The following is a 54,759-nucleotide window of genomic DNA, read 5'->3' as shown; positions in this document are numbered from 1 at the left end:
GCGGCGCTCGGTCAACTGCCCCGCGGCGTCGTAGGTGTAGTGGACCTCGCGTCCCTCGAAGTCCCGCTCGCGGACCGTCCGCCCCACCGGGTCGTAGCTGTACTCCCAGGTGAGGCCCTGGGGCTGGGTGACCCGGGTGAGGCGCAGCTCGCTGTCGTACTCGAGGGTGTAGCGGCTGCCGTCGGGCTCGATCCGGGCGGTGGGGAGGTGGAAGTGGGAGTACTCGAAGGCGGTGACCGCCCCGGACGGGGCCGTGTGGCGGAGGAGGTTGCCCTCGGGGTCGTACTCCCACTGCTCGCTCACGCCCTCGGCGTCGGTGGCGCAGAGGAGTTTGCCCTCGACGCTCCAGGCGTACCGGGTGGTGCGGCCGAGCTCGTCGGTCTCCGCGACGGTGCGTCCGAAGGCGTCGTACTCGTAGCGCACCCGGCCGCCCACCGGGTCGACGGACTCCAGGAGGAGTCCGCGGCCGTCGTAGCGGGCCGTCGTGGTGTTGCCGAGCGGGTCGGTCAGCGCGGTCAGGGATCCGGTGCGGTCGTGCTCGAAGCGGTAGACGGCGCCCGAGCGGTCGGTCAGCCGCGTCCGGTTACCGCGCTCGTCGAAGGACTGACGCCAGGTCAGCCCCTCCGGGGTGCGGACGGCCACCGGCCGGTGGCGGTCGTCGTACTCGATCTCCAGGTCTGTGCCGTCCGGCCGGTCGACCCGGACCGGCTCCCCGTGCTCGTCCAGGGTCAGCCGGGTCGCGTGCCCCAGCGGGTCGGTGTAGGAGAGCAGCCTGCCGTAGCGGTCGTGCTCGGTCTCCACGGCGTGGCCGAGCTGGTCCACGACCCGGCACAGATGCTGGTGCTCGTCGTAGTGGTACTCGATCCGGTGGCCGCGCCCGTCGGTGACCACGGTGGTCCGCCGGTCCGGGTCGTAGGCGAACCGGGCGTCAAGCGCGCCTTCCGGGCCGCGCCCCTCGGAGACCCTGCCCTGGGCGTCGTAGGAGTACGCGTACCAGTGGCCGTTGCGGTCGGTCCAGCCAGTGATCCGGTCCTGCTCGTCGTGCTCGTAGACCAGCGGCAGGCCGGAGGAGTTGACGACCTGCTTCAGCCGCCCGCGGGCGTCGTAGCCGAAGCGGACCACCTCGACGCCGGGGGCCTGGGCGTCATCGGTGCTCGCGGCGCCCGCCGCCGGTGCTGCCGGCTCTCCCGGCTCTCCGGCCTCTTCAGGTTCTCCGGCCTCTCCGGCCTCAAGCAGCCGAAGCCCCGCGACCCGCCAGCCGCCGGATGTGGACACCCGGTCGACCGCGACCACGGGACCGCCCGAATGCCGGACCTCGACCGGGAAGCCCTCCTCGTCCCGCACGAAGTCGATCCGCGAGTCGTTGCGGTCGCTCACCGCGCTCAGCGGCCGCACCCCACGCGTCCCGCTCTGCGGCTGGGGGAAGTGCCGGGTCAGACCGGTGTCGGGGTCCTCGATCCGGATGACGTCCGCGGAGTCCGAGCGCTCCCACACCAGCGGCCACCGCGCGCCGTCCTGGGGGTACACCCGCAGCCCGTGCGCCTGCGGGTACGGGTAGTGGAGCACCTGGCCGTCGTCCCCGGCGAAGTGGATCCCGGACTGGTCGACCTCCACGCGCTGCCCGAGGGTCGAGGACCAGCCGGGGCCGAAGAGGGTGCCGGTGCGGTACCCCGACGCGTACGCCCGCCGCAGGATCAGCGGAAGCGCCCCCGCCAGGTCCAGGTCGACGGCGGAAGTGATCATCTGGCCCGAGACCACATCGACCGGGTCGCCACCGGTCTGGCAGCGGCCGTTGCCCTCGGTGTGCTGGCCCCCGCCGGGCTTGGCACTGCCGAGCTTCGGCCCCTCCGGGTCCTTGAACTTCTCCGAGTGGGAGTTCCCCGGCCCGGAGCTCCCGGGCCCGGACCCCTTGGGCTTGCCGCCCCCACCGCCCCCGCTGCCGCCGGCGCCGGTGTGCGGGGCGGCGGGCTCATCGTGCCCGTGCCGCCCGAGGTCCCGAAGTCGGCCGGCGTGCTCGGCGTCGTTCTCGACGTGGTTCTTGACGACGCGGTCCAGGTTGTCGCCGGTCTGGTGGTAGAGCTTCCTGACGGCCTGCCCGGCGTCCTCGCCCAGACTCTTCCCGATCCGCCTGGCGCCATCAGCGATGATCTTGGATATCTCGCTCACGCGAAGCTCACACCCTCGGCGCGGACCTGGAATCCTGTGACATGCGGGAACTCCACGACTCGAAGGCCCAGTTCACACCCTCCGCCGGGCCGCCGCCCCGGCCGATACGTCAGTTCCCTCGCCATGCCAGACCCCCAACCTCGGATGTCCACGAACAACGTGAGGCTAGCCGATCATATGTAACTGCCTTGCAACAGCCATCGATTGGGCCCCCGACGCCCGTCTGGACCGAGACGGCCGTGGACACCGATCGGGCCGACATGGAGGAAGCCCTGCCAGCCCGGCCTCGGCTCCGGCTTCGGAGAGAGCGACCACGGCAGAACTGCCCGGCGACCGGCGCAGACGCTGCCGCGAGCGGCGAGAGCCGTCGGCGAGATGGCCGGAAGTCGCCGGAAGGCAACGCCGCTGCAACACCGGGGTGCCTAAGCTTGCCCTGTCCGTACGCGGCGGTCGATGAGGGGGGCCGGGCGATGGGCACAACGTTCCTGACCGCCGTGCGAGGGCGGAGCGGGCGTCTGCTGCACGCGGCCGCCGCCGCGCTGACCACGCCGCTGCTGCCCGCCGACTACCTCGCGCTGTTCGATCCCCTGCTGGGCGGGCGATGGCCGGCCGGCCGGGTGGAGTCGGTCCGGCCGGAGACCGCGGAGGCGACCACACTCGTCATCCGCCCAGGGCGCGGGTGGGGAGGATTCCGGGCCGGGCAGTACGTTCCGGTGGGGGTGGACATCGACGGAGTCCTGCACTGGCGCACCTACTCCCTCTCCTCCGCGCCCGGACGGCCCGGTGAGCCGTTCGCCCTCACCGTCAAGGCACTGCCGGACGGCCTGGTCTCCGGCCGACTCGCGCAGGACACCGGACCGGGCACGGTGCTGCGCCTCGGACCCGCCCAGGGCGATTTCACCCTCCCCGAACCACTGCCGGAGCGCACGCTCTTCCTGACCGCCGGGATCGGCCTCACCCCGGTGATGAGCATGCTGCGCGCCCTGGCGCGGCGCCAGGGCGGGCGGAACGCCTCGGCCGGCGATGTCGTGCTCGTCCACTCGGCTCCCGACCGGGCGGCCACCGTCTTCGGCCGCGAGCTGCGCGTCCTGTCCCGGAGGATGCCCTGGCTCCGAGTCCACCTCCACCACACCCGCACCTCCGGGCGGCGGCTCACCCCGCAGCGGTTGTCCGCGGTCTGCCCCGACTGGCGCGAACGGCAGACCTGGACCTGCGGCCCGGGACCGATGCTCGACGCACTGCGGCAGCACTGGCACGAACAGGGCCCGGCCGTCGAGCGACGTCTCCACCTGGAGCGGTTCCGTCCCGCCCTCCCCGCTGCCGCATCCGGCGCCGGCGCCGAGGACGGCCTGATCCGTTTTCAGCGCACCGGGGTCGACGTACCGGCCGGGGCCGGCGTCCCCCTCCTCCGGGCGGGTGAGGCGGCGGGGGTGGCCATGCCCAGCGGGTGCCGGATGGGGATCTGCTTCGGCTGTGTGGCCTCGCTCGTCCAGGGCCGGGTGCGTGATCTGCGGACCGGTGAGATCACCGGCGAGCCCGGCACCCTCGTGCAGACCTGCGTCTGCACAGCCGTCGGCACCGTGGCCGTCGATCTGTGAGTGAGCAGCACACCTACCTTCGAGGAGCCTCCGATGTCCGTGCAGACCATCCCCCGACCAGCGCCCGAAGCCGCCTCGCCCGGTCCCGCCTCGTACGGGCCCGCCTCGGAAGAGGCCCGCGCGCGGGCCTTCGGCGAAGCGCTGGACCTCCTGCGGCAGGAGGTCATCGCCGAGCGAGGTCGTGAGGACGCCCGCTACATCCACACACTGATCGCCCTCCAACGCGGTCTGGAGTGCGGGGGACGCGCGGCACTGGCGATCTCCCTCCTCCCGCCCGCCTGGCCGGCCGGCACTGCGATGCTCACCACGGCGAAGATCCTGGAGAACATGGAACTGGGCCACAACATCCTCCACGGGCAGTGGGACTGGATGCGCGACCCCGCGATCAACTCCGCGACCTGGGAGTGGGACTTTCCCACGCCGGCCGAGGCCTGGAAGCACACCCACAACGTCATCCACCACACCTTCACCAACGTGGTCGGCAAGGACCGCGACCTCGGCTACACCATCCTGCGGATGAGCCCCGACCAGCCCTGGCGCCCGGCGTATCTCGCCCAGCCCCTCTACGCGGCGCTGATCGCCCCGGTCTTCGAATGGGCCATCGCCCTGTACGACCTGGAGGTCGACGCGGTTGCGACGGGCCGCAAGAGCCCGCGCGCCCTTCTGCGCGACCTGGGGGCTCTGGGGCGCAAGGCCGTGCGCCAGGCCGCCAAGGACTACCTCCTCTTCCCGCTGCTGTCCGGCCCCTCGGCCCTGCCCTGCCTCCTCGGCAACCTCACGGCCAACACCGTGCGCAACCTGTGGGCCCACACCGTCATCTTCTGCGGGCATTTCCCCGAGGGCGCCCAGTCCTTCACCGAGGAGCGGATCGAGGGCGAGAGCCGCGGGCAGTGGTACGTCCGCCAGGCCCAGGGCTCCGCGAACATCGAGGGCGGCACGGTCCTCCACATCCTCACCGGCAACCTCAGCCACCAGATCGAGCACCACCTCTTCCCCGACCTCCCCAGCAACCGCTACGCGCAGATCGCCCCGCGGGTGCGCGCCCTGTGCGAGGAACACGGCATCCCCTACACCACCGGCCCCCTCCTGCGGCAGTACACCTCCGTCTGGTCCCGCATCCTGCGCCTGGCCCTGCCCTGACCGACCGGACCGCAGGATGCCGCCACCGTCGCCGGACCTCGACCGATCCGTGGGCCGGGGGCCTGCTACGCGGGTTCCTGCCTGTGCGCGGCCAGGGTCTTGGTGAGCAGCGCGTGGAGCTGGCGGCGCTCGTCCGCGTCCAGCCCTGAGAGCAGTTCGGCCTGGGCCTCGTCGGCGTTGAGCTGGATCTCTTCGAGATAGCTCATGCCCGACCGGTTGATGGTGACGAGGTTGCGACGGCGGTCGCCCGGGTCGGCCTGACGATCGATGTGGCCGCCGGCCTGAAGACGGGTGACGATGCCGCTGACGTCGTTCCGGTCCAGGCCGAGCCGCCTGCCGAGATCGGCCTGGCTGAGCGCGCCGTACTCCTCCAGTGCGGCGAGGACCGCGAAGTCGGAGCGTGCCGTGAGCGGCATCCGCCGGGCGGTCATCCGGGCGCCGATCGTGGAGAGCTTGTGCGCCTGCCAGCTCGTGAGCGCCCGCAGCCGCGCCGGGGGCTCGAGGTCGTCGTCCGCATCAGCCATGGCTTCACTATAGCCGTTGGCCGGCCCAACTAATTCGTGCTATGTTGGGCCTATCAACGTTGGTCTGCCCAACGTAATAGGCCCGGCGGGCTCACCGCCGGCCGACTACTCCCCGAGGAGCATCACCATCATGGTCGAAACCGTTCCGATTCCCGATCTCTCTGGTCGGCGCGTGCTGATCCCCGGAGGCACCGGAGGGGTCGGCGAAGGCGCCGTCCGCGCCTATCTCGCCGCCGGCGCCCAGGTCGTGGTGCCCACGCGCAGCCAGGAGCGGGCGCATCAGTTCCGCGATCTCCTCGGCACTGCGGCGAACGAGCGCCTCCACCTGTTCGAGCACGACTACACCAGCTTCGAGGGCGCCGAGAAGCTCGTGGCGACCATGGTCGAGCGGCTGGGCGGTGTGGACGACGTCCTCGCCCCGATCGGCGGCTGGTGGTACGGCAAGCGGCTGTGGGAGATCGACGAGACCGACTGGCAGGGCGCCTTCGTGGCACTGGCGACCACCCACATGGCCATGCTGCGCGCGGCTCTGCCTCGGCTGACACAGCAGGGCGCGTACTCCATAGTCGTGGGCGAGTCAGCCCACTCCCCGGTTCCCGGCAGCGGACTGGTCAGCATGGAGCAGGCCGCGCTGGCGATGATGCACCGGGTGGTCGCCGCCGAGCTCGGAAACGCCAAGCGCGTGTTCCTGCTCGAACTCGGCCCCGTGGCGACCCGCTTCACCGAGACCACCGACCCGGCCCAGGTCACGTCCGCACAGATCGGCGCGGTCGCCGTCGCGGCGTCCGCGTCGACGCAACCGGGCCGACACGTGCGGCTGCTCAACCGAACCCAGGCCGAAGACGCCCTCGTCTCGATCGGAGCGGCGCAGTGACCACCATCGGCCTGGACTACGAGGTCCTCGTGTCCCCCGCCATCGCGCTCGCCCTGCCCGATCGCCTGCCGGACGGCGGCGCCCGCACCTGGGCGCCGGTGTCCACCACACTCATCTATGGCCGGCGCGAGGCGATACTGGTCGATCCGCCCCTGACCGCCGCACAGGCGCAGAGCGTCGCAGACCGCGTCCACGCGACCGGCAGAACGCTCACCCACATCTTCGCCACCCACGCCCACGGAGACCACTGGTTCACCGCCGCGAGCCTGGCCGACCGGTTCCCCGAGGCCCAGGTGGTGGCCACGGCCGGGACCATCGAGCAGATGCACCGCGCGGCCCGGGCACGCGCCGGATTCTGGGACAAGATCCTGCCCGGACAGATCCCGGCATCGCCCGTCACGGCCATCGCCGCCGAGCGCCTCGACAACACGCTCGTCCTCGAAGGACATGAACTCTCCGTCATCGACGTCGGCCACAGCGACACCGACGCCACCAGCGTGCTCCACGCCCCCGACCTCGACCTCGTCGTCGCCGGAGACGTCGTCTACAACGGCGTCCACCAGTACCTCGTCGAATCCCTCGACGGAGGCCGGGACGCCTGGCGCCAGGCCATCGCCGTACTCGAAGACCTCGGCGCACGCAGAATCATCGCCGGCCACAAGAACCGCGAGCACGACGACGACGCGGCCCGACAGATCCGGCAGACCCGCCGCTACCTCACCGACGTCGACGAACTCCTCGCGACAGAGCCGACACCGGAACGCTTCTACCAGGCCATGGTTCGACGGCATCCGAACCACCTCAACCGCAGCAGCCTCTGGGGCAGCACCCAGGCTCTTTACGCGGGTCGCAGCTAAGGGCAAGGCATGGCGATTGCCCACGGGCAGGGATGCCGCGAGGGCAGCCGTCCTCTGTCTGTGCCGACAGACCTGGAGACCCTCAGGCGGCGGATCGTTTTAGCGCCGGGCAGGCCCCAGCGGACGCCGACGGTCTCCAGGCGCTCACCGATCAGGCGCCCGACCTGCGCTCTTTAGGCCGCCGCAAGGGAAAAGTGGCGGAATCTCCCCATCCGAACTCCTCTATTCCGAGCGCGGAGCTGGGAGCGCCTCAGGCAACCTGAGTGAGTACATGACAGCACGACCAGGGGGAATCATGCGCACAACAAAGCGCGGCATCGTCACCGCGTTCGCCATCGCCGCCACCCTCAGCCTGGCCACCGGGCCGCAGGCCATGGCCGCCGCACCGCCCGTCGCCCACCATCAAGGACCCCAGGGGCGGTGCGTCGAGGGACACCGCACCTTCTTCCTCGAGAAGAACGGCCCTGACGTATGGCCGGTCCTCGGCGGCCGCTACACCGCCGGGAATGTGGGCGTGGACTTCGCGGGATGCGTCGACCAGCCGCCCACCGCGTGGACAGCCACCATCACCAACCAAGACACCAGTGGCTGGGCAGGCTTCGACCAGTACGAGATCGAAGGGATCCTCAACACCCCGATTCCGGCGGGACCGAACGCGAAGTTCTTCCGACTGCGGCTGATCGTCAAGCAGTGCGTGCCGCTCGTGCACTGGATCTTCAACAAGACGTGCGCACAGGCCGACGAGATCGACGTCGACATCACCTTCTCGGAGAACGCGGTCTACCACTGGATGACCGACTACATCGACGTTTCCGCCGAACAACCCGCGAGCTGGTACAAGACCGAGCAGTTCGGCAGCAGTAGGCCGTACTTCAGCGAGTACGACACACCCTGATCCACGCCCGCGGTGGCCGGGTCACACCGCCCAACGCCCTTGCCGGCGGAGGGCGGCGTGGCCGGCGCCGGTCGGGAGGGCTCGCAGCCGCAGCCGCAGACCTCCCTCTCGGGTTGCGGTCCGCACCGGTCCGCGCCGTGCCGCGCCGTGCCGCGCCGTGCCGCGTCGGCGAGGAGCCGTTCAGAAGGTGGGCCGGATGGCTCCCACCGGTCGGCCGTGGCCGAGGACGGGGGCGGTGGAGAGGGAGTCGAGGACGGCGTCGGAGGCGGTGTCGACGCCGAGGCGGCGGAGGGCCGCGGCCATGACGACCGGGCGGGCGCGGGACGAGCCGTCAGTGATCTTGAGGGCGGCGGCGGAACCGTCCGGGAGGCCGATCGCGTAGACGCCCTCGGCACCGTCCTTGGCGACCGCACCCGGCAGGGCGCCCATCAGCCGCGTGACGTCCCGGCCGGTGCCGCCGACGTACTGCGGGTGGCCGCTCATCGCCTGGGCGACCCGGTGCTCGAGAGTGCCCCGCTCGGCGCGGGCCAGGGTGCCGAAGGCACGCGCGAGCCCGCGCAGGCTGAAGGCGAAGAGCGGTGCCCCGCAGCCGTCCACGCCGGTGGCGGCGACCTTCTCGCCGGCCAGGTCCTCCACCGTCGCGCACAGCGCCTGCTGCAGGGGGTGGGCGGGGTCGAGGTAGCTCTCGGTGTCCCAGCCGTTCGCCACACAGGTGGCCAGCATCGCCGCATGCTTGCCGGAGCAGTTCATGGTCAGCGGGCTCGGCGTGCCGCCCGCCGCGAGGTGGGCGCGCAGGGCGTCCTCGCCGATGGGGAGGGCCGCAGTGCAGCGCAGTGCGCCCACATCGAGGCCCGCGGAGGCCAGAACGGCGCGGACTCCGTCGAGATGGAAGGACTCCCCGGAGTGGCTGGCACAGGCGAGGGCGAGCAGTTCCCCGTCGAGGTCCAGCCCTGCGCGCAGCATGCCGACGGCCTGCAGGGGCTTGTTGGAGGAGCGCGGGTAGACCGGCGCGTCGACGTCGCCTATCCGCAGCGCCTCGGCGCCGTCGGGGCCGGCCGCCCACACCGTTCCGTGGTGTGCGGATTCCAGGAAATCGCCCCGCCACACCTCTGCCACCACCGTGTGCATCGCAGTCCACCGCTCTCGTAGTCGTTCAAGAAACTGACAACTGTTGACACTTATCACCCCCGGTGATGAACTGTCGAGCGCGCTCAGCGCTCCCGGCGCGGATCTTGACAGCCGTGCCCGACAGCCTGTCAACTGTCGACACTTTCATTGGACCGGAGGCGAGACGACGATGACCACCACCCTGCAGCGCGGCCTCGCCGTCCAGCTCGCGGAAGTCCTCCGTGAGCGCCTCCTCAGCGGCAGCCTCGCCCCCGGGACCCGGGTCAACGAGGTGACACTCGCCCAGGAACTCGGTATCAGCCGGGGCCCTCTGCGCGAGGCCGTGCGACAACTGGTCAGTGAGGGACTGCTCGTCCACACCCCCAACCGGGGCGCGACCGTCTTCCAGGCCGACGCCGACGACGTGCAAGCGCTCTTCGAACTGCGCACGGCACTGGAAACGGCGGCCTCCCGGCTGGCCGCCGACCGCCGCACCGACCAGGACGTCGCGGCGCTCCAGGCCGCCTGCACCCGGGCCCGCGAAACCATCCGCGAGAGCCGGCGCTTCGTCCACCGGCTGGACCTCGACTTCCACCGGACGCTCACCGCGACGGCGAGCAGCCCGCGGATCGCCGAGGAGCTGTGGCGCGTACAGCAGCAGATCATCCTGCTGCGCAGCACGATCGAGGTGCCCGTCGAGCACACCGCGGCCTCCCTGGAGGACCACGAGCAGATCGCCGACGCGATCGCCGCGGGCGCCGCCGAGCGCGCCGCCGAGCTGATGCGCGTCCATCTGGAGCGTGTACGGGTCCAGATGACGAATGCCCTCTCCCAGGCGTGACAGGCTCTTCGGCCCCGACCGGCGTGACCGCCCGACCGGCGTGACGGCCTGACCGGACCGGACAGCGCCGGGCCCCGGTGGCTCCGCCGGCCTCTCCCCGCACCGCCCATCCCTCCGTCCCCCATCCGCTCCCCCGACCGCCCTCACCCTGCCCAGTCGGCTGGGCCTTTGGAGTACCCGCATGCCGCTCCCTGACGACCCGACCACGCCCACCCCCGGCCCCACCGCCTCTCCTCCCGCACGGCCCACGCCCGGCCTCTGGGTGGCCGCGCTGCCGGTCGTCCTCATGTTGGCGCTGATGATCAGTGGGACCGTCTGGCTGGGGTTGGACCCGGTCGTCCTCCTGGTCGCCGCCTGTGCGGTGACCGGGATCGTGGCCCGGGTACTGGGGGTGACCTGGGAGCGGATGCTCACCGGCATCCGGTCGAAGATCGACGCGGCGATGCCCGCACTGCTGATCCTGATCTCCATCGGGATGCTGATCGGCACCTGGACGATCAGCGGCACCATCCCGATGATCGTCGACTGGGGCCTGGGGGCCATCCAGCCCGGCTGGATCGTCGTGCTGTCCTTCCTGATCACCCTGGTGGTCTCGACCATGACCGGTACCTCGTGGGGGGCCGTCGGCACCGTCGGGGTGGCGCTGATCGGCGTGGCCCGCGGGCTGGACGTGTCGCTGCCGATGACGGCGGGCGCGATCATCTCCGGCGCCTACTTCGGCGACAAGATGTCGCCGATGTCGGACACCACCAACCTGGCCCCGGCAGTGGCGGGTTCCACTCTCTTCGAGCACATCAGGCATCTGCTCTACACCACGGGACCGGCCGCGGTCATATCCGGGCTGCTGTACCTGATCCTCGGCCGGACGCAGCACTCCTCCCCCGGGGCCGGCGTCCGCGCCGACGCGCTGCAGAGGGCTCTGGAGCACGGCTTCCACTTCAACCTGCTGCTTCTGCTGCCGCCGGTGGTCATCCTGGCGGGCGCGCTGCTCAAGAAGCCGGCACTGCCCACCATCGTCGCCTCCTCGGCGCTCGCCGCGCTGCTGGGCGGGGTGATCCAGCACTTCTCGCTGAGCCAGATCTGCGAGACGGCCTCCACCGGCTTCACCACCGCGATGCTGGCCGGCCACGGCGGGCTCGACCCCGCCCACCTCCCTGACTCGGCGGCCACCCTCCTCAACCGGGGCGGGATGTCCTCGATGGCCTCGACGATGCTGATCGGCCTGGCCGGGTTCGCCTACGCGGGGATCCTGATGGAGACGGGCAGCCTGGAGGTGCTGATGGGCCGGCTGCTCGGCCGGGTACGCCGCACCGGGGGGATCATCCTCGCCACCGCCCTGTCCTCGTTGGGCGCGGCCTGCGCCATGGGGGTGTCCTACCTGGCCATCATCGTGCCCGGCCAGGCGTTCAAGGACGTCTACCCGCAGCGCGGGCTCGCCCCGAAGAACCTCTCCCGCACCCTGGAGGACTCCGGCACGGTCGTCGTGCCGCTGGTGCCGTGGACCGAGGCCGCGACGTACATGTCCACCACCCTCGGGGTGGCCACCCTCGCCTACGCCCCCTACGCCTTCCTCAACTACCTCGGCATCGTCATGGCCCTGGTCTGCGGCTACACCGGCATCGGCATCGCCCGGCAGGCCGTCCCCGCGGAGCGGACCTCGCCATCTCCCGTGCCCGAGGCCGCATGACCCTCCCGGCCGCCGGGAGGCCCAGGGGTCAATAGGCGGCGAGCAGTTGCCGGAGCAGCGCCGCGGTGGCCTCGCCGGTCGAGGGACGCGTGACGACGTTGACCTCCCAGGTGATGCGCTCCTTCAGCGGGACGACCTCGATGCCCTCGCTCGTCGGGAGCAGCAGGTCGGGAAGGAGCGCGATGCCGAGGCCGTTCGCGACGAAGACCGGGATCGCGCTGGTCTCGGTCGCCTCCGCCCGTACGTCGCGCAGGAATCCGCGCGCGCCGAGCGCGGCGTCGAGGACGTCCCGGTTGCCGAAGCCGACCGGGGCGTCCACGAAGCGCTCGCCCGCGAGGTCCGTCAGCGCCAGTTCCGGACGCGAGGCGAGTTCGTGGCCGGCCGGGAGGACGACCACGTAGCGCGAGGTGGCGAGGCGGTGCACCGCCAGGCCTGGGCCCGCGGTGGCCGCCGGTAGCCCGTACATGCTCAGGTCCAGCCGCCCGCGCCGGACGGCTTCGGCGAGCTCTGCCGAGCCGGACGCGGACGCGCGCAGTCGCAGGTCGACCAGCGGGTGTTCGCGATGGAAGGCGCCGATGACGCGCGGGATCGCGAGGTAGCTCACGCTGGAGAACACCCCGATGCGCAGCTGCCCCCGCAGCTCGCCCCGGGGGTCGGCGGCGGTGCGGGCCCGGGCCTCGGCGTCGACCAGCGCGCGAAGCGCGGGCAGCACCGCCTCGCCGGCGGGGGTGATCCGCACCCCCCGCTGGTTCCGCTCGAAGAGCGCGGTGCCGAGCTCCCGCTCCAGCGCCCGGACGCCGGCGGAGACGGTCGACTGTCCCGCGTAGACCCGCTGCGCGGCTCGGGTGAAGCTCAGCTCATCGGCGACCGCGATCGCGTACTCGACCAGCCGGGTCTCCATACCTCGCGCCTCCTCTACCATCGTCCTGGTCGATGACTGTGACCAAGAGTATGCGTTGGACGCGATGACATGGGGTGCCGAGCATGGAGGCATGACGACAACCGCGGCTCCCCCGCCGACTCCGGCACCGACGCCGACGCCGACCCCGCCCCTGTCCGCTGCCCCTGGACGGCTCCCGCATGGTGCCGGGTTCTGGATCATCGCCCTCGCCTTCGCGAGCGAACTCGCGTTCTGCGCTGTCCCGACCCCCCTCTACGCGATCTACCAGCAGCGCGACGGCTTCCCGACGATCGTCCTCACCGTCATCTTCGCCGCCTACGCGGTCGGGGTGATGCTGAGCCTGTATCTCGCGGGACACGTCTCGGACTGGCTCGGACGCCGACGCGTCATCCTCGGCTCGCTGCTCCTCAACCTGCTGGCCGCGATCCTCTTCCTCGTCTGGAACGACGTCGCCGGCCTCCTCCTGGCCCGCTTCGTCAGCGGACTCGGCATCGGCATCCTCACCGCCACCGCGACCGCCCACCTGTCCGAACTCGGCGCGGCGGCCAACCACGCCAAGGGCCGCGTCGCCCTGGTGTCGACCTTCGCCAACCTGGGCGGCATCGGCCTCGGCCCGCTGATCGGCGGCCTCCTCGCGACCTGGTCGACGCGGCCGCTCAGCACTCCCTACCTGGCCTTCGCCATCCTCCTGGCCGTCGAAGGGATCCTGGTCGCCTTCGTCCCCGAGACGGTCGAGCGCCGCGAGGAGCGCCCTGCCTACCGGCCCCAGCGCGTCGCGGTGCCGGCGGCCGGCCGGGGCGCCTTCTGGGCGGCCGGAGCGGCGGCGTTCGGGGCGTTCGCCGTGTTCGGCACCCTCATGGGCCTGTCCTCGACCTTCCTGGTGGCGCTTCTGGGGCTGCACTCGCACCTCCTCGCCGGCCTGTCGCCGTTCGTCCTCTTCATGGCGGCCGCCCTGGCACAGATCGCCACGGTCCGGCTGGCACCCGGTCCGCAGATCCGGCTGGCCATCGCACTCGCCGCACTCGGCCTGGTCAGCACCGGCATCGCCGCCGTCATCGCCTCGCTCGCACTGTTCCTCGTCGGCGGCGGGATCACCGGCGCAGGCATCGGCATCCTGTTCCGCGCCGCCCTCGGCACCGTCGCCGCGGTCGCGGACGCGGAGCGCCGAGGCGAGGCCCTCGCCGGCACCTTCCTCATCGCCTACGCCGGCATGACCATCCCGCCACTGCTCACCGCCGCCGCCCTCACCGTCTGGCCCGCACTCCCGGTCCTGGTCAGCCTGCTCGCCTTCGCCGCGCTCCTCGTCCTCCTCTCCGGCTCCCGGATGCTGCGCCACTGAGGGGTCCAGCTCCCCACCGCCCCACGGCTCGGCGAGGTCGGCGCCTGGGCCCATGGCCCATGGCCCAGGCGTCCTGGAGGAGGGTGTGTTCCCTCGGGTCGGCGGCGACCGCCCTGTGCAGGGTGCCGTCAGGCCGCGGTGGCGCCGGCTCCGTCGCCGAGGCCGTCGCTCAGGGCCTTCAGCTGGGCCACGATGTCGTTGAGGCCCATCTCGACGCGGCTGTAGACCTCGCCGTTGAGGACCAGGGTGCCGTCGAAGTCGCCGGCGTTGGCGTAGAAGCCGACCGGCGCGGTGGCGGCCTGGAAGAAGGCGAACAGCGGTCGGAGGGCGTGCTCGATGACGAGCGCGTGCCGGTCGCTTCCGCCGGTGGCCACCAGGATGACGGGCTTGTTCGCCAGGGCGTACTGGTCGACGAGGTCGAAGAAGTGCTTGAACATCCCGGCGTACGAGGCCCGGAACACCGGGGTCGCGGCGACGAGGACGTCGGCCCCTTCGGCCAGCCGAATCCGCTGTTCGACCTCGGGCGAGACCTCCTCGCGGAGGACGGCGTCCGTGAAGCCGTGCCCCAGTCGGTAGACGTCGATCCGGTGGACTTCGACCGGCAGGAGTTCCTCCAGCCGGGAGGTCACCAGGCCGGCCAGCCCCATCGTCCGGGAGCGCTCGTTGGGGCTGCCGTTGACGACGACGACCCTCAGCGGCCGGCTCATGCCGGGCTCCCGGCCGTGCTGGACAGTTCTCGCCGCAGCACGGGGGCGACCTCGGTGCCCAGGCGCTCTATGGCGGTGAGATGCTCGCGCTGCGGCAGGTGCCCGTAGCCGAGTTGGAGCAGGGCCCGGGTGGCTCCGTAGGCCTCGTGATAGGCCATCAGTTTGTCGACGACCTCCTGCGCGCTGCCCACCAGGAGGGCCCCGTTCGGTGTCGCCTGAGCGTCGAAGGCGCGCCGGGGCAGGGCGAATCCGGCTCCGCGCTGGTGGTTGTTCTCCCGCATTCCCACGGCGAAGTACGGATACATCGTGTCCCGGGCGCCCTGGCTGGTCGCGCCGACATAGCCGTGGGCGGTGATGCCGACCCGGGCCTCCTCGGCGGGGTGGCCGGCCGACTCGAAGCTCTCGTAGTACTTCTCCACTCGGTCGGCGAACTGCCGGAGGGGGCCGAGGAGGAGGCCGAGAGCCAATGGCAGCCCCAGCGAGCCCGCTCGGACGGAGGACGCGGCCGTGCCACCGCTTCCGATCCAGATCGGCAGTGCGCCGACCGGGCGGGGAGCGATGTCGAGTCCGCTGAGGTCGCGGGTGTGCGGGCTGCCGTGCCAGGTCGCGGGGTTCTCACGGCGGATGGCGAGCAGGGCGTCGAGTTTCTCCCGGTACAGGTCCGCGTAGTCGGCCACGTCATAGCCGAACAGCGGGAACGACTCCGTGAAGGAGCCCCGGCCGGCGATGATCTCCGCTCTGCCGTCCGAGAGGAGGTCCAGGGTCGCGAAGTTCTGGAAGACCCGCACCGGGTCTTCCGAGCCCAGCACGGTGACCCCGCTGCTGAGGCGGATGCGGCGGGTGCGAGCGGCCACCGCCGCCAGGATGACCGGCGGGGCCGAGGCGACGAAGTCGGAGCGATGGTGCTCGCCGACCGCGAAGACGTCCAGCCCGACCTCGTCGGCGAGGACGGCCTGCTCGACGATCTCGGCCATCCGTTCCCGAGGCGAGGTCCGCCTGCCGGTGGTGAGATCCGGGCTGATCTCGCCGAAGGTGATGATCCCGATCTCAAAGGGGTGTGACATTGCCCCTCCTAGGAAGCGACGCGGCGGCCGGCTGCCGCCGCCGGGTGAGCTCGCTCACATAGGTGACGTATCACCTATATGACAGGGACCATACATGATGCGTCACCAACTTGCTAGACTGTCCGCATGGTCGAGAGGAACGAGGTCCGCTGGCTGAACGAGGACGAGCAGCGGATGTGGCGGGAGTGGATGGCTCTGGACGCGGAGCTGCTGGCCACGCTCAACCGCGAGATGCAGACCCAAGCCGGGCTCTCCACGCCGGACTACCAGGTGCTCGTCGTACTGACCGAGTCCGAGCAGGGGCGGAGCCGGGTGTCCGACCTGGCGGCCGCGTTGCAGTGGGAACGCAGCCGGGTCTCCCACCACGTGACGCGGATGGAGAAACGGGATCTGGTCTCCCGGCGCGGGTGCCCGGACGACGGCCGCGGCGCCTTCGTGCGGATCACCGAGACCGGACGGGCGGCCATCGAGCGGGCCGCCCCCGACCATGTCCGCACCGTACGCGATCTGGTCTTCGACGCCCTCAGCGCGGATGAGGTCGCCCGGCTCGGCGAGATCTTCGAGCGGCTGCGCGCGCGCCTCAGCCGCCCATCCGCCTGACGCGCGCGTCTTCGGCGTCTGAAGAGCGCCCAACGTCGGGGCAGGCGTCGCGCGCGCCGGCCCACTGGGCGTCGGAGTGTCGGCATTCCTTCTCAGCGGGGCGCCCCCGCGCAAGCGCCCGCGCCGCCGGCAGTCGTGCCGGCGGCGCGTGCCGTGGCGGGCCCGTCGCCCGCGCGCAGTCGATCCTGCCTCAGTGAGCCGAGGACGCGGTCGCGAGCCGCTCGGTTCGCTTGTGCCGGAGGACGTACATGGCGGCGGCCACCACGATGAGCACGACCTCCACCACGACGGAGATCACGGCCAGCGGTTCGGTCCAGTTGCCGACGTCGTCGGTGTAGTCCGGCAGCCCCGGGCCACGCGAGAGCACGAAGCCGACCAGCGGGCCCAGTCCCACACCGGCGGCGAGAAACCACATCCTCCGCGACGGCCGGAACACCAGCACAACGGCCACCAGGATGCCGACGACCTCCAGAAGGTAGTAACCGATCCCGACATAGCCGGGGGTCTTGTCTCCTGGGAATCCTCCCTGATCCTGCACGTGAATCACTGCCACCGCCGCACACAGCAGCGCGGCGGCGACTGCGGCGATTCGTTCATACGCGGGGGTCTGCTTCATATCGGTGTTTTCTCCTTCGGCCGGTTTACGGCTGGAATCAGCGCGGACACGGGCCCGGCGCGCCTGCCGGACTGGTTGCGTCCAGGAAACCCCGATTGGGCCAGAAAAGGCTATAGTTCGTGAGACATCCCACTTCAATGACCGCAGAGATGAAAATGCTCCATGGAAACAGGGCTGCAGAATAAAAGGCGGCCATTATACATGAGGAGATTGAACCCCCGGCGACCTTGCCCCCAATGCGAATTTACGAATTACGGTCAGAGTAATACGGCGGAATAAGCTATTCCCTCTGCGGGGGCTCGGGGATCGTGGAGAAGGGTCCCTTCCCCTACACCCCTGCCGCCGTGGGGCGGCCGCCCCCGTGTCGGTCCCGGTTGCCGGAGCTGCTGGTGACGGAGGGCCCGGAGGCCGGGCGGTACTGGTGGTCCGCTCCACCCCCCTGTTCGACCACGCCGGTGCGTCAGGTCGGCACCGGGCGCCGGTTTCGGCCTCTGGGACCTCGACTCCGCCCACCGAGAGATCTGCGCCGACGAGCCCACTCGCGTCGGCGGGCGCGGCCGCGGAATAGCGACGGCGCCGGCCTTTGTTGCTCGCCACCGTTGATCGACAAGGAGGACGTCCCCATGCCTGCCACCCTTCGGCCCCGCGCGCTGCGTACCGGCGATCTCGTGGTCGTCGCCGCGCCTTCCGGCCAGCTCGCCCCGGGTGAGGAACCCCTCCTCGCGCGGGGGGTGGCGATGCTCGAACGGATGGGCTTCCGGGTCCGGGTCAGCCCGGGGATCGACCCGGAACGTCATCGCTGGTGGGCGTCGGGCACTCCGGCGGAGCAGGCCGCGGAGCTCAACGGACTGCTCAGGGACCCGGAGGTGCGGGCCGTCATCGCCCACACCGGTGGCCAGGCGACCATCGGCTATCTCGATCTGATCGATCTGGACGCGATCCGGGCCGACCCGAAGCCGATCCTCGGATACAGCGACATCTCCCTTCTCCACATGGCCCTCCACGCGAAGACCGGTCTCGTCGGCTTCCACGCCGACCTCGCCACCCACGGCTTCGGCGGCGACTGGTACACCCTGGGCGACGAGGCCCGGCGCTCCGAGCTCGTCGACCTCTACACCCGCGTCCTCACCCGGGCCGAGCCGCTTGGCCCGCTGCCGGCGCAGGCGGCCTGGGAGACCTGGCGCCCCGGCCGGGCGGAGGGGCCGCTCTTCGGCGGCCTGCTGAACCGCCTGATCCTCCTCCAGGCCACGCCGTTCGCACCCGCCCCCGAACGGTTCGACGGCGCCGTGCTGTTCTGGGAGGAGCTGCAGCGGCCGGTCTCCCGGATCTGGAACGACCTCCACGCCCTGCGGCTGTCCGGCGTGCTGGACCGGATCGCGGGGATGGTGGTCGGCATCCCCACCGAGGTCGCCCCCCACGAGGGCGCCGGAACACGCGCGGACCTCCGCGACGTGGTCCTCGACGTCCTGTGGCAGCGCGACATCCCGGTCCTCGCCCAGGTCGACTTCGGCCACACCTCGCCGAACCTGCCGCTGCCCCTCGGCGTCCGCGCCCAGGTGGACGCCGACAATCGAACGCTGTCCCTGCTGGAGCCCGCCGTCGCGGAGAACTGATCCGGCGTCAGGGGGCAGCGCCGAGCGGAGCGGCACGGCAGGCCCTCGGCGTCAGCGCCCGATCTTGTCCAGTTCGGAGAGGTCGTCGTCGGATAGCCGGAGTGCCGCGCCGCCGGCGTTCTCGCGCAGATGGGCCACTGAGGACGTACCGGGGATCAGCAGGATGTTCGGCGAGCGCCGCAGCAGCCAGGCCAGGGCGACCGACATCGGCGTCGAGTCCAGCCGGGACGCCACTGCCGTGAGCGCCGAGGACTGCAGCGGGGTGAAGCCGCCCAGGGGGAAGAAGGGCACATAGGCGATGCCCTGCTCGGCGAGCTCGTCGATCAGCTCGTCGTCGTGGCGATGGGCGAGGTTGTACATGTTCTGCACGCAGACGATCGGTGCGATCGAGCGCGCCTCGGCGACCTGCTCCGCGGTCGCGTTGCTCACGCCGAGGTGCCTGATCAGGCCCTGACCCTGCAGGTCGACGAGCGCCTCGAAGGCCTCCGCGAGCGACCCCGGGACCGGGCCCTGGGCGTCCCCGAGGCGCAGGTTGACGACGTCCAGGGTGTCCAGGCCGAGATTCTCCAGGTTCGACCGGACGGCCCGGCGCAAGTCCTCGGGCCTGCGCGCCGGGGGCCATCCGCCTTCCTCGTCCCGGGTCGCGCCGACCTTGGTGACGATGTGCAGCGCCTCGGGGTAGGGGTGGAGCGCCTCGCGGATCACCTGGTTGGTGAAGTGCGGCCCGTAGGCGTCCGCGGTGTCGATGTGGGTGATCCCGAGGTCGACGGCCTCGCGCAGGACGGCGATCGCCCCCTCGCGGTCGGCCGGCGGGCCCATCACCCAGGGGCCGGCCAGCTGCATGGCGCCGTAGCCGAACCGGGAGACGGTCAGGTCGCCCAGGGTCCAGGTGCCGCCGGGAAGTGGAGCGGATTGCGTGGTCATAAGCGCTGCTCTGCCCTTCGTTACGAGCCGGATGCGGCCCCCCACGGGGCCTTGCACCATGATTGGTGGTTAACTCTCTGACGGGAAGCAGGCACTTCCGAGTGCCTAGGGCACTCCTCGGTGGGTGAGAGGCGGAAGGATCCATGGCGACTACGACGGCGGCCGAGCAGCGGACGCAGGCCAAGGTGGCGTACGACGCCTTCCTCGCGGTCTGCCCCAGTCGCAAGCTGCTCGACCGGATCTCGAACAAGTGGGTGACGTTGATCCTTGCCGCGCTCGGCAGCGACAGCGCACCCCAGGCCGGCGGCGAGTGCGCCGCCGAGGCGGGCGAGCCGCGGGCGATGCGGTACTCCGAGCTGAAGCGCCTGCTGGCCGGGGTCAGCCAGAAGATGCTCACCCAGACGCTGCGCTCGCTCGAACGCGACGGCCTGGTCTCACGGACCGTGGTGCCGACCGTTCCCGTCACGGTCTCCTACGAGCTGACCGAGCTCGGCCTGTCGCTGTACGAGATGATGCGCGGCCTCAAGGCCTGGGCCGAGGCGCATATGGACGACGTGCTGGCCAACCGCGAGACCTACGACGCCGCCGACCACCGGGCTCCGGCCGGCTGAGCCGGCGACACTGGCTGCCCGGCGCGCGACATCCCGACCGACGGAAGCCGTGTGCGAGCCGCGGAGAGGCGCGGGCCGCCGCGCTCGGTGCCGCGGCCGGGTATCCGGCCCCCGGCCCTGCGGTGGGGCACCGAACGCGGCGTCAGCTCTCCTGCTGGGTACGGGCGTTGTAGGCCTCGCGGGCCGCGAGGACCTCGGCCGTGTGTTCGAGGGACCACTCGGTGAGGGCCCTGAGGGGGGCACGCAGGGTCTGGCCGAGAGGGGTCAGCTCGTACTCGACGCGGACCGGCACCACCGGGTGGACCGTGCGCAGCACCAGGCCGTCGCGTTCGAGGGCGCGCAGCGTCTGGGTGAGCATCTTCTCGCTCACCCCCGACAGGCGCTTGCGCAGCTCGGTGAACCGGGACGTGCCGTGCTCCCCGAGCTCGCCGAGAACCAGGATGGACCACTTGTCGCCGATCCGGTCGAGGAGGTCGCGCGAAGGGCAGCCCCGCTCGTACGGGTCCCACGACGGTGTGGTGTGGGCCACAGCCTCGGCAGTCGTCACAGCTCCCACCTCTTCTCTTTCGTCCCGGTGCGAACCTTACCAAAAAGTGGGCACTTACCGATGGAGAGTTTACAGGTCAGAGTGGGGGTGCCGCGGGAGGCCGCGGCGGTAACGAGCGGAAACGAGGAGTCCACATGTCCATCGTCGTCACCGGGGCCACCGGCCAGCTGGGTCGACTCACCGTCGAGGCGCTGCTGCGTCGCGGCGTCGCCGCCTCCGAGATCATCGCCACGGGCCGGGACACCACCCGGATCAAGGAACTGGCCGACCGCGGCGTCCTGGTCCGCCCGGCGGACTTCGCCGACCCGGAGAGCCTCGCGGCCGCCTTCGCGGGAGCGGAGAGGCTGCTGCTGGTCTCGGCCTCGTTCCCGGTGGACGAGCGGGCGGCCAACCACCGCCGCGCCATCGACGCGGCCCTGACCGCCGGGGTGTCCCTGATCGCATACACGAGCATGACGCGGGCCGACAGCGCTCACACCGTCCTTGCCGGCACCCACCGCGCCACCGAGGAGTACCTGCGCGAGCGCGAGGCCCCCGCCGTGGCGCTGCGCAACAGCTGGTACCTGGAGAACTACACCGCCCAGCTGCCGTCGGCCCTTCAGCACGGCGCCTTCCTCGGGGCGGCGGGCGACGGCAGGGTCAGCGCCGCCAGCCGCGCCGACTACGCGGAGGCGGCCGCGGTCGTCCTGACCACCGAGGGCCACACCGGGGCCGTCTACGAGCTGGGCGGCGACCAGGCGTTCACCCTGGCAGAGCTCGCCGCCACCGCCTCCGCGGTGACCGGGGCCTCCCTCGGCTACACCGACCTTCCCGGCGACATGTTCGCCGAGGCACTGGCCGGCGCCGGCGTGCCCGCCGAACTGGCCCGGATCCTCGCCGACGCCGACCTCGGCCTGAGCCGCGGCGAGCTCTTCACCGACAGCGGCGATCTGCGCCGCCTGATCGGACGGCCCACCACCACCCTCGCCGAAGCGCTGGCCGCCGCCGCGCGCTGACCCTTGAAGCGACCACCGGAAGGAACTCTCATCATGCCCAGCCGCAGCGCCGTGCGAGGCGCGCTCCTCACCCTCACGGCTACGTCCGCCGTGCTGGCCGCGCTCACCGTCCCAGCCACCGCCGCCTCCGGCGCCACCGCCACCACCGACGCCACCGCCGCGACGAGCCCGGACCGCCCGCACCCCGCCGGCGCCTACACGATCACGATCGACGGCGCCAACGCCTTCCCCGAGAGCATCGCCGCCGACAACCGGTACGTCTACACCGGCAGCATCGAGGACGGCACCCTCTACCGCGGCCGCGTCGGATCCAGGACGCTGGAACCCTTCCTGCCCGCCGGGCAGGACGGCCGCACCCAGGCCACCGGGATCAAGACCGACGGCGACCGCCTCCTCGTCGCCGGCGCCTTCACCGGGCAGTTCTTCGTCTACACCGACACCGGCACACTGGTGGCCCGCTACACCGTCCCGGACACCGGCGAGCCGACGCTCGTCAACGACGCGGCCGTCACCCCCGACGGGGACGTCTACATCACGGACTCCTTCCGCGCGGTCGTCTACAAGATCCCGGCCGCCGAGGTCCACTCCCCCGCCACCGGCACCCAGCGGACCCTGCGGGTCGCGTACCACCTGCCGGACTACGTCGCCGGCCAGTCCAACGGCAACGGCGTCACCACCGGCCCGGACGGCAAGTCCCTGATCATCGGCTACTGGTACAGCGGCGCCCTCTACCGCCTCGCCCTCGCCGACGGAAGCATCCGCAGGATCGACGCGCCCGCGCTGCCCAGCGCCGACGGCATAGCCCGCCGGGGCGACACCCTCTACATCGACCGCTCGGTCCAGAACGAGGTCGACACGGTACGGCTCTCCGAGGACGGCACCCGGGCCGCCCTCGTCTCGCAACGCAGCTACCCCGGCGCCGACACCACCACCGGCGTAGCGGTCAGCGGCGACCGGCTGCTGGTGACCAACTCGCAGATGAACAACTACCTTTACGGCGCCCCGCTGGAGAGCCCGGTCTTCACCGTGCAGAGCCTGCCGCTGCGTTGACGCCGCAAGCGGCCGTGAGCAGCAGCGACGCGGCCTGCTTCGCCTGGGCGGCGGGCGCGGGGTGCCGGAGAGGGCGGCGGTGACCATGGCGCCCTCGGCCAGCAGGGCGATCTGGGTACCGGTGTCCGCCGCCGCCCCCGCGGCGTCGGCGAGTTCGCGCAGGTAGGCGTGGAACGCCTCCTTGTGGTGCCGGGCGGCGGCGGCGACCTGGGGGGAGGTGCCGCCCAGCTCGCCGAAGGAGTTGATGAAGGCGCACCCGTGGAAGTCGGGTCGGGCGAACCACTCCCCCAGCCAGTCGAAGACGGCGAGCAGCCGGGCCCGCGGGCCCTCCGCCCTCGCGTCGACATAGGCGACGAGGTCACCGAGCCAGCGTGCGTCCCTGCGGGCCAGATACGCCTCCACGAGGTCGCCCTTGGAGGGGAAGACCTTGTAGAGACGCCGCAGCGCGACGCCCGCGGCGTCGCGGACCGCGTCCATCCCGACGGCCTGGATGCCCCGGGCGTAGAAGAGGTCCTCGGCGGCGTCGAGGATGCGCTCGCGTGCGGGGTCGGTGGTCGACGACTCGGTGGTCGAAGACTCGGTGGTCAAAGGCTTCGCCTCCTTGCCTGAGAACGACCGTTCTCATACTATCAAGGCGTTCTGAGAACGACCGTTCTCGCACTCCGCCCGAAGGAGTACGCCATGTCCGAACAGCGCCCGCCGCTGCCCCCGTTCACCAGGGAGACGGCGACGGCCAAGGTCCGCCTGGCCGAGGACGGCTGGAACTCCCGGAACCCGGAGAAGGTCGCCCTGGCCTACACGCCGGACTCTCGCTGGCGCAACCGCGCGGAGTTCCTCACCGGTCGCCAGGAGATCATCGGATTCCTGACCCGCAAGTGGAGCCGCGAACTGGACTACCGCCTGATCAAGGAGCTGTGGGCGTTCGAGGAGCACCGCATCGCGGTCCGCTTCGCCTACGAGTACCACGACGACTCGGGCCAGTGGTTCCGTGCCTACGGCAACGAGAACTGGGAGTTCGACGAGAACGGCCTCATGCGGGTGCGCCACGCGAGCATCAACGACCTGCCCATCGACGAGAAGGAGCGCAGGTACCACTGGCCGCTGGGCCGCCGGCCCGACGACCACCCGGGGCTGTCCGACCTCGGGTTCTAGCGGATGCCGCGCGGGCACCTCCGCGCGCCCCTCCCCCACCGGCTGGAAAAGCCCTTGCTCGAAGCCGGGACCGCCGTGGTACACGAGAGGACCCACACCTGTTCTGGAGGGTTTCATGCGTCGCCTCGCCGTCTTCCTCGCCTCCTCCGACGGGCACGACCCGGCGCACGCCGAGCTGACCGCCGCCGTAGGCGAGGAGCTGGCCCGCCGAGGGATCGGCATCGTCTACGGCGGCGGCCGCCGGGGCCTGATGGGAGTGCTGGCGGACGCCGCACTGCGGGCGGGCGGCGAGGTCATCGGCGTGATACCGCGCAGCATGGCCGAGCGGGAGTGGGCCCACGAGGGCGTGGCGGAACTCCTCTTGTGCGACTCGATGCACGAGCGCAAGGCGCTGATGGCCGACCGGGCCGACGCCTTCGTCGCGCTGCCGGGTGGGCTGGGCACCCTGGAGGAGATCTTCGAGGTGTGGTCCTGGCGTCAACTCGGCTTCCACGCCAAGCCCGTCGGCTTCCTCGACACCGGGGGCTTCTGGGCCCCCATGCTCGGCGCGCTGCGCGGCATCGTCGACGCCGGCTTCCTCCCCGCCCCCACCCTCGACGACCTCGCCGTCGCTCCCGACCTGCCCGGGCTGCTGGACGCGCTGGAGGAGCGGCTGAGCCGCATCCCGCAGCCCGCCCACGGCGCCTGAGGCGCCGCGAACGCCCGGCGGGAACCGCGGCTGAGGCGAGGCCGGGAGCCAAGGCGAGGACGGGAGCCCAAGCGAGGACGGAAGCCCAGGCGAGGACGGGAGCCCCGGCGACGGCGGGGCTCAGCCCCTGGCGGGAGCGGCCCCGTCGGCTGCCGGCGGAGGCGGCTCGATCGCCGGTTCGGACCCGGCAGCGTCGAGGGCGTCGAGGACCGCCTCGCCGTTCTCCCTCGCCCACTCGGTCAGCACATGGATCGGTTTGGTCAGCGTCGCCCCGAGCGGGGTGAGTTCGTACTCCACCCGGGGCGGGACCTCGGCGTAGGCCTGGCGGCGGACGAGGCCGTGCGCCTCCAGCCGCCGGAGGGTCTGGGTCAGCACCTTGCGGGAGATGCCGCCGATCAGCTCGACCAGTTCACCGTGGCGTACCGGGCCCTTGCTGAGGCCGGCGAGGACGACGACCGTCCACTTGTCGGCGATCAGCTCGACCGCCAGACGTGCCGGGCAGTCGGCGAGGAAGGGGTCGCCGGGACCGAAACCGCTCATGGCGACAAAGGTACCTGCCGGTACCCATCGGCTGCCTAGCCTGGATCTCCTCCCCGTTTCCGCAGGCAGGAGAGTCATGCGAGTCATCACCCAGCACACCCTCGGCGGTCCCGAGGTACTCACGGTCGTGGACGCGGCCGAGCCCCGGGCCCTTCCCACCGAGGTCCTCGTCCGGGTCAGGGCGATCGGGCTGAACCCGCTGGAGGCGCGGCTGCGCGCCGGCGAGTTCCCGCTGCTCGGGAAGCCCCCGTTCGTCCTCGGCTGGGACATCAGCGGCGTGGTCAGGGAAGCGCCGCAGACCTGGCGGTTCAGGCCGGGCGACGAGGTGTTCGGGATGCCGCTCTTCCCGAGGGCGGCCAACGCCTACGCCGAGCTCGTGGCGGCACCGGCGCTGCATCTGGCTCCCAAGCCCGCCTCGCTCTCCCATGTCGAGGCCGCGGCACTGCCGGTGGCCGGACTGACGGCCTGGCAGGGCCTGGTGGACCTCGGCGGGGTGGCCGAGGGCGACCGCGTCCTGGTCCACGGCGGGGGCGGCGGGGTCGGCCACCTGGCGATCCAGATCGCCAAGGCCCTGGGCGCCCACGTGACGACGACCGCCGGCGCCGGCAAGCGGGAGTTCGTCGAGAGCCTCGGGGCCGACGAGGTCCTCGACTACACCGCGGCCGACTTCAGCGAGGAGGTGCGCGACATCGACCTCGTCCTGGACACCATCGGCGGCGACACCGCCGAGCGCTCGCTCTCCGTGCTCCGCCCGGGCGGTCACCTGGTCACCGCGGTCGCCGAGGAGGACGCCGAGCTCGCCGCCCGGTGCGCGGCGGCCGGCGTCCGCTTCAGCGGGATCGCGGTGGACCCGGATCCGGCCGGGCTGCGCGGCCTGGCCGACCTCGTCGAGCGCGGCAGGCTCCGGGTCCACGTGCAGGAGGCGTTCCCGTTCGAGCGGGTCGCCGACGCCCACCGGCTGCTGGACGGCGGCCACTTGCAGGGGAAGCTGGTCCTCACCCTGTGAGCGGATCCGGGACGCTCACGGTCACCCCTCCCCGGTGGTCACCAGGACCGCCGCCGTCCCACGGGCGGGTATCGCCACCGGAAGCCTGCCGTCCGGATCTGCCGCGATCGGCACGGCGTTCTCGCCGAGATAGGAGCAGCGGTAGGCGCTGATGGCGGCGGTGAGGTCCAGTCGCAGGCCGGCGGTCACCGGCTCGTCGGCGAAGGACTGCAGCCTGATCAGGAACCCACCCACGCCCTCGCCCGCGCCCTCGGCCGAGAGGCCGACCACCCGTACGTCCGGCCGGTCCACCGCGACCAGCGAGGTGGTGGGTGGTGCGTCCTCGGCCGCCGGGCCCTGGGCCCGGACCGCGTGCAGCGGGTGGCCGGGGTCGGCGGCCCGGATGCCGAGCGCAGCGGGTTCCGCCGGGTCTCCGGCCGCGTCGCCGGCCAGGTCGCCGCGGACCGCCACGCTGTAGCGGAAGGTCTGCTCGAAGGCCTGCTCGCTCGGGAAGTTGGTGTCCCAGATGTTGTTGTGCACCCAGGAGTAGAGGGTGCCCGCCTCCTCCCCCGGGACCGAGGGCGGGTAGGGGACGTACGGGACGGCGATGTTGCCGTGCTGGACCAGGGGCGCGTCGTGGGTGGCCCAGCCCACGCCGGTCCCGCCGCCGGTCAGCGTCGCCCAGCGGCGGATCGCCCGCATGTGCCGGGCCGAGCCGGGGACGAGCGGCAGGCCGGTGCCGACCGCGCCGCCGCTGGCCTCCATCCGGACCTCCGGCTCCGGCAGCGCGAAGGGGAAGGCGAAGAAGGCGCTCTCCTTGGTCATGGTGGCCGGCTTGACCAGGTGGTTGGCGATGTCCAGGCGGGCCACCCCGTGCGCCAGGGTGAGGGTGGTGCGCAGCTTGGCGCCGCCGGGCGGCACGCACTCGTAGACCAGGGTCTCGGCGACCGCCGTCGAGGTCCGCTCCACCAGCACGGCGGCCGGGGCCACTTTGCGGGCGGCCAGCAGGTGGAGGGAGTCGTCGGCCACCGTCTTGCTCGACTGGTGGTTGAAGCCGCCGGCCGTGGCGTAGCGGTCGTAGACGTAGCCGTTGAATCCGAACACCGCGTCCCCGTCGACCAGTTCGACGCCGGTGGACTTGTCGACGAGGGAGGCGATCCGGTTGCCCCGCAGGTCCACCCGGACGGCGAGGAACTCGTTCTCCAGCACCGGGCTCTCCTCGCAGACCGGCCGCGGGCGGGCCTCCCCGGGGAGGACGTCCAGCCGCACCGTGCCGAGCGGCGGCAGGTCCGCCACCGTGACGTGGAGGAAGCGGCCGGCGGACCGGTGGAGCGGGTTGGTCTGCGGCTCGTCGGCCACCGGCAGTTCCCGGCCGCTGCGGCCGTCCAGCACCCGGGCCGGCACGTCCAGGGGCAGCACGCTCTCCGGGAGGAAGAATCGGACGACGTCGGTCCGGGTCCGGCTGCGGGTGTTGACGACGTGGAAGCTCGCCCGTGCGCCGGGCGCCTGCGGCAGGGTGGTGCCCAGCCGGTGTGCGGCGCGCTCCAGCAGCGCGAGGGCGCCGTCGTGCGCGCGGACGGCCTGCCCGTACTTCCAGTGCCACTGCTGTTCGCCCGACTGATGGGCTCGGCAGCCGTAGGTCCAGGGGTCGCCGGCGCCCCAGGTGTGCTCGTTGAAGAGCGACACCGCCCGGTAGACCTCGGCGACCTCGCCGGCTCCGGCGGGTTCGCCCTCCGCTCCGCGCAGCTCCGCGAGGGCGTCCAGGGTGCGCGCGTCGGTGACCGCGGACTGCGCGGTGCGGTTCATCGCGAGCGGCGCGGCGCCGGCTCCGACGCCGTCCACCCACCAGTCCGACCAGTCGCCCTCGAAGGTCTCCAGCCGGTCGCCGAGCCGCTGTTCGGCGTCGTCGAAGAAGTCCTCGTGCCGGGAGATCCGCAGCTGCGGATAGGCCCAGGTCTCGTTCCACCGGCGGACGGTCTCGGCCGCGACCAGCCGCGGCGGCCCGTTGTCCGCGAAGGTGCCGAGGACCCGCAGGTGGAGGACGTCCCACGGGTAGGGGTCGGCCTCGTAGGCGGCGTCGAGGACGGGGAAGCCGGGGATCCCCTTGCCCTGGTGGGGGATCGGCCGCTCGGCCAGCGCGGTGAGGTAGGCGGGGAGGAGGTCGTCGACCGTCCCGTGCGACTCGTCGAAACCGATGATCGAGCCCTCCATGTAGGCGAGCCCGTGCGGGGTGTCGGTACGCCACACCAGCACCGAGCGGCCGTCGGCGGTGCGCCAGCGGAAGAGCCGGGGCAGCCGCGCCCCGCCGACCAGGTGGGGCACCGCCCGCCCGGCCCAGTTGTGGGCGACGGAGAGGCGGCCGAAACCGTGCTCGGCCAGCGCGTCCTGGAGGCCGACCACCTGCCCAGGCACGTCGGTCTGCATGGCGGTGGTCAGGGGAACGCCGTAGCGGGCCCGCACGGCGACCGCCTCCCGCAGCAGTTCGTGGAGCTCGTCCACCGAGCAGGTCTCGCTGTGGAGGTTGAACGGCATCGCCGTCAGCTCGATCCGGCGCTCCCCGACCCGGCGGACGAACTCGGCGACCTTGCTCGGCGGCCGGTGGGCGGCCCAGTCGGTGAAGGTGCTGAGCCCCTCGACGGTCCAGCGGTAGCGGGCCTCCTCCGGCCAGTCGTCGGTGGCCCGGATCAGCTCCAGGACGGTGTCCAGCGAGGCCCGGCCCTCGGCGAGGACGGTCCCCTGCGGGTCGGTGTAACCGATGTCCAGGTGGGCGTGCTGGACCAGGTGGACCGTCCACCGCCGCTGCGGACGCAGGCGGAGGGGCAGCGGCTCGGGGAGCCCGAGGCCGGGCAGTTCGAGAGCGGCGTCCACCTCCTCCTCGACCGCGGGCACGAGCACCCGGACCGATCCGCCGGGGCCGTCCACCACCGCGCAGCCGATCGGGGGGCCGCCGGCGATCCGCACCCGGGCGGAGTCGACCGGCCGGGCCGGCGCCGGTGCGACGTCGACCCGCACCGACTGGGTCAGCCCACCCGCCTCCGTCCGGCGCAGCAGCGGTTCCGGGGACAGCCGGACGGTCGTCCCGTCCTGCCGGTGGACCTGGCTGACGGCGCCCTCGCGCAGGGCGTCGCGGGCGAGGGTGGAGTCCCACCACGAGGGGCGGATATGACGGTCGCTCATCTGGTACGGGCTTCCTTGCGTGATCGGTGCGGGCGGGGGCGGACGGCCGGGCAGCCGGACGGAGAGGCGGTCGAGCGGACAGGCGGTCGGGCGGACAGCCGGTCGGGCGGTCAGCTGGTGCGGACGTAGTCCCGGCGGTCCCAGGCCAGCAGCGAGAACAGCTGGACGGCGGCGGCCTGGTTGAGGGTGCCGACCGGCTGCGCGGGGTCGGGCGCCCCGCCGTTGCCGGACTGGAAGTGGAACAGGCCGGTGGCCGGGTCCCGGTTCTCGACCCACAGCCGCTCGGCGTAGGCGCTCAGTACGGCGCGGTAACGCGGGTCGTGGTGCTGGGAGTCCAGCAGCAGCAGGTCCTGGAAGAGGAAGGAGTCGAAGACGGCCGGCTGGTCGTACAGCCGGTCGTCCACCGTCCAGTACGCCAGGGCGCCGTCGGCGTCCTCGACGGCCTGGCGGAGGTAGTCGCGGTCGCCGGTGGCGCGGTACAGCTCGGTGGCGGTGCCGATCATCGCCCCCGAGTTGTAGCTCCACAGCGTGGGGTCGACGCTGCCGTCGTCGTTGAGGTCGTTGCGGTAGAGCCCGGCAGACTGCCGCAGGCAATCCCGGTTCCAGTGGTACGCCCGCAGGGCCCAGTCGAGGTACTGCGGCTCCCTGGTGATCTGGTAGAGACCGGCCGAGAGTTGGGCGAAGAGCCCGGTCACGTTGGCCGCCCGGATGGTGTTGGCGCCGGTCTCCACCCAGTGCATCCCGCCGGGGCAGGTCTTGGCGGGGTCCTCGTCCCAGCCCCGCAGGTCGGTGGCGAAGGCGGCGCGGGCGCCGGCCAGCATGGCCCGGCCGCCGCCGGCCCGGTACTGGGTCAGGTAGGAGAGCCCCACCACGGCGTTGTCGTCGTAGAAGAGGTCGCCGCCGGTGCCCAGCGGCTCGGGGAGGTAGGAGTCGTAGCCGGGGTGGGCGGGGTCGGTCGAGGCGTACTGCCGCAGCGCGGTGAACCGGTCGGCCGCGTCGGCGCGGTAGCGGTCCGCGTTCCCGGGGATGCCGCGCAGGTAGACGGTGGCCTGGGTGGCCTCGCGGAACTCCCACAGGTAGGAGTAGGGGTTGCCGCCGGGGGCGGCGGGGGTGGACTCGCGGTACAGGTCGTGGCCGGCGGGGCCGAGGTAGAGGTCCTGCTGGAGAGCGCGGTAGCTGGCCTCGGCGCGGGCCGCCCAGTCGGGCTGCCCGGGTCCTGCGGCCTGGGCGGACGGCGCGGCGAGGAGGCCGGCCGCTGTGCTGACCAGCGCGGTCAGCAGCAGGCCGACGCGGCGGGTGGTGCGGGCTGTGGCCATGGGCGGGACCTCCCGGTCAGACGTTGAGTTTGAGGCTGGAGACGAAGAAGCGCTGGGAGAGGAAGAAGACGATCACCGTCGGCAGCGAGACGACCAGCGCGCCGGCCAGCACCACCGGCGGCCCCACGTTGGAGTAGTTGCCCTGGAGGTCGGCGAGTGCGGCCATGATGGGCCGGATGTTGCGGCTGGTGGCGAGGGTGATGCCGAAGAGGAGGTCGTTCCAGACCGCGACGAACTGAAAGACGAAGGCGGCGGCCATCGCGGACTTGGACAGCGGCACGTAGATGCTCCAGAACAGCCGCCACCACGAGGCGCCGTCCAGCCTGGCGGCCTCGATCACCTCGGACGGCAGGGTGACCGCGAAGTTCCGAAGGACGAAGAAGGCGAACGGGATGGCGATCGCGATGTAGATGACGACCATCCCGATCTGGGTGTCGTACAGCCCGGTGTTGGCGTAGGCGAGGAAGAGCGGGCGCAGGAAGACCTGGAGCGGCAGCAGGGTGCCGGCGTAGATCAGCCAGAACCACAGGGCGCGGCGCCGGACCGGCATGATCGCCGCGGCGAAGGCGGCCAGCGAGGCGAGGAGCACGGCGCCCGCCGAACTGACGACCGAGTAGTACAGGCTGTTGGCCATCGCGGGCCCGAGGTCCGCCGTGTTCCAGGCGGCCCGGAGGTTGGCGAACAGGCCGAAGCTGTTCGGGTACCAGTTGGGGCTGCCCGAGTAGTCGTGGACCGAGGTGAGGCCGTTGACCAGGAGGAGATAGGTCGGCACGAACCAGAGCAGTGCCACCAGGACGACCACGCAGTTGCGGAGGACTCTGCTCATGTCACACCTTGCCCCGGGTCGGCAGCTGGCGGCGCAGATAGGTCCAGGACGCCAGCAGAACGATGATCGTCAGCAGCACGGCGATGGCGGCTCCGGCGCCCGGCCGCAGGAAGAGGAAGGTCTCCTGGTACATCGAGACGGCCAGGGTCTCGGTGGCCCGCCCGGGGCCGCCCTGGGTGAGGACGAAGATCAGGTCGAAGGCCTTGAGCCCGTTCACCAGGCTCATCCCGATCACGATGATCGACACCGGCCGCAGCTGCGGGAGGACGATATGGCGGAACCGGGCCCACGGGCCCGCGCCGTCCAGCGCCGCGGCCTCCAAAGTCTCCGGGGGGATCCCCTGCAGGCCGACCATGAAGAGGATCACCGCGACCCCGGTGGCCTGCCAGGAGCTGGCGACGATCATCACGAGGGTGTTGCCGGGCCAGTCGAGCAGCCAGTTGCCGGCCAGTCCGCCCAGCCCCAGCCCCCGGAGGGCGCTGTTGACCGCCCCGTCGCTGGTGAGGATGAAGTTCCAGACCACGGCGACCGCCGAACCCGAGATCGCGTACGGGATGGTCACCGCGAGCCGGGCTGCCCGGCTCCACCGGGTGGAGTCGGTGAGGATGGCGATCAGCAGGCCCATCCCGGTGGGCAGCAGGATCGCGCCGCCCACCCACATCAGGGTGTTCTCCAGTGAGCGCAGCAGGTTGGGGTCGGTGAAGAACGCGCCGTAGTTGGCGAGGTCGTTGAAGGTGGAGCGGGTGTAGTCGCTGAAGAAGCTGCGGTAGAGGGTGTAGCAGAAGGGCGCCAGCAGCACCACGGCGACCAGGATCGCGGCCGGCAGCAGGAAGCCGCCCGCCATCAGCCGCTCCCGCCACAGCGCAGCGGCCCGGCGGCCGGCCGCCCGGGGATGCTCCGGCCGGGCCGGCGGCAGTCCGCTCCGGCCGCGGACCGGATCGGTGGTCACACTCATGAGCCGCCCTTCCGCCAGATGTCCCACTCCTGGTCCGCGCGCTTCTGCATCGACTCCAGCGTGGAGCGGATCGCGGTGGGATGGATCATGAAATTGCCCAGGTCGAGGATGTTGCCCTGGATGAGGTTGGGCGGGCTGGCCTCGTTGTAGCGGGTCAGCAGTGTCCGCCGGTTGCGCGCGATGTCCTGCTGTACGGCCTCGATCACCGGATTCCCGGCCGGCACTGTGGGGTTGGCCGAGCTGTCCTGGAGGAAGTCCGACCAGACCCGCTGCACCCGCGGATCGAGCCAGTGCGAGACCACGGCGAGCCCGCCGGGGTGGTTCGCCGCCCGCTTCGGCACGGCGAAGACGCCAGACTCTGTGATCACCGACTGCTTGGTGCCGGCGTGGACGGTCGGCATGACGAACGCCCCGTAGTCAACGTCCGGCCGCAGCCCCGCCGCCGCGATGGCGGCCGACTCCCAGCTGCCGTGGAGGAACATGGCCAGCTTGCCCGCCTTCATCTGAGCCGGGCCGTTGGCGCCGTCGAAGTCCGGCGCGGTCATCCAGCCCTTGGCGTAGAAGTCCCGCCAGATGGTCATCGCCTCCCGCACCGTGTCGTCGGTGTACTTGGCGCGGCCGTTGACCAGCCGGGTGTAGAAGTCCGGGTCGAGCTTGCTGACCAGTTCCTCGAACCACTCGAAGGCCGGCCAGACGCCGTTCTGCGTGGCGAGGAACGGGGTGACCCCGTTCCGCTTGAGCACCTCGGCGTTGTGGGTGAACTCGCCCCAGGTGGCCGGCTCGTGGAGCCCGTACTTGGCGAAGACCGGCTTGGCGTAGAAGAAGACGTAGGAGGACTGGTACAGCGGGATCCCGTAGATCCCGCCCTGGAAGGTGACGCCCCGCCGGAGCTGGGGCGAGACCCAGCCCTTGCGCACCGCGTCCTCCCACACCGGGCCGAGTTCGGTGAGCCCGCCGGAGCGGGCCAGCGAGAAGAGGGGATAGCCGGAGGCCCATTTGACGACGTCGGCGGCGCGGCTGGTCTGCACGGAGGTCTGCACCACCTCCTGGTACGAGGTGGTGGAGGCGTTCGACAGCGGGCGGAGGTCGAACCCGCAGATCCGCTTGAGCACCGCGCCGGCCTTCTCGTAGCCGTCCGACCAGGTGGCGTTGTCGTTGTACAGGTTGGCGGCGCCGGGGACGCTCGAGGTGGAACTGCCGCGGGCGCAGCCGGACAGTGCGGCGGCGGCCGCGAGCCCGCCGAGGCCGGCCAGCCCGGCGAGGACTCCGCGTCGGGTGGGACCGCCCGGGGGGATCGGGCCCCGGGTCCTCGTCCCGGGGTCAGTGCGGCCAGGTTGCATCGACCTGTCCTTCCGTCATGTGCCCCTTGGCCGGAGAGGTGGGTGGTGGGTGCTCGGCCGGGATGAAGGTAACGGTAACAATTGGCGGTGACAAGGGGTCAGACAAGGGAACCGGGAAACTTCCGTGGATAGGGCGGCTTCCCTCGACGACCCGATGGACAATCGACCGCCGGGCGGTAAGGTACCGATACCTTCGACTGCCCGGCGCAACGCCGCACGGTCGAGACCAGTGCGACGCGATCAACGAAAGGTGTCCCCGTGCACCACGACGGCAGTGGCCTGCCCTACCAGCCGAACCCGCGCTACGCGGCCGTCGGAGGCGCGGTCGCCCGCGGCTGGCCCGCGGCCCTGGCCGAACTGCCGGAGCGGGTGCGGGTGGTGGCCCTGGACGGCCCCTGGGCGCTGGACTGGGACGGGGTGCGCGCCGCCCTGGCGGCCGCCCGTCCCGGCCTGGCCCTACTGGACGTCCGCCCCCACCTGGCCCCCTGGGCCGAGATCGAGGCCCGCACCGAGGCGGGCGCACTGGCCCACGACCCGCACTTCGCCGCCCTCTCACAGGCCACACTGGCCGACTTCTTCACCGCGCTGCCCGCAGTGCGGCCGGGCGAGGAACTGACGGTGGTGTACGGCCCCGGCGCGGCACTCGTCGAGCACGACGCCCTCTGGTACGCCGATCTGCCCAAGCGGTACGCCGAAGCCGCGATCGCCGCAGGTACCGGTACCAACCTCGGTCAGCGGCCGTCCGACGGTCCTGGCGGCACCCGGCGGCTCTTCTACATCGACTGGCCGATCCTCGACCGGCACCGCGACTCCCTCGCCGACCGGATCGACCGCTGGATCGACCTCCAGGACCCGGACGCCCCCGCCTCCCTCGACGGCGCCGCACTGCGGGCGACGGCCGCCGGCCTGGCCCGCCGTCCCTTCCGCACCCGTCCGACCTTCAACACCACCCCGTGGGGCGGCCAGTGGGGCCGGCGCGAGCTCGGCTTCAACCCCGAGGGTCCGAACACCGCACTCGGCTACGAGCTGATCGCGCCCGAGTCCGGGGTCCTGATAGGCGGCCGCCCGGGAGCGGGCACGGGAGCCGGCGAGGGCGGGGGCGAGGGCGAGGGCTCCGAGGACAGCGGTCCACAGATCGAGCTGCCCTTCCAGCTCCTGGTCGCCCTCCACCCCGAACTCGTCCTGGGCGAGACGGTGCATGAGATGTTCGGCACCTCCTTCCCGATCCGGTTCGACTATCTCGACACCGTCGACGGCGGCAACCTCTCGGTCCACTGCCACCCGCAGCCGGACTACATGAAGGAGGTCTTCGGCTGGCCCTACACCCAGCACGAGACCTACTACCTGATGTCGGGCAGCGAGCAGAACACCGTCTTCCTCGGTCTGCGCGACGACGCCGACGTCTCCGAGTTCCACCACCGCGCCCACGCGGCCGACGCCGAGGGCACCCCCTTCCCGATCGAACGCTTTGTGCAGACCTTCCCCGCCACTCCGCACCAACTCTTCCTCATCCCCGGCGGCACTCCGCACGGCAGCGGGGCGGGCAACGTGGTGCTGGAGGTCAGCGCCACCCCGTACCTCTACTCGCTGCGGTTCTACGACTGGCTGCGCCGGGACGCCCGGAACCGGCAGCGCGCCGTCCACGTCGAGCACGCCTTCCGCAATCTCGACACCGAACGCACCGGTGACGCGGTCGCCCGCGATCTCGTACAGTCGCCCCGGATCCTCCGCAAGGGCGAAGGCTGGCGGGAGGAGGTTCTGGGGCGGTTGCCGGAGATGTTCTTCGTGGTCCACCGACTGGCCGTCGACGCGCAGGCCACCGCGCCGGACCGCACGGACGGGCGCTTCCACGTGGTCAACGTGGTCGAGGGGGACGGCGTGCTGGTGCGCACCGAGGCCGGCGTCGAGCACCGGGTGGGATACGCCGAGACCCTGGTCGTCCCGGCGGCCGTCGGCCGGTACACGGTCACCGGGCTCGGCGCCCGGGAGAGCCGGGTCGTCAAGGCGTTCGTGAAATGAGCGAAGCCCGCACGGGGTGGGCCCACTCCCCCACCGTCCCGGTCCTGGAGATCGGCGGCACCCATGTCACGGCCGCCCTGGTGCGGATCGGCTCCGGGCCCGCCCGGGTGGTCGCGGAGCACCGCGAGCCGCTGGACGGCGAGGGGCCGGCGGAGGCCGTCACGGCCGCCCTGCTGCGGGCCGGCCGAGCGCTGCCGGCGGGGGCACCGGCCCGCTGGGGCGTCGCGCTGCCCGGCCCCTTCGACTACGCCCGGGGCATCGCCCGTTACCGCGGCGTCGGCAAGTTCGACGCGCTGGACGGCCTGGACCTCGGCGCCCTGCTGGCGGCCGGCCTCCCGGGCTGCACGGGTGTGGCGTTCCTCAACGACGCCGAGGCCTTCGCCCGCGGCGAGTGGATCGAGGGCGCCGGACGGGGACGCGCCGCGCTCGTCGCCGTCACCCTGGGAACCGGCGTCGGTTCCGCCTTCCTCCGCGAGGGCACGGCGGTGACCAGCGGCGAGACGGTGCCCCCGGAGGGCCGCGCCGACCTGATCAGCCATCAGGGCAGGCCACTTGAGGACAGCGTGTCGCGGCGCGCCCTGATCGCCGCCTACCGCCGGGCCTCCGGCCGCCGCCTCGACGTGCGGGAGATCGCCGCGGCCGCCAGGGGCGGCGACGCAGCCGCGGCCCGCGTGCTCAGCCAGGCCTTCGGCGCCCTCGGGCAGGCCCTCGCCCCCTGGCTACGCCGATTCGGCGCGGAGGCCCTGGTGGTCGGCGGATCGATGACCGGCTCCTGGGACCTGATCGAGCCGGCCCTCACGGCGGGGCTCCGGGCGGACGGCGGCGCGGCCCCGCGTCCAGTCCTCGCCCGGCGGCCGCGGGACGCCGCCCTCATCGGTGCGGCCTGGCACGCCCGCGCGGCCCGCGCGGACGCGCCGGTGCGACTGCCGGACTGACAGGCCGCGCGGGTTCGTGCGGAACGGCAGCCGACACGGGTCGCACAAGGGAGGATCATCATCGTCCTGGTGGTAAGAGAACGTGTCCGGCGACGTACCGGGCCGCCCACGCGTCTGGCCCACAAGCTGCAAGGGAGTCCATCGTGACCAGCGGGTCGCCCGCCCCCACCGCACAGCCCACGATGAAGGAGGTCGCCGCCCTCGCCGAGGTCAGCCCGATGACCGTCTCGCGGGTGCTGCGCGGCGACACCGCCGTGTCGCCGGACCGGCGCGCCCGGGTCGAGGCCGCCGTCCAGCGGCTCGGCTACCGGCGCAACACCCTGGCCCGCAACTTCCGGCAGGGCCAGGGCACCGGGACCATCGGGCTGATCGTCACCAATCTCGCCAACCCCTTCTACGCCCGGTTGGCCCTGGGCATCGAGGCGGCGGTCGCCGAGGAGGGGCTGCGGCTGATGATCACCAACACCGCGGGCGACACCGCCCGTGAGCGGGCCGCGATCCGCGACTTCTCCGGCCGCCGGGTCGACGGGGTGGTCCTGGTCCCGGCCGGCGCCGACCAGGCGTATCTGGCCGAGGAGTTGCCCGCCGGCCTGCCGGTGGTCACGGTCGCCCGGCCGCCCGCCGGCCACGAGGCGGACTGCGTGCTGGTCGACGACTTCGGGGGCGCCTACGCGGCCACCGGCCGGCTGCTGGCCGCGGGGCACCGCCGCATCGGGTTCCTCGGCAACCCCCCGTCGGTCTACACCGGTTCCGAGCGCTACCGGGGCTACTGCGCCGCTCTCCACGAGGCGGGACTCGGCATCGACGACGCCCTGGTCAAGCGCGGCCAGGAGGACATGGCCTCGGCCGAGGCGGCCGCCGCCGAGCTCCTCGCCCTGCCGCAGCCCCCCACCGCCGTCTTCTGCACCAACAACCGCAACACACTGGGCGCCTACCGGGCGCTGCGGCACCTCGGCCGGTCGGCCACGCTGGCCGGGTTCGACGACTTCGACCTCGCCGACGTCCTCAGCGTCCCCGTGCTGGTGGTCGACTACGACCCGGACGAGATCGGCCGCCGCGCGGCCGAGCTGCTCCGGGAGCGGCTCTCGCCGACCGGGACGCCGGCTCCGCCCCCGCGCCGGGTCGTCGTCCGCACCACGATCATCGCCCACGGCGCGGACGAGGGCCCGGCACCCGACCAAAGCGGCCGATAGCCGGGCTCGGCGGCCGCCGGCGGACGCGGCAAGCCCCGGCGGCCGCCCCCCTCAGACCGACATCCGCCGGGTGAGCCGGTTGGACCGGGTCAGCGCGGCCGCCAGCACCCAGGCCAGGGCGGGCAGTCCGAGCAGCAGGGCGCCCAGCTCCGGCCAGGGCACCACGAGCGGGTGCGCGGCCAGCGAGATGTCGCCGGTCACCGCGTCGACCCAGGGCCGCTCGGCGGCCTGGTCGGCCTTGACCAGGCCGGCCGCGGGCACCACCCCGGCGAGGGTGCCGAGGAGGACCCCGATCGCGGCCACCGCCGCGCACTGGAAGCCCGAGAGCGTACGCCGGATCCGCGGAGCGGCCCCCACCGCGGACAGGGTGTCCAGGTCCCGCTGCGAGTCGGCGGCGGAGAGCCCGGTGGCGACGCCGGCCGCGGCGACCGCCACCGCGGAGGCGATGATCAGCAGCATCAGGGCGACCACCCCGCTGTCCGAGCGGTATCCGCTCTCGACGGTCAGCGAACCGCTGCCGCCCTGCTTGGCCACCGCGGCGGTGGCCGCCTGGAGTTGGGCGGAGGTCACTCCCCCGGCCCCGCCCGCCTCCGGGCCGGCGCCCGGCAGCCAGATCGATCCGGCCGGGGAGGTGCCGACGCCGGCCGCCCGGGCGGCCCGCACCGACAGCACCGCCTGGGCGGAGGGCACCTTGGCGTCCACCACCACGGCGGGCAGGCTGACCGTGCTGGTCTCGGGCTTCTGGTCCTCGCCCACCGGGTCGAGGGTCCGCAGCAGGGTCACCCGGCCGTCCTCCACGTACCGGGGGTCCGTGACGAGGACCGCGCCCTGCGCCAGACGCCGCTCGGCCGCCGCGTCGTCCACCCCCAACAGGTTCCGCAGCACGTCGGCGTCGCCGGCCACCACGTCGCCGAAGTACATCGAGTTGACCTCGGCCGCACGGCAGCGCGGATCGGTCCGCAGCAGCCGCCTGGCCTCCGTCGCGGAGATCTCCGCCCCCGAGCCGTACGGATCGAGCGCGGCCTTCGGTGTGGTGTCCCGGCAGAGCCGGTCGGCGGGCATCCGCAGCTGCACCGAGCCGCAGCGCCGCGTGTCGGCGTCGCTGCCCTTGGCGGAGACCGCGCAGTCCGCGCCGTAGTAGGTGCGGTAGACGTCGGCCCGGCTGCCGAGTCCGGGCAGCACGGCCGCGGTGGCGGCGCGTTCCGCCGCGGCGGCCCTGCCCTGCGGGTCCGGGGCCTCGCCGAGTTGGAGGACGAGGGCGCCGGCCGGGGCGCCCGCCCGGTACTCGGCGCGCTGGGCGGCGTCCTGTCCCGCCTGGTAGGTGAGGATGGCCACCGCCCCGGCGACGGCCGCGGTCACCGCGGCCACCGCGGGCGCGGTACGGCCCCGGTTGCGGGCCGCGTCGCGCAGCGCCAGCCGGGGGCCGAGCGGCAGCCGCCCGGCCACCCGCCCGGCCAGCAGCACCAGGTGTGGGGTACAGGCCACCAGCCCGAGTTCGGCCAGCACCGACCCCGCGCCCACGGCCGTCGAGCCGTGCCCGGTGGCGGCGCCGAACACCGCGCCGGCCGCGCCGAGCAGCACCACGGCCAGCCCGCACACCAGCAGCGCCCGGGACGGCGCCCGGACCGAACCTCGCTGCCCCAGCGCGGCGGTGACGGACTGCCGGGAGGCCTGGACGGCCGGCACCAGGGCCGCCGCCAGTCCGGTGAGCACCCCGAGGACGACCAGAGCGGCAAGATCCAGCGGGGCCAGGGTGAGCCCGCCGAAGCGGGAGCCGCTGTACTGCTCCAGCGGTCCGCGGAGGACCGCCGCGGCGACGATGCCGAGGCCGAGTCCGACGAGGGCGCCGGCCCCGCCCAGCACCGCCCCGCCGGCCAGCACCACGGCCCGGATGTGCCGCCGGTCGCCGCCGGCCACCGCGACCAGGCCGAGCTGGCGCCGGTTGCGCCGGGCGCCCACCGCGAAGGCCGGGCCGGCCAGCAGCACCACCTCCAGCAGCGCCATCGCCACCGCGGTGCTCAGCGCGATGGCGGCGGTGGAGGAGATCCCGCCGCCGCGGGAGGCCCGGTCGTGGAAGTCCAGGTGGTACGGGATTCGGTCCGCGGCGGGCGGATCCAGCAGCACCGCGCGGGAGGTCACCTCCACTCCGTAGCCGTTCGCCCGGAGCACCTGCGGCCAGCTGAAGCCGCCGCTGCCGGAGGGCAGCCGGACCAGCCAGGAGCCGTCACCGGTCGGCCTGGCGCTGCCCTCCACGTCGGCCATCACGCTGGTGGAACGGGCCAGTACGGAGTAGAGCTCACCGGGCCGGGCGATCAGCGCGCGGTCGGCGAGCAGCCCCGGGTACTCCACGGCGGCGGTGATCCGGTACGGGCGGTCGGTGCCGAGCGGGGTGGTGGTGTCGCCGACCCGCAGCCCGGCGGACTTGAGGAAGGCCGTGGTGGCCGCGATCTCGTACGGCCGGTCGGGCCAGCTGCCCTGACGCATCGTCACCAGTCCGCGGGTGGCCGGCGACCGCAGGTCCAGTTCGCGGTAGCCGGGCGAGGTGACGCCGTACCGGGTGGTGAAGGGGATGCCGGTGGTCTCCTCCGGGAGGGGCGTCAGCCGGCTGCCGGCCGGCAGCGCCGCCTTGAGCAGCCGCTCGGGCGAGGCCGCGGCGGCGCTGCGGGCGGCGGCGGACGGGGTGTACGGGGCCATCGCGGTCAGCCGGCCGCTCTCCTCGGACCCGTCCCCGGGGTTGGGCTGCTGCTCGATGGGGTGGCCCGGGTCGCTGATCGAGACCAGGGCGTCGGCCGCGCCCATCTGGCGGGTGGCGACGGTGGCCGCCGAGAGGTGGGAGCTGCGGGCGGTGACGTCCGCCGCGGAGGCGCCGAGCACCGGCAGCGCGATCATGACGGCGACCAGGGCGCTGCGGCCTCGGGAGCGGAGGGCGTCCCGGCGGGCGATCCGCAGGGCGGCCCGCCAGGCGGCGGGCCTCATCGGCCCACCCGCCCGGAGAGCAGCGATTCGGCGGTGCCGGAGGAGGTCTCGTCGACCATCCGGCCGTCCCGCAGGAAGACCACCCGGTCCGCCCAGGCGGCGTGCCGGGCCTCGTGGGTGACCAGGACGCCGGCGGCGCCGGCGTCGCAGCGGGTGCGCAGGACGGCGAGAACGGCCTCGCCGGTGGTGGAGTCCAGCGCTCCGGTGGGCTCGTCGGCCAATACCAGGCGCCGGTCGCCGATCAGCGCGCGGGCGATGGCGACCCGCTGCTGCTGGCCGCCCGACATGTCGTCGGGGAAGCGGTCGGCGAGTTCGCCGATGCCGATCTCGTCCAGTGCGGCCTGCGCCTCCTGCCGGGCCCGGCGGGCCGGGACGCCGTCCAGTTCGCGCGGGAGCGAGACGTTCTCGGCGGCGGTGAGCGCCGGTATCAGGTTGAAGTCCTGGAAGACATAGCCGATCTGACGCCGGCGCACAGCGGCGAGCGCGCGCGAGGACAGTGCCCCGAGCTCCTGTCCCTCGACCCGGATCTCCCCCGAGGTGGCAGTGTCGAGGCCGCCGGCCAGCGTCAGCAGGGTGGACTTGCCGGAACCGCTGGGGCCCATCACCGCGACCAGTTCGCCGGCCCGGACGGCCAGGTCGATGCCGCGCAGGGCGTGCACCTCGGCGGCGCCGCTGCCGTGGACGCGGGTGACCCCGCTGAGGCTGAGGACCGGGCGGTCCGCGGGGGCCGACGGCCCGGGCGAGACCTCCGATACGGAGGCTGGCTCTGAACCGGGTTGCCCGGTAGGGGGGTTGTGCTCGGGTGACACGTTCTGCTCTCCCTCAGAAGTGTGCGGTGTCGCGGGTCGCGGACTGCTCCCGCGCCCCTGTCGCGTCGGTGCCGGCCGATCCGGCGCGGGCGTCGGCGCCGTCGGCGGTGTCGGCGGTGTCGGCGGTCCCGGCGGCCTTGGCGGCCTGCTGCCGCCGGGCCCGGCCGGCGCGGGCGAGCCGCTGCTCGCAGTGGTCCAGCCAGCGGATCTCCGCCTCGGCCTGGAAGATCAGCTGTTCCAGGACCAGCAGCCAGGCCAGGTCGTCGGTGGAATCGGCCGCTTCCCGGGAGCCCCCCGGGTCCGCCGCCGCGCCGGTCTCGGCGGCCAGCGCACGCGCCTTCAGCCGGGTGTAGTCCTGCAGCGCGCGCATGGTGTGCGCGCGCTGCGCCTGGACCACGGCCTGGACGTCGACCTCGGGCGCCCCGACCGCCATCGCCAGCTTGATCGCCAGCTCGTCCCGGGGCGGGTGATTGCGCCCGACCGGCGTGCCGAACCAGGAGCGCAGCTCCTGCCGGCCCTGTTCGGTGATGGCGTAGTAGACCTGCCCCTCCGCCTCCTCGGCGCCCGCGCCCTCGGCGCAGGGGGCGACCAGACCGTCCCGCTCCAGTCGGCCGAGGGTGGTATAGACCTGTCCGACGTTCAGCGGCCAGGTCCCCCCGGTCCGCGACTCGAACTCGGCGCGCAGTTGATAGCCGTAGCGAGGGCCTTGATCGAGAAGGGCGAGCAACCCGTGACGGATGGACATACCGCGTATGTATACCCGGTATGCAGCCCCTCTCGCAACGTCGGTCGCCGGCCGCCGGCCCGGCGCGGGCGAAGGCGGCGACCGCCCCCACCGCGAGCAGCGCGGCAGCGGACGAGGCCGGCGAGGACCCGGCCGAGAGCTGGGCGAGATGGTGGAAGAGCAGAAGGCCGGGGCACGCGGGGGCCGGGCCCCGTAGACGAGCGCGGCCAAGGCGCCGGCACCGCGCAGCAGCCCGGCCACCGGCTCCGGGTGAGGGGGCGGATCACCCGCCCTTTCGGTCCTGGACGGCCGTGACCGCCGTCGCGCCCTGCTCCGCCCCGGAGGACGGGCGCGGAAAGAACTCCCGCACCGGGAGCAGCAGGCCGAGGAGTGACAGCACGATGAAGACCACCTGGTGGACATGGTCCTTCCCCGGCGGCAGCCGGCCGGCCAGGTGGGCGACCCAGAACACCGGGTAGAACCACTGCGCCCACCACGCCCAGACCTCCCGGCGCCGGAACGGCAGCACTGTGATCAGCGTGCCGAACAGCCCCAGCCCGATCGCGGCCAGCCCGTCCGCGCGCATCAAGCGCACGTCGCCGGAGCCCGGCGCGATGACGGCCACCAGACCGAAGACGAAGATGCCCGCGCCCACCAGGGCCAGACAGATCCACGCAACCCGGAACCGGGCCTTCCCAGCCTCTGCCACGCTTAGGCAGTACCCCGAGACCCCCGCCGGAACGCCCCTCCCCGCCGAGTCGCCGGACACCGGCCCGTCAGATCCGCCAGGAGCGCAGGAGGTGAGCGGTGCCGTAGACGTCCAGGCCGGTGGTGCGGATGGCCCGGACCAGGTCGATCAGCGCCCCGTAGGGCGGCGCGATGCCCTCCTCGCTGGCGTGCATGTACGCGGTGGCCAGACCGGCGCCGAACAGCTCGTTCCGCGCCGGAAGCGGCTTGAGGAGGACGGTGGTGTGGAGCAGGGCGGCGGCACGCCAGGCGGCGTCCGGCTCCTCCCCCAGCCTCGGCGTGTTCACCCGGTGCCGGGCCACGGCCGCCACCAGCGCGGAGTAGTCGTTCACGGCCGGCTGCTCGGGCAGCAGCTCGGCCTGGCGCTCCAGCAGCCAGGGGATGTCGATGTGCAGTTCCATGCCTCAGGCGGCTCCGGCCGTGCGGCGCGGAACGCTGTCCGGGAAGGCCTCGTCGAACGCACCAGCGTGCTCGCCCACGAAGCGGCGGAACGCCTCGGCGCCCTCGGCGAGCGCGCGCCGGTGGGCCAGGTCCCCGGCCACGGCCTCCCGCACCAGCGTCTTGAGCGAGACCGCCCGCGCCTCGGCCTCCTGCCGCAGCTGAGCCATTTCCTCTTCGCTGAACTCGATATTGAGAGCAGGCATGCCCACAGCCTAGCGTCCGATAGCGGTTCTCCGGTACCAACGACAGAGAAACCGCAGGTGAAACCCACCGCACGCCGGTACCGGGCACCTCGTCCCCCGCGCCCCCCGTGGCTAGCCGTGGGTGCGTTTCAGCTTGAGCGCCAGGCGGGGGGCGACGAAGGACGCGAGGAAGATCGGCAGAAGTCGCTTTCCGGTGCATCGGAAGGCGACGACCTCGCCCTCGGCGGCGTCGAAGGTCTCGTTCGCGCTGGACTTCCGGCCGTCGCGGACCCGCAGTTCGTGCCGGCCGCTCTCGATCGGCAGCTCGATCGTCTCGTTCATGCCGACCACCGCGACGGGCCTGCCGTCCAGCAGTACCTCGTAGTCGCCACGACGCACCTCGGCGCCGATCGCCTTGTGCGTCAGCTTCAGCGTTGCCACCATCGACGCTCTCCTCCAGCCGCCCTTGCCGCACCTCCCTTTCAGCGACTACCCGTCCCCCGCGGGCTTCACCCCGGCACACCGGCACACGACCGACGACCGGGAGTTCTCTTTGGAGCCGTGGGGCGCCCTGGGCCGGCATTTGCGGGCGGTCGTCCGCAGCACGGCGGCGCAGGTCACGGTCCCGCCGCCGCCGCGCGCCGAGCGGATCAGTAGCCGACCGGGTTGACGAAGGTCTCGGGGTCGGAGGTGGCGCCGGCCTGGTGCCACAGGGCTCCGCCGTAGGGCCAGGCGAGGGTGGTGTGGGTGGTCTCGTCGGGCGGGGTGATCTGGACCTGGGCCGGGGCGAACGGGCGGGTGTCGGTGGTGTTCGCGGGGATCGGCAGGACGTTGATGGTGATCTCGGCCGTGTCGTCCCCGGGCTTCAGGGTGAGGGTGGCCGGCTTGTCCTTGGAGCGCGGCAGGTCCCACGTTTCGCCGGTCCTGCTGATCAGGCGGACGCCCGGGAAGCCGTACAGGGTGCAGGTGCGGGAGCCGATGTTGGTCAGCTTCACGGAGGCGATCTGCTGCTGGGTGCCGCCCATGTCGGGGGCGCCGGCGTTCCAGCGGAGCTTGAGCTCGCCGGTGTGGCAGCGGCTGCTCGCGGCCGCCGGGGACACGTTGACGGCGCCGGTGGCCGCGTTGCCACTGCCGTTGCCGTTGCCCTGGGCGCTCGTGCCGCCGGTCCCGGCAGAGCCTTGGCCGCCGGCCTGCGCAGTGGTCTGCTGACCGGTCGCTGCGGAGGGGGCGGAGGAGGCGCCGGTCGGCTGTGTCGTGCTCGGCTGACCGGCAGCAGAGGACTGCGCCGCGGCCCCGGCGGAGGAGTCGGACGGGCTGCATGCGGCAGCACCGGCCCCTACAACGGCTACGGCCAGCGCGGCGGCGGTGCAACGGAGGGCGCGGTTCAGCTTGGCGGTCATGGGTCCCCCTCGGGAGTGCCGGATCGTCTCGCCCGGCTCTCGCTGTGTCGGATGCGCTTATCGGTAGGAGGGACGGATCTTCCTACGAACCGGTTCGAGGAAGATCGTCCGGGATCTGTAACAGGCGGCGGGACCGCCTTCAGGGGATGAGGAGACCGATCGCCACCCGCAGCCGGTCGCGGTAGAACTCCCGCGAGGAGGCCTGGTACTTGAGCCCGACCGAGGTGCTGATCAGCGTCTGCGTCCGGGCGAGGGCGGAGGCCGGTTCCGCTCCCGGCTCGGCGGCGAGGGCGTCGGTGATCAGCCGCTCGAAGCGGCGGGGCATCGACTCCAGCAGCTCGCCGAGGAGGTCGGGGTTGTCCTCGATGACCGTCGGGACGTCGCGCGACAGGGGGCCGACGTAGCGGCCCGCCCAATGATCGAACGCCTCCAGGAGACGCTCCTGGAGGGGGCGGTCGGCTACGGCCAGGGCGCGTTCGGCCGCCGCCAGGTCCCGTTCCAGGATGTGGGTGGCCGCGGCCCGGAACAGCGCCTCCTTGGACGAGAAGAGGAAGTAGAGCCCGGGCCGCGAGATCCGCGCGGACCGCGCCACCTCCTCCATCGAGGTCTTGCGGTAGCCGAAGCGGGCGAACGTGGCCATGGCCGCCTCGAGGACGGCGGTACGCCGATCGGTCTCGGCGGGCGCCGGGGCCGCGGGGGCGCCGGGGTCGGGGCGGCGTCGCGGGTGGCCGGCGCGGGCTCGCGGCCGTGGGGTCGGCATCCGTGCTGCGCATCCACCGATCCTAGGAGCGGCAGACGAGCTATACAAGTCACGTTCAATCTGTAAAGTGGCCGCTATGGAATCTCGCCCCCTCATCACCACCCGCTTCACGGCCGCCAGCACAGCGGAGGAGGTGCTGCGCGGTGTCGACCTCAGCGGCCTCCGCGCGATCGTGACGGGAGCCTCCTCCGGCCTGGGAGCCGAGACGGCCCGGGTGCTGGCCCGCGCAGGCGCCGAGGTGACCCTCGCGGTGCGGAACACGGCCGCCGGCGAGGCCGTGGCGGACGCCGTCGAGAAGTCGGCCCACGGCGGAATCCGTCCGCGAGTCGAGCGGCTCGATCTCGCGGAGCGGGACACGATCGCCAGGTTCGTCGAGGCGTGGCGGGAGCTGCCGTTGCATCTGCTGGTCAACAACGCGGGCGTGGTCACCGGCGGCCTCGAACGCACTCGCGAGGGCTGGGAGCTGCAGTTCGCGACCAACCATCTCGGCCACTTCGCCCTGGCCCGCGGTCTTCACGAGGCCCTGGCCCGGGGCGCGGCCGAGCGCGACGGAGCACGGATCGTCGCGGTCAGCTCCACCGCGCACATGCGTTCCGGCATCGACTTCGACGACCTCCACTTCGAGCACCGCCCCTACGACCCGCAGATCGCCTACGCCCAGTCGAAGACGGCGAACTCCCTCTTCGCCGTCGAGGCGACCCGGCGCTGGGCGTCGGACGGCATCGTCGCCAACGCGGTGAACCCCGGCGGCATCGCGACCGGGCTGCAGCGGAACTTCACCCCGGAGCAGAAGGCCTCACTGGAGGCCGCCGAGGCAGCCGGGGTCTTCACCTACAAGACGGTGGGGCAGGGCGCCGCCGCCGGCGTCATCGCGGCCGTGGCCCCCGAGTTCGCCCACACCGGCGGCCACTACCTCGACGACGGGCAGGAGGCCTACACCGTGCCCGACGACGCCGATCTCGCCCAGCATCCGCACGGCGTCAAGGAATGGGCACTCGACCCCGACATCGCCAAGCGCCTGTGGGAGGTCTCCAGCGAGCTCCTCCGCGTCTGAGCCCATAGCGATCGAGCGAGCCACTGCCCAGCCACCGCCGCTCGGCTGCACCTCGGCTGCGGCTCGCGTAGCCACCGCCCGGACCCCAACGAGGCCTCCCACGCTTCCGACGCTCCCGGACGCCCGCGCATTCACCCCAGTGGGACGACGATCTCGCCGCCGTGGCCGCCGTTCTTCCCCTCGGCCTCGTCCAGGATGAGCTCGACGAGAGTGGCCCGGGAGACGTGCGGCGGCAGCAGTGGGCGCTTGAACTCCGCCAGCGGCAGGACGCGTCGCTGCGGGGCTATGCCGCCGACCCGGAGGTCCGGGGCGTGGAAGACCGTGCCGCCGGCCTGAAGGACGATCGTGTCGGCCTCGACCCGCTCCGCCATCTCCTTTCCGACGACCATCTTCATGATCGCCTGGTAGATCCGTCCGCCCGCGTTGGCCGACACTCCCGTGCCCAGCGCGCCGAGCCAGACGGTGCGGAAGTCCCCGGCGGCGAGCAGCCGGGCGCCGGCCTCCAGCGCCCCCGGGCCGTCCCCCTTGCTGATCCCGATGGCGGAGACGGCCGCCTCCACGTCGCCCAGGGCGGGGAGATCCCCCGGGGCCATGACGTCGGCCCGGCGGATCTCGAGCCTCTCGGGGGCGGCGGCGGAGGGGAGAGCGAACTGCTCCGGCTTGCGGACGAGGGCCACGACCTCGTGCCCGCGCTCCAGCGCCTGCCCCACGAGGAGGCGGCCGACCTTTCCGGAGGCTCCGAGAACTGCGATGCGCATGGTGAACGATCCTTTGACTGAACAGGTGTTGGCTATATGAGTGAACAGGTGTTGGTTACTCATTGTCAAGCGCCCTGGTGCCTGTAAGGTGAACAACCGTTGCCGAGTGGCCGTGCCGGTGGAAGGAGGCCGAGGATGCCGTCGCCCGACGAGGGGCGCCCCGCCCGGCGCCGCAATCCGCGCGGCCAGGGACAGCTGCTCAAGGCCCAGCTGGTGGAGGCCGCGGCACGGCTCCTGGCCACCCTCGACCAGCCCGAGACGCTCACCCTGCGGCAGGTGGCCCGCGAGGTCGGGGTCGCCCCCGCCAGCATCTACGGCCACTTCCCGGATCTCGGCGCGCTGGTGGAGCACGTACTGCGGCTGCGCTATCAGGAGCTGGCCGCGCTGCTGGACCGGGCCGCGGAAGCGGAAGCGGCCCCTGGTCCGCTCGCCGGCCTGGTGGCCCGCTGCGCGGCCTATGTGCGCTGGGGCGTCGAGCAGCCCGGCGCCTACCGGACCCTCTTCGGCGGACGGATGCCGGCCGACCTCGTCCCCGGGGCCGGCCACGGCGAGGGCGCCGAGCTGCTGGACGCCGTCATCACCTCCCTGGCGCGGGTCAACGGCGAGCGGGGGCGGCAGGGATCGGAGGAGCAGCGCTGGCGGGACGGGCTGATGCTCTGGACCGCGATGCACGGACTGGTCGGCCTCTACAACGACCACGGCGACCTGCCCTGGCCGCCGCTGGACGACCTCCTCGCCCAGCTGCTCGCCCTTCACACCGGCCGGCCTGCCGCGGAGATCGCCGCCCTGCTGGCGCGGCGGGACGAGGACTAGCGCGCCGCCCGCCCGAATCCCGTCGACAGGCCCGCCGGGCCCGTGGATATTCTTCGTCGAGAAGCGGCGGGAGCAGGCGGCTCCCGCCGTCCCGACCGGTCGAGGAGGACCTGTTGTCGAGCACGGAACTGGCGCGGCAGGAATGCGCGGTCACCATCCTGGGCGGCCCCACCGCCGTCCTCGACATCGGCGGACTGCGCATCGTCAGCGACCCGACCTTCGACGACCCCGCGCCCCACGGATACCTGACGAAGACGACGGGGCCGGCGGTCGCCGAAGCCGACCTGGGCCCGGTCGATCTGGTGCTGGTCAGCCACGACCTCCACCCGGACAATCTCGACGACCGCGGCCGGGCGTTCGCCGAGGCCGCCCCGCTGGTCGTGACCGGCCCGCGCTCCGCGGAGCGGCTCGGGCCCCCTGCGGTGGGCCTGTCCCCCTGGAGCAGCCGTGCCGTGCCCCGCGGAGACGGCGGAGGCGACCTCACCGTGCTGGTCGTCCCCGCGGTGCACGGACCGGAGGACGCCGACCGCGACGCCGACGGCAACGTCAACTGCGAGGTGAGCGGTTTCGTGCTGTCCGGCGAGGGACTGCCCACCGTCTACATCAGCGGCGACAACGCCTCGATCCGGACCGTCGCGGAGATCTCCCGCCGCCTTCCGGACATCGACGTGGCGGTGCTGCACGCCGGAGCGGCGCGGGTGCCGACCAAGTTCGACGGCCGCCCGCTGTCCCTCGACAGCCGGCGGGCCGCCGCCGCGGCCGCCGTCCTCGACCCCCGCCTGGTGGTCCCCGCCCACTTCGACGGCTGGACCCACTTCTCCGAGGGGCTGGCCGATCTGCGACTGGCCTTCGACGAGGCCGGTCTCTCCGAACTCCTGCGGGTCGCCCCGCACGGGAGCTGGACCCGGCTCGACAAGTCCTGACGGACGGCCGACGGGGGGCAACGGCGGCCGGGGGCCGGGGCCGGCGGCAGCCGGTCGCCGCCGCCCCCACGGCCGCGCGCCCTGCGTCAGGCGCGCTTCGGCAGCCGCCAGTTGGGGCGCGGGAAGTGGCAGGTGTAACCGTCCGGGTAGCGCTGGAGGTAGTCCTGGTGCTCCGGCTCGGCCTCCCAGAACGGACCGGCCGGTACCACCTCGGTCACCACCGGGCCCGGCCACAGCCCGGAGGCCTCGACGTCCGCGATGGTGTCCTTGGCCACGCGGTGCTGCTCCTCGTCGAGGTAGAAGATCGCCGAGCGGTAGCTGAGGCCGATGTCGTTGCCCTGCCGGTTGCTGGTGGTCGGATCGTGGATCTGGAAGAAGTACTCCAGGATCGACCGGTAGTCGGTGACGGCGGAATCGAAGGTGATCTCGATCGATTCCGCGTGCTTCCCGTGGTTGCGGTAGGTGGGGTGGGGCGTGTCGGCATCCCCGCTGTAACCGACCCGGGTCGCCACCACCCCGGGGAGCGAGCGGATCAGCTCCTGCATCCCCCAGAAGCAGCCGCCCGCCAACAGGGCCTTCTCCGTTGCCTCGGTCATGGTGCTTCACCTTTCTGTAAAGGACCAGTCTCGTCCCAGGGCCGGCCTCTCGCCTCGCCGGGGTGGGGCCGGGGCGGGTGCCCCCCTCACCGCGAGGGCCCGGCGGCCTCGCCGCCGTCCGGGGCACCGTGGAGAAGGCGGGTGACGACGCCCGCCATCTCGGGCAGGTGCACCACGTGGTCCACCTGGCCCGAGCGGATCGCCGCCTTCGGCATCCCCTTGAACTCAGCGGACTCCGGGTCCTGCACCAGGACCGTGCCGCCGCAGGCCTTGACGGCCGTCACGCCCCGGGCGCCGTCGCTGTCCGCGCCGGTCAGCACGCAGGCGATGAGCCCGCCGTCGAACGTCGCGGCCGCGGACTCGAAGAGCGGATCGGCGGCGGGGCGGGCGAAGTTGACCCGGGGCTCGCGGGTGAGGAACAGCGTCCCGTCGTCCCGGACGCACAGGTGCTGGTCGGGCGGAGCCAGGTAGACGGTGCCGGCCTGCGGCTTCTCGCCGTCCTCGGCGAGCTTGACCCGTAGGGCGGAGGGGCGCGAGAGGATCGCCACCAGCATGGTCTCGCGGGACCGGTTGAGGTGCTGGGCCACCAGCACCGGCACCGGGAGAGACCCCTCGAGTCCGCCCAGCAGCGTCTTCAGTCCCTGGACGCCGCCGGCCGAGGAGGCCACCAGCACGGCCGACCAGCGGCCGCTGCCCTCACCACGTGGAGTTCTCTGCACACAAGAAGACTACTGACCTGACCGGCGATCGGACGCGGACCGCCCGCGACGCGCGGAGCACACCGCGGCGATCACCGGGCGCTAGCCTCTCGGCCATGCGGGCGGACGACTGGTTGAGCGACACCCGGACCTCCTACGACACGGTCGCGGCCGGTTACGCCGACTTCGTGCGCGACGCCATTCCCCGGCTGCGGTATCTGCGCACGGCGCTGGCGCTGTTCGCCGAAAGCGTGCTGGCGGCGGGCGCCGGACCCGTGGCGGACGTCGGCTGCGGCCCTGGTCATGTCACCGCCCATCTGCACGCCCTCGGCGTCGACGCCTTCGGGATCGACCTCTCCCCCGGGATGGTCGAGGTGGCCTGGCGCGACCATCCGGGCCTGCGGTTCGAGGTGGGGTCGATGACGGAGCTCGGCCTTCCCGCGGCATCGCTGGCCGGGCTGCTCGCCTGGCACTCACTGATCCACGTCCCCGACGAGGCGATGCCGTCCGTGATCGGTGGCTTCCATCGGGCGCTGCGGCCGGGCGGAGCGCTGCAGATCCTGTTCCACATCGGCGACGGGTCTCGGCTGAAGACCGAGGGCTACGGCGGCCATCCGATGAGGGTGCGGGTCCACCGCCGCCGGCCGGGCCGGATGGCCGGCTGGCTGCGCGCGGCCGGGTTTGTGACGGAGGCTCAGCTGCTGCTGGACCCCGAGGAGGAGGCCGCGCAGGCGGTCCTCTTCGCGCGCCGCGACTGATCGTCGTGGGAGTGGTGGGTGCTGGGGTGGGGTGGCGTGATATGTCTGGCGGATAGTGCGCGGGCCGGCCATCGGGGGCGCGGGTGGGTGATGCCGCGTCAGGACAGTCGGTTGTTGAGTGGGCCGAACCAGGGGGGTTCATGAAGGCTGGGGAGTGGGTGACGGCCGCGCTCGCGGCGGGTGCCGCGGGGCTGCTGCTGACCGGGTGCGGGGGTGGCGCGCCGGGCGGGGCTCCGGCGATCACCCCGGCTGGTGGAGGGCCGGTCTCCTCGGCCGCGGCCTCCCCGACTCCGGCCTCGTCCGGGCCGGCCTCGGCCGGATCGGCCTCGGCGTCCGCGGCGCCTGGCCAGGCGGTGGCGGTCGGACGGTCGACGACCGTCTCGACCGGCCGGCGGGGCGGCCGCGCGGGCTCGTACACGATCACGGTCGAGGAGCTGAAGTCGGCCTCGGTGCTGACGAACGAGGACGGCTCCGTGGTCCGGCCCGACGCGGGCGACCGGATCGTCTGCGTTCACCTGCGGGTCGAGGATGTCGCGAGCGGCGGGACGACCGGCTCCCTGTCGCCGTTCACCAACCCCTGGTGGGCCTCCGGCAGCGGCCGGTTGAGCCGCCCCAAGGACTCCGGGGCGGAGTGCGCCGGACTGGGGCTGACGGGCGACGCGCTGTCCGGCCAACGTGAGCCGGCCCCGGGTCAGTATGTGGACGGAACGGTCTCGACCGAGGTGCCGAAGAGCCGTGGCGCCCTGGTCTTCACCGACGGTGCGGGAGCCCAGCTGTTCCGGGTGCCGGTGGCGGCCGGGTAAAGCGGTCGCGGTCAACTGCCCCCTCTGGTACCAACGGCGCCATGTCTGAGACCCGCACCCACCTGGTGGACACTCCGCACGGCGAGATCCTGGTCGAGGACGGCGGGTCGCCGGACGGCCTCGGGGTGGTGGTCCATCCGGGGTCGCCCGGGTCGCGGCTGCTGTCCGGGGCGGGCGTCGAGAGCGCGGCGGAGTCCGGCCTGCGGTTGCTCAGCTTCGACACGGCAACCGCCGCGAGGCCTACGCGTGGCTGAGCGGACGGGCGCCGGGGTGACGGCGGAGGGCGAGGGGCTCGCCCATGGCGAGGGCCTGCCGCACGGGGGAGTCGGCAGGCCCTCGGTCGGCAGCTTAGCGCCGATTGGCCGGGGGCGCTGGGCGTACCGACCGGTTAGTCGCCGCCGGCGTGGTTCCCGACTCGGCACTTCCTTTTGGTGGATCCCCTCTGCCGCGAGAGGCTGGGGGTGCAGCTTCGCCACAGTCCAGCAGAGCTCCCCGGCCCTGCGGTGTCCCTGCCCCCCCGACGGACTGAGGAGGCACGGATGCGCCCGCACGTTCCCCGGGGCGTCGAACCGCTCGACGACTACAACACCGCCGTGCGGGAGCGGGCGGCGACCATGCGGGCCCGTGCGGCGCGGCAGTACGCGAAGGCGCGGAGGATGAGGCGGCAACTGCGGACGGTACTCGGCCGCGTCCGGCCGCACCGCGACCGACGCCGGGACTGAAGCGCCCGTTCATCGATGCCTACAGGTTATCGAAGGATGGCCGATCGGTCTTGGACGCGGATGGTGGTTCCGGCCAAGAATGGCCGCATGATCAACCACACGATGATCGTCTCCTTCGACCAGCCGCTGGCCGACGCGGAGCTCGATCAGTACCTGGCAGACATCGAACGCGTTCTCCTCGACTCCGGCCTCGTCCGGTCGGTCGCGACCCGACGGCACATCTCCATCCCCGGTGAGGAGGCCATTCCGGCCCTGATCGCGACCGCGATCGTGCAGGCGACGGTCGCCGACACCGAGGCACTGGCCAAGGCCTTCGCCGCGCCCGGGATGCACGAGGTCATCGACCGCTGGCAGAGCCGGCACCCCTACAAGGTCGCCTGGGCCAACCACGAGGTGCTGGTATGAGCGGCGCGGCCGCCCCCCGGAGGGCGGGTCTGGTCACCGGCGCCGGCAGCGGGATCGGTCGCGCCACGGCGCTGCGGTTCGCCCGCGACGGAGCCGCGGTGGCGGTGCTCGACATCGACGCGGACGCGGCGGCCGAGACGGCGGAGTCGATCCGCGAGGACGGCGGCGAAGCCCTCGCCGTCACCGTCGACATCGCCGACGAGCGCGCCGTGGCGGCGGCCGTCGAGCGCACCGTCGCCTCCTTCGGCGGCCTCGACTTCGCGGTGAACAACGCCGGGCTGGCCTCGCACCACCGCAGGCTCGACGAGATGGCGCCCGAGGAGTTCGAGCGGGTGGTGCGGGTCAACCTCACCGGCACCTTCCACTGCATGCGGTACGAGCTGCCCGCGCTGCGCGCCCGCGGCGGCGGTGCGATCGTCAACGTCGCGTCCAACGGCGGCCTGTACGCGATTCCCACCGCGCCCGCCTATGTGGCCGCCAAGCACGGCATCGTCGGCCTCACCAAGGTCGCCGCCGTCGACTACGCGCCGCAGGGCATCCGGGTCAACGCCGTCTGCCCCGGCCCCACCCGCACGCCGGGCTTCGAGGCGGTGGCCGCCGGCACGGACATGATCGCGATGCAGGCGTCGATCACCCCGCTGGGCCGGCTCGCCACGCCCGAGGAGGCCGCCGCCGCGGCGGTCTGGCTCTGCTCCGACGACGCCTCCTACGTCACCGGGATCGCGTTGTCGGTCGACGGGGGGCGTCGGGCGTGAGGGTCGTCGCGGTCGAGGAGCATATGGCCACCGAGGCGTTCCTGCGGGTGGCGCACGGCCTGGAGGTCGTGCCCGGCGACGAGACCGAGATGGAGTTGATGCGCACGCTGGAGCGCGCTCCCGCCTCCCGCGCCCGCCTCACCGATCTCGACGCCAGGCTGCGGGAGATGGACGCCCTCGGCCAGGACATGGCCGTGCTCAGCCTCAACCCGCCCGGCGTCCAGCCCTACCCGGCCGCCGACGCGGTGCCGCTGGCCCGGGACTTCAACGACGCGCTGGCCGCGGTCGTGCGGCGGCACCCCGGCCGATTCGGCGGGCTGGCCACGGTGGCGCCGCAGGATCCGGCCGCCGCGGCAGCCGAGATCGAGCGGGCCATGGGCACCCTGGGGCTCCACGGCATCATGGTCAACTCGCACACCGGCGGGCGGTATCTGGACGAGCCGGAGTTCGCGCCGCTGCTGGCGGCGGCCGAGGAGCAGCACGCGCCGGTCTACCTCCATCCGCGGGCACCGAGCGCCCTCGCTCCCTACCGCGACTACGGCTTGCCGGGTGCGATCTGGGGCTACCAGGCGGAGGCCGGGCTGCACGCCATGCGGCTCATCCTCAGCGGTGCCCTGGACCGTCACCCGGAGCTGACCGTCGTCCTCGGGCAT

General features: G+C 72.7%; 56 protein-coding genes (2 of these 56 cut by a window edge). 29 read left to right on the top strand and 27 right to left on the bottom strand.

What is annotated here, in order from left to right:
- Positions 1-2,166: the 5' portion of a DUF6531 domain-containing protein gene (locus BS73_RS03495; protein WP_051939252.1), read on the bottom strand. 1,998 nt of this gene lie to the left of the window's left edge; the window shows 2,166 of its 4,164 coding nt (coding positions 1-2,166); its start codon is at positions 2,164-2,166; its stop codon lies off the left edge, out of view.
- Between the two features lie 470 nt (positions 2,167-2,636).
- Here BS73_RS03495 and BS73_RS03490 point away from each other — a divergent pair, with 470 nt between their 5' ends.
- Together BS73_RS03490 and BS73_RS03485 are read left to right on the top strand one after the other, a co-directional pair.
- Positions 2,637-3,764, top strand: coding sequence for a ferredoxin reductase (locus BS73_RS03490; RefSeq protein WP_084703728.1), 1,128 nt, complete (start codon positions 2,637-2,639; stop codon positions 3,762-3,764).
- 33 nt (positions 3,765-3,797) lie between these two features.
- Positions 3,798-4,904 (top strand): fatty acid desaturase family protein, encoded by a 1,107-nt coding sequence (locus BS73_RS03485; RefSeq protein ID WP_084703727.1) that lies wholly within the window; start codon positions 3,798-3,800, stop codon positions 4,902-4,904.
- A 65-nt stretch (positions 4,905-4,969) separates the two neighbouring features.
- Here the strand turns inward: BS73_RS03485 and BS73_RS03480 are convergent, their stop codons facing one another.
- Positions 4,970-5,428 carry a MarR family winged helix-turn-helix transcriptional regulator gene (locus BS73_RS03480; RefSeq protein WP_037569066.1) on the bottom strand — a complete coding sequence of 153 codons (459 nt, stop codon included), beginning with the start codon at positions 5,426-5,428 and terminating at the stop codon, positions 4,970-4,972.
- A 172-nt stretch (positions 5,429-5,600) separates the two neighbouring features.
- Here BS73_RS03480 and BS73_RS03475 point away from each other — a divergent pair, with 172 nt between their 5' ends.
- The 3 genes from BS73_RS03475 (at position 5,601) to BS73_RS03465 (ending at position 8,054) form a co-directional block, all read left to right on the top strand.
- Positions 5,601-6,302, top strand: coding sequence for an SDR family oxidoreductase (locus BS73_RS03475; RefSeq protein ID WP_037569064.1), 702 nt, complete (start codon positions 5,601-5,603; stop codon positions 6,300-6,302).
- Positions 6,299-7,159, top strand: coding sequence for an MBL fold metallo-hydrolase (locus BS73_RS03470; RefSeq protein WP_063836897.1), 861 nt, complete (start codon positions 6,299-6,301; stop codon positions 7,157-7,159). Before BS73_RS03475 ends, BS73_RS03470 begins: the two co-directional genes overlap by 4 nt.
- A gap of 295 nt (positions 7,160-7,454) precedes the next feature.
- The gene (locus BS73_RS03465) at positions 7,455-8,054 is read left to right on the top strand and encodes a hypothetical protein (protein ID WP_037569063.1); all 600 of its coding nucleotides are present in this window, start codon (positions 7,455-7,457) and stop codon (positions 8,052-8,054) included.
- Positions 8,055-8,234: 180 nt separating this feature from the next.
- On the opposite strand, the gene BS73_RS03460 is transcribed toward BS73_RS03465, so the two are convergent.
- Positions 8,235-9,182 carry an asparaginase gene (locus tag BS73_RS03460; protein ID WP_037569061.1) on the bottom strand — a complete coding sequence of 316 codons (948 nt, stop codon included), beginning with the start codon at positions 9,180-9,182 and terminating at the stop codon, positions 8,235-8,237.
- 169 nt (positions 9,183-9,351) lie between these two features.
- Here BS73_RS03460 and BS73_RS03455 point away from each other — a divergent pair, with 169 nt between their 5' ends.
- Together BS73_RS03455 and nhaC are read left to right on the top strand one after the other, a co-directional pair.
- Positions 9,352-10,002: a GntR family transcriptional regulator gene (locus BS73_RS03455; RefSeq protein WP_037569060.1), complete on the top strand. Its 651-nt coding sequence runs from the start codon at positions 9,352-9,354 to the stop codon at positions 10,000-10,002.
- A gap of 181 nt (positions 10,003-10,183) precedes the next feature.
- On the top strand, positions 10,184-11,689 hold the full coding sequence (gene nhaC / locus BS73_RS03450; protein ID WP_051939250.1) for a Na+/H+ antiporter NhaC: 1,506 nt from the start codon (positions 10,184-10,186) through the stop codon (positions 11,687-11,689).
- 28 nt (positions 11,690-11,717) lie between these two features.
- On the opposite strand, the gene BS73_RS03445 is transcribed toward nhaC, so the two are convergent.
- A complete protein-coding gene (locus BS73_RS03445; protein WP_037569058.1) occupies positions 11,718-12,590 on the bottom strand; it encodes a LysR family transcriptional regulator in 873 nt (290 codons plus the stop codon).
- A 91-nt stretch (positions 12,591-12,681) separates the two neighbouring features.
- Between BS73_RS03445 and BS73_RS03440 the strand changes: the two genes are divergently transcribed.
- Positions 12,682-13,929, top strand: a complete 1,248-nt coding sequence (locus tag BS73_RS03440; RefSeq protein ID WP_037569056.1) for an MFS transporter — start codon at positions 12,682-12,684, stop codon at positions 13,927-13,929.
- Between the two features lie 128 nt (positions 13,930-14,057).
- On the opposite strand, the gene BS73_RS03435 is transcribed toward BS73_RS03440, so the two are convergent.
- Together BS73_RS03435 and BS73_RS03430 are read right to left on the bottom strand one after the other, a co-directional pair.
- Positions 14,058-14,636, bottom strand: coding sequence for an NAD(P)H-dependent oxidoreductase (locus BS73_RS03435; RefSeq protein ID WP_037569055.1), 579 nt, complete (start codon positions 14,634-14,636; stop codon positions 14,058-14,060).
- Entirely contained in the window at positions 14,633-15,700 is a 1,068-nt protein-coding gene (locus BS73_RS03430; RefSeq protein ID WP_037569054.1) for an LLM class flavin-dependent oxidoreductase, read from the bottom strand. The genes BS73_RS03435 and BS73_RS03430 overlap by 4 nt, the downstream gene beginning before the upstream one ends.
- Positions 15,701-15,826: 126 nt before the next feature.
- On the opposite strand from BS73_RS03430, the gene BS73_RS03425 reads away from it, so the two are divergent.
- Entirely contained in the window at positions 15,827-16,300 is a 474-nt protein-coding gene (locus tag BS73_RS03425; protein WP_037569053.1) for a MarR family winged helix-turn-helix transcriptional regulator, read from the top strand.
- Positions 16,301-16,490: 190 nt separating this feature from the next.
- Here BS73_RS03425 and BS73_RS03420 read toward each other — a convergent pair whose 3' ends face one another.
- Positions 16,491-16,916 carry a hypothetical protein gene (locus BS73_RS03420; protein WP_051939248.1) on the bottom strand — a complete coding sequence of 142 codons (426 nt, stop codon included), beginning with the start codon at positions 16,914-16,916 and terminating at the stop codon, positions 16,491-16,493.
- Positions 16,917-17,539: 623 nt separating this feature from the next.
- Here BS73_RS03420 and BS73_RS03415 point away from each other — a divergent pair.
- Complete coding sequence (locus BS73_RS03415; RefSeq protein ID WP_037569696.1) at positions 17,540-18,529, top strand: S66 peptidase family protein; 990 nt, start codon at positions 17,540-17,542, stop codon at positions 18,527-18,529.
- 51 nt (positions 18,530-18,580) lie between these two features.
- On the opposite strand, the gene BS73_RS03410 is transcribed toward BS73_RS03415, so the two are convergent.
- Positions 18,581-19,453, bottom strand: coding sequence for an aldo/keto reductase family oxidoreductase (locus BS73_RS03410; RefSeq protein WP_037569051.1), 873 nt, complete (start codon positions 19,451-19,453; stop codon positions 18,581-18,583).
- Positions 19,454-19,596: 143 nt separating this feature from the next.
- Here BS73_RS03410 and BS73_RS03405 point away from each other — a divergent pair, with 143 nt between their 5' ends.
- Positions 19,597-20,064 carry a winged helix-turn-helix transcriptional regulator gene (locus BS73_RS03405; RefSeq protein WP_037569049.1) on the top strand — a complete coding sequence of 156 codons (468 nt, stop codon included), beginning with the start codon at positions 19,597-19,599 and terminating at the stop codon, positions 20,062-20,064.
- A 142-nt stretch (positions 20,065-20,206) separates the two neighbouring features.
- On the opposite strand, the gene BS73_RS03400 is transcribed toward BS73_RS03405, so the two are convergent.
- Positions 20,207-20,611, bottom strand: coding sequence for a winged helix-turn-helix transcriptional regulator (locus BS73_RS03400; RefSeq protein WP_037569046.1), 405 nt, complete (start codon positions 20,609-20,611; stop codon positions 20,207-20,209).
- 134 nt (positions 20,612-20,745) lie between these two features.
- Between BS73_RS03400 and BS73_RS03395 the strand changes: the two genes are divergently transcribed.
- The 4 genes from BS73_RS03395 to BS73_RS03380 all read left to right on the top strand — a co-directional run bounded on the left by BS73_RS03395 (position 20,746) and on the right by BS73_RS03380 (position 24,496).
- Positions 20,746-21,606, top strand: coding sequence for an SDR family oxidoreductase (locus BS73_RS03395; RefSeq protein ID WP_037569044.1), 861 nt, complete (start codon positions 20,746-20,748; stop codon positions 21,604-21,606).
- Between the two features lie 33 nt (positions 21,607-21,639).
- Positions 21,640-22,656, top strand: a complete 1,017-nt coding sequence (locus BS73_RS03390; RefSeq protein ID WP_051939246.1) for an SMP-30/gluconolactonase/LRE family protein — start codon at positions 21,640-21,642, stop codon at positions 22,654-22,656.
- A gap of 681 nt (positions 22,657-23,337) precedes the next feature.
- On the top strand, positions 23,338-23,808 hold the full coding sequence (locus BS73_RS03385; protein WP_037569041.1) for a nuclear transport factor 2 family protein: 471 nt from the start codon (positions 23,338-23,340) through the stop codon (positions 23,806-23,808).
- 115 nt (positions 23,809-23,923) lie between these two features.
- A complete protein-coding gene (locus BS73_RS03380) occupies positions 23,924-24,496 on the top strand; it encodes an LOG family protein (RefSeq protein WP_037569038.1) in 573 nt (190 codons plus the stop codon).
- A 120-nt stretch (positions 24,497-24,616) separates the two neighbouring features.
- Here BS73_RS03380 and BS73_RS03375 read toward each other — a convergent pair whose 3' ends face one another.
- Positions 24,617-25,036: a winged helix-turn-helix transcriptional regulator gene (locus BS73_RS03375; RefSeq protein ID WP_051939244.1), complete on the bottom strand. Its 420-nt coding sequence runs from the start codon at positions 25,034-25,036 to the stop codon at positions 24,617-24,619.
- 76 nt (positions 25,037-25,112) lie between these two features.
- Between BS73_RS03375 and BS73_RS03370 the strand changes: the two genes are divergently transcribed.
- On the top strand, positions 25,113-26,042 hold the full coding sequence (locus BS73_RS03370; RefSeq protein WP_037569036.1) for an NADP-dependent oxidoreductase: 930 nt from the start codon (positions 25,113-25,115) through the stop codon (positions 26,040-26,042).
- 21 nt (positions 26,043-26,063) lie between these two features.
- Here BS73_RS03370 and BS73_RS03365 read toward each other — a convergent pair whose 3' ends face one another.
- From BS73_RS03365 to BS73_RS03345, 5 genes are all read right to left on the bottom strand, one after another.
- Positions 26,064-29,198 carry a glycoside hydrolase family 38 N-terminal domain-containing protein gene (locus tag BS73_RS03365; RefSeq protein WP_037569034.1) on the bottom strand — a complete coding sequence of 1,045 codons (3,135 nt, stop codon included), beginning with the start codon at positions 29,196-29,198 and terminating at the stop codon, positions 26,064-26,066.
- Positions 29,199-29,308: 110 nt separating this feature from the next.
- Positions 29,309-30,514: a glycoside hydrolase family 76 protein gene (locus BS73_RS03360; protein ID WP_037569033.1), complete on the bottom strand. Its 1,206-nt coding sequence runs from the start codon at positions 30,512-30,514 to the stop codon at positions 29,309-29,311.
- Positions 30,515-30,530: 16 nt separating this feature from the next.
- Positions 30,531-31,340, bottom strand: coding sequence for a carbohydrate ABC transporter permease (locus BS73_RS03355; protein WP_037569032.1), 810 nt, complete (start codon positions 31,338-31,340; stop codon positions 30,531-30,533).
- Between the two features lies 1 nt (position 31,341).
- On the bottom strand, positions 31,342-32,295 hold the full coding sequence (locus BS73_RS03350) for a carbohydrate ABC transporter permease (protein WP_037569029.1): 954 nt from the start codon (positions 32,293-32,295) through the stop codon (positions 31,342-31,344).
- Positions 32,292-33,635 carry an ABC transporter substrate-binding protein gene (locus tag BS73_RS03345; protein ID WP_037569027.1) on the bottom strand — a complete coding sequence of 448 codons (1,344 nt, stop codon included), beginning with the start codon at positions 33,633-33,635 and terminating at the stop codon, positions 32,292-32,294. The genes BS73_RS03350 and BS73_RS03345 overlap by 4 nt, the downstream gene beginning before the upstream one ends.
- Positions 33,636-33,893: 258 nt before the next feature.
- On the opposite strand from BS73_RS03345, the gene BS73_RS38615 reads away from it, so the two are divergent.
- The 3 genes from BS73_RS38615 to BS73_RS03330 all read left to right on the top strand — a co-directional run bounded on the left by BS73_RS38615 (position 33,894) and on the right by BS73_RS03330 (position 37,782).
- Complete coding sequence (locus BS73_RS38615; protein WP_235215267.1) at positions 33,894-35,654, top strand: class I mannose-6-phosphate isomerase; 1,761 nt, start codon at positions 33,894-33,896, stop codon at positions 35,652-35,654.
- Complete coding sequence (locus tag BS73_RS03335; protein ID WP_051939242.1) at positions 35,651-36,589, top strand: ROK family protein; 939 nt, start codon at positions 35,651-35,653, stop codon at positions 36,587-36,589. Before BS73_RS38615 ends, BS73_RS03335 begins: the two co-directional genes overlap by 4 nt.
- Positions 36,590-36,771: 182 nt before the next feature.
- On the top strand, positions 36,772-37,782 hold the full coding sequence (locus BS73_RS03330) for a LacI family DNA-binding transcriptional regulator (RefSeq protein WP_051939396.1): 1,011 nt from the start codon (positions 36,772-36,774) through the stop codon (positions 37,780-37,782).
- 51 nt (positions 37,783-37,833) lie between these two features.
- On the opposite strand, the gene BS73_RS03325 is transcribed toward BS73_RS03330, so the two are convergent.
- From BS73_RS03325 to BS73_RS03285, 9 genes are all read right to left on the bottom strand, one after another.
- The gene (locus tag BS73_RS03325) at positions 37,834-40,758 is read right to left on the bottom strand and encodes an FtsX-like permease family protein (RefSeq protein ID WP_037569023.1); all 2,925 of its coding nucleotides are present in this window, start codon (positions 40,756-40,758) and stop codon (positions 37,834-37,836) included.
- Positions 40,755-41,567, bottom strand: a complete 813-nt coding sequence (locus BS73_RS03320) for an ABC transporter ATP-binding protein (RefSeq protein ID WP_051939241.1) — start codon at positions 41,565-41,567, stop codon at positions 40,755-40,757. The genes BS73_RS03325 and BS73_RS03320 overlap by 4 nt, the downstream gene beginning before the upstream one ends.
- A gap of 13 nt (positions 41,568-41,580) precedes the next feature.
- The gene (locus tag BS73_RS03315; RefSeq protein WP_051939238.1) at positions 41,581-42,312 is read right to left on the bottom strand and encodes a PadR family transcriptional regulator; all 732 of its coding nucleotides are present in this window, start codon (positions 42,310-42,312) and stop codon (positions 41,581-41,583) included.
- A 262-nt stretch (positions 42,313-42,574) separates the two neighbouring features.
- Positions 42,575-43,000, bottom strand: coding sequence for a hypothetical protein (locus BS73_RS03310; RefSeq protein WP_051939236.1), 426 nt, complete (start codon positions 42,998-43,000; stop codon positions 42,575-42,577).
- Between the two features lie 67 nt (positions 43,001-43,067).
- Positions 43,068-43,439, bottom strand: coding sequence for a hypothetical protein (locus BS73_RS03305; protein ID WP_037569019.1), 372 nt, complete (start codon positions 43,437-43,439; stop codon positions 43,068-43,070).
- Between the two features lie 3 nt (positions 43,440-43,442).
- A complete protein-coding gene (locus BS73_RS03300) occupies positions 43,443-43,682 on the bottom strand; it encodes a hypothetical protein (RefSeq protein WP_037569017.1) in 240 nt (79 codons plus the stop codon).
- A gap of 111 nt (positions 43,683-43,793) precedes the next feature.
- Positions 43,794-44,105 carry a hypothetical protein gene (locus BS73_RS03295; protein WP_037569015.1) on the bottom strand — a complete coding sequence of 104 codons (312 nt, stop codon included), beginning with the start codon at positions 44,103-44,105 and terminating at the stop codon, positions 43,794-43,796.
- A gap of 206 nt (positions 44,106-44,311) precedes the next feature.
- Positions 44,312-45,061: a DUF4232 domain-containing protein gene (locus BS73_RS03290; RefSeq protein ID WP_037569014.1), complete on the bottom strand. Its 750-nt coding sequence runs from the start codon at positions 45,059-45,061 to the stop codon at positions 44,312-44,314.
- A 139-nt stretch (positions 45,062-45,200) separates the two neighbouring features.
- The gene (locus BS73_RS03285) at positions 45,201-45,701 is read right to left on the bottom strand and encodes a TetR/AcrR family transcriptional regulator (protein WP_037569685.1); all 501 of its coding nucleotides are present in this window, start codon (positions 45,699-45,701) and stop codon (positions 45,201-45,203) included.
- Between the two features lie 196 nt (positions 45,702-45,897).
- Between BS73_RS03285 and BS73_RS03280 the strand changes: the two genes are divergently transcribed.
- Positions 45,898-46,875 (top strand): SDR family NAD(P)-dependent oxidoreductase, encoded by a 978-nt coding sequence (locus BS73_RS03280; protein ID WP_037569013.1) that lies wholly within the window; start codon positions 45,898-45,900, stop codon positions 46,873-46,875.
- 131 nt (positions 46,876-47,006) lie between these two features.
- Here BS73_RS03280 and BS73_RS03275 read toward each other — a convergent pair whose 3' ends face one another.
- The gene (locus BS73_RS03275; RefSeq protein ID WP_037569012.1) at positions 47,007-47,633 is read right to left on the bottom strand and encodes an NAD(P)-dependent oxidoreductase; all 627 of its coding nucleotides are present in this window, start codon (positions 47,631-47,633) and stop codon (positions 47,007-47,009) included.
- 135 nt (positions 47,634-47,768) lie between these two features.
- On the opposite strand from BS73_RS03275, the gene BS73_RS03270 reads away from it, so the two are divergent.
- Positions 47,769-48,446 (top strand): TetR/AcrR family transcriptional regulator, encoded by a 678-nt coding sequence (locus BS73_RS03270; RefSeq protein ID WP_235215266.1) that lies wholly within the window; start codon positions 47,769-47,771, stop codon positions 48,444-48,446.
- 113 nt (positions 48,447-48,559) lie between these two features.
- On the top strand, positions 48,560-49,369 hold the full coding sequence (locus BS73_RS03265; RefSeq protein WP_235215265.1) for an MBL fold metallo-hydrolase: 810 nt from the start codon (positions 48,560-48,562) through the stop codon (positions 49,367-49,369).
- Positions 49,370-49,455: 86 nt separating this feature from the next.
- Here BS73_RS03265 and msrA read toward each other — a convergent pair whose 3' ends face one another.
- Positions 49,456-49,965, bottom strand: a complete 510-nt coding sequence (msrA, locus tag BS73_RS03260) for a peptide-methionine (S)-S-oxide reductase MsrA (protein ID WP_037569011.1) — start codon at positions 49,963-49,965, stop codon at positions 49,456-49,458.
- Between the two features lie 86 nt (positions 49,966-50,051).
- Positions 50,052-50,684 (bottom strand): chemotaxis protein CheB, encoded by a 633-nt coding sequence (locus BS73_RS03255; RefSeq protein ID WP_235215264.1) that lies wholly within the window; start codon positions 50,682-50,684, stop codon positions 50,052-50,054.
- 95 nt (positions 50,685-50,779) lie between these two features.
- On the opposite strand from BS73_RS03255, the gene BS73_RS03250 reads away from it, so the two are divergent.
- The 7 genes from BS73_RS03250 to BS73_RS03220 all read left to right on the top strand — a co-directional run.
- A complete protein-coding gene (locus BS73_RS03250) occupies positions 50,780-51,421 on the top strand; it encodes a class I SAM-dependent methyltransferase (protein WP_037569010.1) in 642 nt (213 codons plus the stop codon).
- Positions 51,422-51,561: 140 nt separating this feature from the next.
- Complete coding sequence (locus BS73_RS38060) at positions 51,562-52,224, top strand: hypothetical protein (RefSeq protein ID WP_161789629.1); 663 nt, start codon at positions 51,562-51,564, stop codon at positions 52,222-52,224.
- A 41-nt stretch (positions 52,225-52,265) separates the two neighbouring features.
- Positions 52,266-52,478: a hypothetical protein gene (locus BS73_RS03240; RefSeq protein ID WP_037569008.1), complete on the top strand. Its 213-nt coding sequence runs from the start codon at positions 52,266-52,268 to the stop codon at positions 52,476-52,478.
- Positions 52,479-52,763: 285 nt separating this feature from the next.
- Positions 52,764-52,946 (top strand): hypothetical protein, encoded by a 183-nt coding sequence (locus BS73_RS03235; RefSeq protein WP_037569006.1) that lies wholly within the window; start codon positions 52,764-52,766, stop codon positions 52,944-52,946.
- An 87-nt stretch (positions 52,947-53,033) separates the two neighbouring features.
- Complete coding sequence (locus tag BS73_RS03230; RefSeq protein WP_037569678.1) at positions 53,034-53,351, top strand: hypothetical protein; 318 nt, start codon at positions 53,034-53,036, stop codon at positions 53,349-53,351.
- Entirely contained in the window at positions 53,348-54,106 is a 759-nt protein-coding gene (locus BS73_RS03225) for an SDR family NAD(P)-dependent oxidoreductase (protein ID WP_037569004.1), read from the top strand. Before BS73_RS03230 ends, BS73_RS03225 begins: the two co-directional genes overlap by 4 nt.
- Positions 54,103-54,759, top strand: partial view of an amidohydrolase family protein gene (locus tag BS73_RS03220; RefSeq protein WP_051939230.1) — the 5' portion only. It continues 339 nt past the right edge of the window; only the first 657 of its 996 coding nucleotides appear in the window; the start codon lies at positions 54,103-54,105; the stop codon falls past the right edge of the window. The genes BS73_RS03225 and BS73_RS03220 overlap by 4 nt, the downstream gene beginning before the upstream one ends.

It is taken from the genome of Phaeacidiphilus oryzae TH49 (assembly GCF_000744815.1).
Lineage (GTDB): Bacteria > Actinomycetota > Actinomycetes > Streptomycetales > Streptomycetaceae > Phaeacidiphilus > Phaeacidiphilus oryzae.
Note: the sequence above shows the minus strand (reverse complement) of the source record. Positions and strands in the feature narration are given on the sequence as shown.

Bases quoted from the DNA above. Each gene is read 5' to 3' on its own strand.
- BS73_RS03490 (WP_084703728.1), top strand. From the start codon at position 2,637: ATGGGCACAACGTTCCTGACCGCCGTGCGAGGGCGGAGCGGGCGTCTG.
- BS73_RS03485 (WP_084703727.1), top strand. From the start codon at position 3,798: ATGTCCGTGCAGACCATCCCCCGACCAGCGCCCGAAGCCGCCTCGCCC.
- BS73_RS03480 (WP_037569066.1), bottom strand. From the start codon at position 5,428: ATGGCTGATGCGGACGACGACCTCGAGCCCCCGGCGCGGCTGCGGGCG.
- BS73_RS03465 (WP_037569063.1), top strand. From the start codon at position 7,455: ATGCGCACAACAAAGCGCGGCATCGTCACCGCGTTCGCCATCGCCGCC.
- BS73_RS03460 (WP_037569061.1), bottom strand. From the start codon at position 9,182: ATGCACACGGTGGTGGCAGAGGTGTGGCGGGGCGATTTCCTGGAATCC.
- BS73_RS03455 (WP_037569060.1), top strand. From the start codon at position 9,352: ATGACCACCACCCTGCAGCGCGGCCTCGCCGTCCAGCTCGCGGAAGTC.
- nhaC (WP_051939250.1), top strand. From the start codon at position 10,184: ATGCCGCTCCCTGACGACCCGACCACGCCCACCCCCGGCCCCACCGCC.
- BS73_RS03445 (WP_037569058.1), bottom strand. From the start codon at position 12,590: ATGGAGACCCGGCTGGTCGAGTACGCGATCGCGGTCGCCGATGAGCTG.
- BS73_RS03440 (WP_037569056.1), top strand. From the start codon at position 12,682: ATGACGACAACCGCGGCTCCCCCGCCGACTCCGGCACCGACGCCGACG.
- BS73_RS03435 (WP_037569055.1), bottom strand. From the start codon at position 14,636: ATGAGCCGGCCGCTGAGGGTCGTCGTCGTCAACGGCAGCCCCAACGAG.
- BS73_RS03430 (WP_037569054.1), bottom strand. From the start codon at position 15,700: ATGTCACACCCCTTTGAGATCGGGATCATCACCTTCGGCGAGATCAGC.
- BS73_RS03425 (WP_037569053.1), top strand. From the start codon at position 15,827: ATGGTCGAGAGGAACGAGGTCCGCTGGCTGAACGAGGACGAGCAGCGG.
- BS73_RS03420 (WP_051939248.1), bottom strand. From the start codon at position 16,916: ATGAAGCAGACCCCCGCGTATGAACGAATCGCCGCAGTCGCCGCCGCG.
- BS73_RS03415 (WP_037569696.1), top strand. From the start codon at position 17,540: ATGCCTGCCACCCTTCGGCCCCGCGCGCTGCGTACCGGCGATCTCGTG.
- BS73_RS03410 (WP_037569051.1), bottom strand. From the start codon at position 19,453: ATGACCACGCAATCCGCTCCACTTCCCGGCGGCACCTGGACCCTGGGC.
- BS73_RS03405 (WP_037569049.1), top strand. From the start codon at position 19,597: ATGGCGACTACGACGGCGGCCGAGCAGCGGACGCAGGCCAAGGTGGCG.
- BS73_RS03395 (WP_037569044.1), top strand. From the start codon at position 20,746: ATGTCCATCGTCGTCACCGGGGCCACCGGCCAGCTGGGTCGACTCACC.
- BS73_RS03390 (WP_051939246.1), top strand. From the start codon at position 21,640: ATGCCCAGCCGCAGCGCCGTGCGAGGCGCGCTCCTCACCCTCACGGCT.
- BS73_RS03385 (WP_037569041.1), top strand. From the start codon at position 23,338: ATGTCCGAACAGCGCCCGCCGCTGCCCCCGTTCACCAGGGAGACGGCG.
- BS73_RS03380 (WP_037569038.1), top strand. From the start codon at position 23,924: ATGCGTCGCCTCGCCGTCTTCCTCGCCTCCTCCGACGGGCACGACCCG.
- BS73_RS03375 (WP_051939244.1), bottom strand. From the start codon at position 25,036: ATGAGCGGTTTCGGTCCCGGCGACCCCTTCCTCGCCGACTGCCCGGCA.
- BS73_RS03370 (WP_037569036.1), top strand. From the start codon at position 25,113: ATGCGAGTCATCACCCAGCACACCCTCGGCGGTCCCGAGGTACTCACG.
- BS73_RS03365 (WP_037569034.1), bottom strand. From the start codon at position 29,198: ATGAGCGACCGTCATATCCGCCCCTCGTGGTGGGACTCCACCCTCGCC.
- BS73_RS03360 (WP_037569033.1), bottom strand. From the start codon at position 30,514: ATGGCCACAGCCCGCACCACCCGCCGCGTCGGCCTGCTGCTGACCGCG.
- BS73_RS03355 (WP_037569032.1), bottom strand. From the start codon at position 31,340: ATGAGCAGAGTCCTCCGCAACTGCGTGGTCGTCCTGGTGGCACTGCTC.
- BS73_RS03350 (WP_037569029.1), bottom strand. From the start codon at position 32,295: ATGAGTGTGACCACCGATCCGGTCCGCGGCCGGAGCGGACTGCCGCCG.
- BS73_RS03345 (WP_037569027.1), bottom strand. From the start codon at position 33,635: ATGCAACCTGGCCGCACTGACCCCGGGACGAGGACCCGGGGCCCGATC.
- BS73_RS03335 (WP_051939242.1), top strand. From the start codon at position 35,651: ATGAGCGAAGCCCGCACGGGGTGGGCCCACTCCCCCACCGTCCCGGTC.
- BS73_RS03330 (WP_051939396.1), top strand. From the start codon at position 36,772: ATGAAGGAGGTCGCCGCCCTCGCCGAGGTCAGCCCGATGACCGTCTCG.
- BS73_RS03325 (WP_037569023.1), bottom strand. From the start codon at position 40,758: ATGAGGCCCGCCGCCTGGCGGGCCGCCCTGCGGATCGCCCGCCGGGAC.
- BS73_RS03315 (WP_051939238.1), bottom strand. From the start codon at position 42,312: ATGTCCATCCGTCACGGGTTGCTCGCCCTTCTCGATCAAGGCCCTCGC.
- BS73_RS03305 (WP_037569019.1), bottom strand. From the start codon at position 43,439: ATGGAACTGCACATCGACATCCCCTGGCTGCTGGAGCGCCAGGCCGAG.
- BS73_RS03300 (WP_037569017.1), bottom strand. From the start codon at position 43,682: ATGCCTGCTCTCAATATCGAGTTCAGCGAAGAGGAAATGGCTCAGCTG.
- BS73_RS03295 (WP_037569015.1), bottom strand. From the start codon at position 44,105: ATGGTGGCAACGCTGAAGCTGACGCACAAGGCGATCGGCGCCGAGGTG.
- BS73_RS03290 (WP_037569014.1), bottom strand. From the start codon at position 45,061: ATGACCGCCAAGCTGAACCGCGCCCTCCGTTGCACCGCCGCCGCGCTG.
- BS73_RS03285 (WP_037569685.1), bottom strand. From the start codon at position 45,701: ATGGCCACGTTCGCCCGCTTCGGCTACCGCAAGACCTCGATGGAGGAG.
- BS73_RS03280 (WP_037569013.1), top strand. From the start codon at position 45,898: ATGGAATCTCGCCCCCTCATCACCACCCGCTTCACGGCCGCCAGCACA.
- BS73_RS03275 (WP_037569012.1), bottom strand. From the start codon at position 47,633: ATGCGCATCGCAGTTCTCGGAGCCTCCGGAAAGGTCGGCCGCCTCCTC.
- BS73_RS03270 (WP_235215266.1), top strand. From the start codon at position 47,769: ATGCCGTCGCCCGACGAGGGGCGCCCCGCCCGGCGCCGCAATCCGCGC.
- msrA (WP_037569011.1), bottom strand. From the start codon at position 49,965: ATGACCGAGGCAACGGAGAAGGCCCTGTTGGCGGGCGGCTGCTTCTGG.
- BS73_RS03250 (WP_037569010.1), top strand. From the start codon at position 50,780: ATGCGGGCGGACGACTGGTTGAGCGACACCCGGACCTCCTACGACACG.
- BS73_RS38060 (WP_161789629.1), top strand. From the start codon at position 51,562: ATGAAGGCTGGGGAGTGGGTGACGGCCGCGCTCGCGGCGGGTGCCGCG.
- BS73_RS03240 (WP_037569008.1), top strand. From the start codon at position 52,266: ATGTCTGAGACCCGCACCCACCTGGTGGACACTCCGCACGGCGAGATC.
- BS73_RS03235 (WP_037569006.1), top strand. From the start codon at position 52,764: ATGCGCCCGCACGTTCCCCGGGGCGTCGAACCGCTCGACGACTACAAC.
- BS73_RS03230 (WP_037569678.1), top strand. From the start codon at position 53,034: ATGATCAACCACACGATGATCGTCTCCTTCGACCAGCCGCTGGCCGAC.
- BS73_RS03225 (WP_037569004.1), top strand. From the start codon at position 53,348: ATGAGCGGCGCGGCCGCCCCCCGGAGGGCGGGTCTGGTCACCGGCGCC.